General features: G+C 66.8%; 51 protein-coding genes and 1 tRNA gene (1 of these 52 running past the window's edge). 36 read left to right on the top strand and 16 right to left on the bottom strand.

Translation table 11 applies throughout. The features are described 5' to 3' along the window. On the top strand, positions 1–105 hold the 3' end of the coding sequence (locus ILT42_RS11985; protein ID WP_204215842.1) for a DUF2171 domain-containing protein. It extends 153 nt beyond the left edge of the window; 105 of the gene's 258 nt are visible here — the last part of the coding sequence; the start codon falls outside the window, past its left edge; its stop codon occupies positions 103–105. 450 nt (positions 106–555) lie between these two features. Here the strand turns inward: ILT42_RS11985 and ILT42_RS11980 are convergent. Further along, positions 556–632 (bottom strand) — tRNA-Arg (locus ILT42_RS11980). A gap of 372 nt (positions 633–1004) precedes the next feature. Between ILT42_RS11980 and ILT42_RS11975 the strand changes: the two genes are divergently transcribed. Genes ILT42_RS11975 through ILT42_RS11965 form a run of 3 tightly spaced genes read left to right on the top strand, consistent with a single transcriptional unit; the run spans position 1005 to position 3106 of the window. Further along, positions 1005–1367 (top strand): septal ring lytic transglycosylase RlpA family protein, encoded by a 363-nt coding sequence (locus ILT42_RS11975; RefSeq protein WP_407664574.1) that lies wholly within the window; start codon positions 1005–1007, stop codon positions 1365–1367. Positions 1368–1397: 30 nt separating this feature from the next. Beyond that, on the top strand, positions 1398–2336 hold the full coding sequence (locus ILT42_RS11970) for a class I SAM-dependent methyltransferase (protein WP_204215840.1): 939 nt from the start codon (positions 1398–1400) through the stop codon (positions 2334–2336). Continuing rightward, positions 2333–3106 (top strand): pseudouridine synthase, encoded by a 774-nt coding sequence (locus tag ILT42_RS11965; RefSeq protein WP_204215839.1) that lies wholly within the window; start codon positions 2333–2335, stop codon positions 3104–3106. The genes ILT42_RS11970 and ILT42_RS11965 overlap by 4 nt, the downstream gene beginning before the upstream one ends. A 31-nt stretch (positions 3107–3137) precedes the next feature. Here ILT42_RS11965 and ILT42_RS11960 read toward each other — a convergent pair whose 3' ends face one another. Beyond that, positions 3138–4370 (bottom strand): CAP domain-containing protein, encoded by a 1233-nt coding sequence (locus tag ILT42_RS11960; RefSeq protein ID WP_204215838.1) that lies wholly within the window; start codon positions 4368–4370, stop codon positions 3138–3140. A gap of 342 nt (positions 4371–4712) precedes the next feature. Here ILT42_RS11960 and ILT42_RS11955 point away from each other — a divergent pair, with 342 nt between their 5' ends. Further along, entirely contained in the window at positions 4713–5753 is a 1041-nt protein-coding gene (locus tag ILT42_RS11955) for a hypothetical protein (protein WP_204215837.1), read from the top strand. A gap of 114 nt (positions 5754–5867) precedes the next feature. Then, the gene (locus ILT42_RS11950) at positions 5868–6635 is read left to right on the top strand and encodes a sulfite exporter TauE/SafE family protein (RefSeq protein ID WP_204215836.1); all 768 of its coding nucleotides are present in this window, start codon (positions 5868–5870) and stop codon (positions 6633–6635) included. Between the two features lie 3 nt (positions 6636–6638). Here the strand turns inward: ILT42_RS11950 and ILT42_RS11945 are convergent, their stop codons facing one another. From ILT42_RS11945 to ILT42_RS11930, 4 genes are all read right to left on the bottom strand, one after another. Next, complete coding sequence (locus tag ILT42_RS11945; RefSeq protein WP_204215835.1) at positions 6639–6899, bottom strand: hypothetical protein; 261 nt, start codon at positions 6897–6899, stop codon at positions 6639–6641. 64 nt (positions 6900–6963) lie between these two features. Next, positions 6964–7986 carry an NADP-dependent oxidoreductase gene (locus ILT42_RS11940; protein WP_204215834.1) on the bottom strand — a complete coding sequence of 341 codons (1023 nt, stop codon included), beginning with the start codon at positions 7984–7986 and terminating at the stop codon, positions 6964–6966. Between the two features lie 151 nt (positions 7987–8137). Continuing rightward, positions 8138–8620 (bottom strand): DUF4399 domain-containing protein, encoded by a 483-nt coding sequence (locus ILT42_RS11935; RefSeq protein WP_204215833.1) that lies wholly within the window; start codon positions 8618–8620, stop codon positions 8138–8140. A 13-nt stretch (positions 8621–8633) separates the two neighbouring features. Continuing rightward, positions 8634–10283, bottom strand: coding sequence for an SUMF1/EgtB/PvdO family nonheme iron enzyme (locus ILT42_RS11930; RefSeq protein ID WP_204215832.1), 1650 nt, complete (start codon positions 10281–10283; stop codon positions 8634–8636). 246 nt (positions 10284–10529) lie between these two features. Between ILT42_RS11930 and ILT42_RS11925 the strand changes: the two genes are divergently transcribed. Together ILT42_RS11925 and ILT42_RS11920 are read left to right on the top strand one after the other, a co-directional pair. Beyond that, the gene (locus ILT42_RS11925) at positions 10530–10967 is read left to right on the top strand and encodes a hypothetical protein (RefSeq protein ID WP_204215831.1); all 438 of its coding nucleotides are present in this window, start codon (positions 10530–10532) and stop codon (positions 10965–10967) included. 236 nt (positions 10968–11203) lie between these two features. Beyond that, on the top strand, positions 11204–11914 hold the full coding sequence (locus ILT42_RS11920; protein WP_204215830.1) for a hypothetical protein: 711 nt from the start codon (positions 11204–11206) through the stop codon (positions 11912–11914). A gap of 42 nt (positions 11915–11956) precedes the next feature. Here ILT42_RS11920 and ILT42_RS11915 read toward each other — a convergent pair whose 3' ends face one another. Further along, positions 11957–12649 (bottom strand): MBL fold metallo-hydrolase, encoded by a 693-nt coding sequence (locus ILT42_RS11915; protein WP_229428613.1) that lies wholly within the window; start codon positions 12647–12649, stop codon positions 11957–11959. 99 nt (positions 12650–12748) lie between these two features. On the opposite strand from ILT42_RS11915, the gene ILT42_RS11910 reads away from it, so the two are divergent. The 4 genes from ILT42_RS11910 to ILT42_RS11895 all read left to right on the top strand — a co-directional run bounded on the left by ILT42_RS11910 (position 12749) and on the right by ILT42_RS11895 (position 16427). Continuing rightward, a complete protein-coding gene (locus tag ILT42_RS11910; RefSeq protein WP_204215829.1) occupies positions 12749–13861 on the top strand; it encodes an S-(hydroxymethyl)glutathione dehydrogenase/class III alcohol dehydrogenase in 1113 nt (370 codons plus the stop codon). 10 nt (positions 13862–13871) lie between these two features. Next, positions 13872–14717 carry an S-formylglutathione hydrolase gene (fghA, locus tag ILT42_RS11905; RefSeq protein WP_204215828.1) on the top strand — a complete coding sequence of 282 codons (846 nt, stop codon included), beginning with the start codon at positions 13872–13874 and terminating at the stop codon, positions 14715–14717. Positions 14718–14879: 162 nt separating this feature from the next. Beyond that, positions 14880–15407, top strand: coding sequence for a hypothetical protein (locus ILT42_RS11900; RefSeq protein ID WP_204215827.1), 528 nt, complete (start codon positions 14880–14882; stop codon positions 15405–15407). Positions 15408–15524: 117 nt separating this feature from the next. Continuing rightward, positions 15525–16427 carry a DUF533 domain-containing protein gene (locus tag ILT42_RS11895; RefSeq protein ID WP_204215826.1) on the top strand — a complete coding sequence of 301 codons (903 nt, stop codon included), beginning with the start codon at positions 15525–15527 and terminating at the stop codon, positions 16425–16427. Here the strand turns inward: ILT42_RS11895 and ILT42_RS11890 are convergent. Further along, positions 16424–16999 (bottom strand): NUDIX domain-containing protein, encoded by a 576-nt coding sequence (locus tag ILT42_RS11890; RefSeq protein WP_204215825.1) that lies wholly within the window; start codon positions 16997–16999, stop codon positions 16424–16426. The two genes, ILT42_RS11895 and ILT42_RS11890, sit on opposite strands and share 4 nt — an antisense overlap. 322 nt (positions 17000–17321) lie before the next feature. Here ILT42_RS11890 and ILT42_RS11885 point away from each other — a divergent pair, with 322 nt between their 5' ends. The 5 genes from ILT42_RS11885 to ILT42_RS23210 all read left to right on the top strand — a co-directional run bounded on the left by ILT42_RS11885 (position 17322) and on the right by ILT42_RS23210 (position 21501). After that, a complete protein-coding gene (locus tag ILT42_RS11885) occupies positions 17322–17492 on the top strand; it encodes a hypothetical protein (RefSeq protein ID WP_204215824.1) in 171 nt (56 codons plus the stop codon). 104 nt (positions 17493–17596) lie between these two features. Further along, positions 17597–18748: an OpgC family protein gene (locus ILT42_RS11880; RefSeq protein ID WP_204215823.1), complete on the top strand. Its 1152-nt coding sequence runs from the start codon at positions 17597–17599 to the stop codon at positions 18746–18748. Next, a complete protein-coding gene (locus tag ILT42_RS11875) occupies positions 18670–19530 on the top strand; it encodes an SGNH/GDSL hydrolase family protein (RefSeq protein WP_229428612.1) in 861 nt (286 codons plus the stop codon). Before ILT42_RS11880 ends, ILT42_RS11875 begins: the two co-directional genes overlap by 79 nt. 112 nt (positions 19531–19642) lie before the next feature. Then, positions 19643–20929 (top strand): AmpG family muropeptide MFS transporter, encoded by a 1287-nt coding sequence (locus ILT42_RS11870; RefSeq protein WP_204215821.1) that lies wholly within the window; start codon positions 19643–19645, stop codon positions 20927–20929. A gap of 155 nt (positions 20930–21084) precedes the next feature. Then, positions 21085–21501 carry a DUF2059 domain-containing protein gene (locus ILT42_RS23210; RefSeq protein WP_204215820.1) on the top strand — a complete coding sequence of 139 codons (417 nt, stop codon included), beginning with the start codon at positions 21085–21087 and terminating at the stop codon, positions 21499–21501. 55 nt (positions 21502–21556) lie between these two features. Here ILT42_RS23210 and ILT42_RS11860 read toward each other — a convergent pair whose 3' ends face one another. From ILT42_RS11860 to xylF, 4 genes are all read right to left on the bottom strand, one after another. Further along, complete coding sequence (locus ILT42_RS11860; RefSeq protein ID WP_204215819.1) at positions 21557–22309, bottom strand: SDR family NAD(P)-dependent oxidoreductase; 753 nt, start codon at positions 22307–22309, stop codon at positions 21557–21559. A 132-nt stretch (positions 22310–22441) separates the two neighbouring features. Beyond that, positions 22442–23236: an ATP-binding cassette domain-containing protein gene (locus tag ILT42_RS11855; RefSeq protein WP_204215818.1), complete on the bottom strand. Its 795-nt coding sequence runs from the start codon at positions 23234–23236 to the stop codon at positions 22442–22444. A gap of 47 nt (positions 23237–23283) precedes the next feature. Beyond that, on the bottom strand, positions 23284–24579 hold the full coding sequence (locus tag ILT42_RS11850; protein WP_204215817.1) for a sugar ABC transporter permease: 1296 nt from the start codon (positions 24577–24579) through the stop codon (positions 23284–23286). A 135-nt stretch (positions 24580–24714) separates the two neighbouring features. After that, positions 24715–25740, bottom strand: coding sequence for a D-xylose ABC transporter substrate-binding protein (gene xylF / locus ILT42_RS11845; protein WP_204216215.1), 1026 nt, complete (start codon positions 25738–25740; stop codon positions 24715–24717). A 235-nt stretch (positions 25741–25975) separates the two neighbouring features. Between xylF and ILT42_RS11840 the strand changes: the two genes are divergently transcribed. The 7 genes from ILT42_RS11840 to ILT42_RS11810 all read left to right on the top strand — a co-directional run bounded on the left by ILT42_RS11840 (position 25976) and on the right by ILT42_RS11810 (position 34282). Further along, positions 25976–27178: an ROK family protein gene (locus tag ILT42_RS11840; protein ID WP_204215816.1), complete on the top strand. Its 1203-nt coding sequence runs from the start codon at positions 25976–25978 to the stop codon at positions 27176–27178. 294 nt (positions 27179–27472) lie between these two features. Further along, positions 27473–30517: a DNA polymerase I gene (gene polA / locus ILT42_RS11835; RefSeq protein ID WP_204215815.1), complete on the top strand. Its 3045-nt coding sequence runs from the start codon at positions 27473–27475 to the stop codon at positions 30515–30517. A gap of 4 nt (positions 30518–30521) precedes the next feature. Beyond that, complete coding sequence (locus ILT42_RS11830) at positions 30522–31004, top strand: GNAT family N-acetyltransferase (protein WP_204215814.1); 483 nt, start codon at positions 30522–30524, stop codon at positions 31002–31004. Between the two features lie 50 nt (positions 31005–31054). Next, positions 31055–31780 (top strand): glutathione S-transferase, encoded by a 726-nt coding sequence (locus tag ILT42_RS11825; protein ID WP_204215813.1) that lies wholly within the window; start codon positions 31055–31057, stop codon positions 31778–31780. An 85-nt stretch (positions 31781–31865) separates the two neighbouring features. Beyond that, positions 31866–32111: a PsiF family protein gene (locus ILT42_RS11820; protein WP_204215812.1), complete on the top strand. Its 246-nt coding sequence runs from the start codon at positions 31866–31868 to the stop codon at positions 32109–32111. 208 nt (positions 32112–32319) lie between these two features. Further along, a complete protein-coding gene (locus ILT42_RS11815; protein ID WP_204215811.1) occupies positions 32320–33306 on the top strand; it encodes a Bug family tripartite tricarboxylate transporter substrate binding protein in 987 nt (328 codons plus the stop codon). 1 nt (position 33307) lies between these two features. Beyond that, positions 33308–34282, top strand: coding sequence for an alpha/beta hydrolase (locus ILT42_RS11810; RefSeq protein WP_204215810.1), 975 nt, complete (start codon positions 33308–33310; stop codon positions 34280–34282). Here ILT42_RS11810 and ILT42_RS11805 read toward each other — a convergent pair. Next, positions 34279–35067: a class II glutamine amidotransferase gene (locus ILT42_RS11805; RefSeq protein ID WP_204215809.1), complete on the bottom strand. Its 789-nt coding sequence runs from the start codon at positions 35065–35067 to the stop codon at positions 34279–34281. The two genes, ILT42_RS11810 and ILT42_RS11805, sit on opposite strands and share 4 nt — an antisense overlap. 169 nt (positions 35068–35236) lie before the next feature. Between ILT42_RS11805 and ILT42_RS11800 the strand changes: the two genes are divergently transcribed. Then, positions 35237–36643 carry a sodium:proton antiporter gene (locus ILT42_RS11800; RefSeq protein WP_204215808.1) on the top strand — a complete coding sequence of 469 codons (1407 nt, stop codon included), beginning with the start codon at positions 35237–35239 and terminating at the stop codon, positions 36641–36643. Positions 36644–36647: 4 nt separating this feature from the next. Here ILT42_RS11800 and ILT42_RS11795 read toward each other — a convergent pair whose 3' ends face one another. The 3 genes from ILT42_RS11795 to ILT42_RS11785 form a co-directional block, all read right to left on the bottom strand. Further along, a complete protein-coding gene (locus ILT42_RS11795; protein ID WP_204215807.1) occupies positions 36648–37736 on the bottom strand; it encodes an NAD(P)/FAD-dependent oxidoreductase in 1089 nt (362 codons plus the stop codon). A 70-nt stretch (positions 37737–37806) separates the two neighbouring features. Continuing rightward, a complete protein-coding gene (locus ILT42_RS11790) occupies positions 37807–39417 on the bottom strand; it encodes a phosphoenolpyruvate carboxykinase (protein ID WP_204215806.1) in 1611 nt (536 codons plus the stop codon). Positions 39418–39529: 112 nt separating this feature from the next. After that, positions 39530–40264: a HugZ family pyridoxamine 5'-phosphate oxidase gene (locus tag ILT42_RS11785; protein WP_204215805.1), complete on the bottom strand. Its 735-nt coding sequence runs from the start codon at positions 40262–40264 to the stop codon at positions 39530–39532. Positions 40265–40473: 209 nt separating this feature from the next. Between ILT42_RS11785 and ILT42_RS11780 the strand changes: the two genes are divergently transcribed. The 11 genes from ILT42_RS11780 to addA all read left to right on the top strand — a co-directional run. Beyond that, entirely contained in the window at positions 40474–41172 is a 699-nt protein-coding gene (locus tag ILT42_RS11780; RefSeq protein WP_204215804.1) for a response regulator transcription factor, read from the top strand. A gap of 81 nt (positions 41173–41253) precedes the next feature. Further along, positions 41254–43041 (top strand): stimulus-sensing domain-containing protein, encoded by a 1788-nt coding sequence (locus ILT42_RS11775; protein ID WP_204215803.1) that lies wholly within the window; start codon positions 41254–41256, stop codon positions 43039–43041. Continuing rightward, positions 43034–43489, top strand: a complete 456-nt coding sequence (locus tag ILT42_RS11770; RefSeq protein ID WP_204215802.1) for an HPr kinase/phosphorylase — start codon at positions 43034–43036, stop codon at positions 43487–43489. The genes ILT42_RS11775 and ILT42_RS11770 overlap by 8 nt, the downstream gene beginning before the upstream one ends. Positions 43490–43577: 88 nt before the next feature. After that, positions 43578–43979, top strand: coding sequence for a PTS sugar transporter subunit IIA (locus ILT42_RS11765; RefSeq protein WP_229428610.1), 402 nt, complete (start codon positions 43578–43580; stop codon positions 43977–43979). 6 nt (positions 43980–43985) lie between these two features. Continuing rightward, positions 43986–44303, top strand: coding sequence for an HPr family phosphocarrier protein (locus ILT42_RS11760; RefSeq protein ID WP_204215800.1), 318 nt, complete (start codon positions 43986–43988; stop codon positions 44301–44303). Positions 44304–45266: 963 nt separating this feature from the next. After that, positions 45267–46697 (top strand): adenosylhomocysteinase, encoded by a 1431-nt coding sequence (gene ahcY, locus ILT42_RS11755; protein WP_204215799.1) that lies wholly within the window; start codon positions 45267–45269, stop codon positions 46695–46697. Between the two features lie 366 nt (positions 46698–47063). Next, a complete protein-coding gene (locus tag ILT42_RS11750) occupies positions 47064–49631 on the top strand; it encodes an ATP-binding protein (protein ID WP_204215798.1) in 2568 nt (855 codons plus the stop codon). A gap of 11 nt (positions 49632–49642) precedes the next feature. After that, a complete protein-coding gene (gene tsaE / locus ILT42_RS11745) occupies positions 49643–51253 on the top strand; it encodes a tRNA (adenosine(37)-N6)-threonylcarbamoyltransferase complex ATPase subunit type 1 TsaE (RefSeq protein WP_204215797.1) in 1611 nt (536 codons plus the stop codon). 8 nt (positions 51254–51261) lie between these two features. Further along, entirely contained in the window at positions 51262–51996 is a 735-nt protein-coding gene (locus ILT42_RS11740; RefSeq protein WP_204215796.1) for a nucleotidyltransferase family protein, read from the top strand. Positions 51997–52007: 11 nt separating this feature from the next. Continuing rightward, entirely contained in the window at positions 52008–55166 is a 3159-nt protein-coding gene (addB, locus tag ILT42_RS11735) for a double-strand break repair protein AddB (RefSeq protein WP_204215795.1), read from the top strand. Beyond that, positions 55166–57671, top strand: a 2506-nt coding sequence (gene addA / locus ILT42_RS11730) for a double-strand break repair helicase AddA (RefSeq protein ID WP_204215794.1), incomplete at its 3' end; no start/stop codon positions are given. The genes addB and addA, both read left to right, overlap by 1 nt.

Raw genomic sequence — 57671 nt, 5'->3', positions numbered from 1 at the left:
TCGACGGCTCTCGTGGCTGAGATCGAGGGTCAAAAAGTACGACTGTCAGCCAACGGCGATGTGGCAGTCACTTTCGAGGAAGAGAGCGATGGCGGTCAGGCCTGAACGAAATGACGAACGACGCTAAACTAGAAGGCATGGGCACCTCAGTTCTGGCGGTCGATGAGGTAATCATTCCGACCATTATCTAAACCGTCGATGCAGAGTGCGCTCGCCTTGAACGGCCTCAATGTGGCAAGCCATATCGAGTGGCACCCCGTCGACTGTCCGTCGCGGTCGCCGGCAGCAAGACGTTCGGCAACGATGCCAAATGCTCCAGAGTGTCGATTGCGTTAGATCTCAGCCACGATGGCAATATCTGCCTTAACGCTAGCGTCGGGCTTGCATGCACAGACCGGTTCCTGACAGCCCGGACGGCCCACACGCAAGCTACTGCCGTTCGCACCTTCGCTGAACCACCTTCAACGCGCTAAAAGTACTTGTTGACCCGCGCCCGTTAAAGACCGGTACCGAGACTGCATCGGCCCAGGGCTGCCATGAGCCGGAAGGGAAAAATGGCGCACCCGACACGATTCGAACGTGTGACCTTTGCCTTCGGAGGGCAACGCTCTATCCAGCTGAGCTACGGGTGCTTTGAGGCGATAGCCTTGGGGATGTCCTACTCGATCGAGGGCCCAAGAGCAACCTCTCGCGGCCTCAAAACCGCACGGTTCGCGGCAAGGCTTGACCGGGATCCGACAGGGCGACGCGGCTTCCCACGTGGACAACCCAGGTTTCGCGCAGGACTGAAACACCAGATCTCGATCATATTTCGAATCAACACAGCAATATTGTGCAGAGCACGACGATAGGTCATTGCGTTGTATAGACCAGAAATTCCCATATTTTGCAGCATTCATACAAGTTTCAGCTTGTCTTATTCTGGCCTTATTAGCCTCCATGTTGCGCACCCTTGCATAACAACAAGGGAATGCATTTTGGATCAGAACAAGACAACGCTCGCCATGGCTGGATTTTTCTTCGCGGCCGCAGCGACCATTGCCCCTACTCTCGCCAAGGCGGATTCCGCCGCTTCCTCCGGGAAACACGTTCAGAACGGCAAGGCCTCCTGGTACGGGCCCGGCTTTCAAGGCCGCCGCACGGCCAGCGGCGAGAGGTTCGATACCAACGACCTGACGGCAGCGCACCGCACGCTCCCCTTCGGAACGAAGGTAAAGGTCGTCAACAAGCGCACAGGCCGCTCCGTGGTGGTGCGCATCAACGATCGCGGGCCCTACGCCCATGGCCGCGTGATCGATCTATCCCGCGCCTCGGCCCAGGCCATCGGGATCTCCGGGGTCGGCAGCGTCGTCGTCTCGGCCCTTTGAGGTTCGCGCCGGGTCCCGCTATAGGACGCCATGGCCAACACCTCCTCTCCCTCGGATGCCTTCAGCCGCCCAGGCCTCTATGGGGCGGCGCCGCCCGAACTCGTGCGCGTGCCGGACGACGCGGTCCAGTTCTCGCCCCTCGTGCCGGGCGCGGCGCGGCTGGAGGATCAAGCCGAGGGAACGCTGAGCGGCTTCAGCCTCCTGGCGCCCCCCGGCACCGTCGAGCGGCGCTACACCCTGGCGCTCGCCCTCAGGGCCCTGCGGCCGGGCGCTCCTTTCACGGCGCTCGCCCCGAAGGACAAGGGCGGATCCCGGCTCGGCAAGGAACTGGCGTCCTTCGGCTGCGGTGCAAGCGAGACGGCCAAGCGCCATCACCGCATCTGCGCGGGGGAACGGCCGGCGGGCCTATCCGGGCTGGACGAGGCCATCGCCGACGGGGCGCCGCGCTTCGTGGACGCCCTGGGATTGTGGTCGCAGCCCGGCGTCTTCAGCTGGGACCGAGCCGACCCCGGCAGCGAACTTCTCGTGCGGCATCTGCCCCCGCTACGGGGGCGCGGGGCGGATCTGGGCTGCGGAATCGGATTCCTGTCGCGGGCCGTGCTGGCCTCGCCCGGCGTGGAGCGGATCAGCCTCATCGACATCGACCGGCGCGCCGTCGACCTCGCCCGCCGCAACATCGCCGACGCGCGCGCCGAAGCCCGATGGTCCGACGTGCGCGAGAGCGGCACCGGACTGGCGGGCCTGGATTTCGTGGTGATGAATCCGCCCTTCCACGACGGCGGCGCGGAGGACCGAAGCCTGGGCCAGAGCTTCATACGCCGGGCCGCCGAGGCCTTGCGGCCGGGCGGCACCCTCTGGCTCACGGCCAACCGCCACTTGCCCTACGAGGGCGTGCTCCAGCCCCTCTTCCGCTCCGTGGCCCTGAAGGCGGAGGCATCGGGCTACAAGATCTATGAGGCCCGGCGATGAGCAGACAGGCCCCCACGCTCCGGCTCGACCGACTCCTGGCTAATCTCGGCTACGGCTCCCGCCGGGAGATCCAAGGTCTCGTGCGCGCCGGCGGCGTGACCCTGGACGGCGTCGAACTGGAAGATGCCGGCCAGCGCATTCCGGTCACCCGCGACCTGACCCATCGCATGGAGGTCGATGGCGAGCCCCTCGATCCGCCGCCGGGGCTCGTTCTGATGATCCACAAGCCGCTCGGTGTCACCTGCTCCCACAAGGAAGCCGGCCCCCTGATCTACGGCCTGTTGCCGGAACGGTGGCGGCGGCGGGATCCGGCCCTGTCCACGGTCGGGCGCCTCGACAAGGAAACGTCGGGTCTCCTGCTGATGACGGACGACGGCGGGCTGTTGCACCGGATCATCGCGCCCCGCAACCATGTGCCCAAACGCTACCGCGTGACCCTGGACCGCCCCCTGCGCGGCGACGAGGCCCAGATCCTGGCCGCCGGCACCCTGATGCTCGACGGCGAGGACAAGCCATTGCTTCCGGTGGACATGGAGATCGTGTCGCCCACGAGCGCCACCGTGATCCTGCATGAGGGCCGCTATCACCAGGTTCGGCGGATGTTCGCCGCTCTCGGCAACCATGTCACCGGCCTGCACCGGGACCGCATCGGCGGGCTCGACCTTCCCGACGCTCTCGGGCCCGGAGCCTACCAGATCCTGAGCGAGGTGGATCTCGCTCTCGTTCTGCCACCCGCCAAGGCGGCGGCCGAGACGACGGCCAGCGCCTGAAAGCCCCAGCTTCCGCCGGGGCCTTTTCCCATCAGATCACCAGGAAATCGGACGCCGTCAGCTTGAGGTTCGCTTTCAGCTGCGCGAATTTCACCGCCGCGCCCGCTCCGGTCCCGTCCGGGTCGTAAGACAGGCTGCCCGTCGTGGGGTCGTAGACGATACGGTCGTCCGCGTCGTGAGCGGCCACGCCCTTGTAGAAAGCCTCGGCCGCGAGCTTGCCCGCCTTCAAGCCCTTGAACACCTTGTTCTCGAGCCGGATCGTGTCGTCGCGCACGGAAAAGTCGCGGATCGTGTCGAAGCGGCTCGCGGAGGGCTTGGCCGTGAACACGAACGCATCGCGCCCGGGCCCACCCACGAGAAGGTCGCTCCCGCCGCCGCCGTTGAGGACGTCGTTGCCTGCCTGGCCATAGAGCTTATCGTTGCCGCCGCGACCGATCAGCGTATCGTTGCCGGCTCGGCCCTTGATGGTGTCGGAGAGGCTTGTGCCGGCCAGCCGCTCGCCCGACGCCGTGCCGTTGATGACGGACGCCGCCGGCATCGGCGCGGTGCCCGACGGCGCGGGATCGACGAGGTCGAGCTTCACGTTCGTGGCGCCGACCGTGACCGTGCGAGCCGTGGTGGCGATGCCGCCGCCCGAGAACGTGACCGTGTAGGTTCCGGCCGGCAGATCCATCTGGTAGCCGCCCGCGCTCATCGTGGTCGTGGCATAAGTGGCGCCGGATGCGCTCACGGCCCTCACGGCGATGCCGCCCAGTCCCTCTCCCACATCGTAGAACCGGTCGCCGTCCTTGTCGTCGAAGCTGACGCCGGTCAGAATCGAGGACGAACCCGATCGGGCGAAGTTCTGCGTCGCGAAAGCGCCGTTCCAGCCTTGATACTCTCCGGTCTCGAAGCCGATGCCGATCTCGCGGTAGGCGCCGTTGAGGATGTTCGCCTTGTGGCCGGGACTATTCATCAGGTTCGCGTGCAGAAGCTGTACCTCGCCCTGAAGTCCGGCAGGTGCCCGCACGCTGGCCCAGGCGATGTTTTCGGCCGATGCCCAGGACCCGGTGAACTGGTACCCGGCCGCCTTCATGCGGTCCGTGGGCGTCGAGCCCCCTGCCCCCGTGTGGGAGAACGTGTCGGACGCGATCATCCAGCCGCTGTGACGCTCGGCGGAAACGTTGAGGGTGGTGTCGAAGGCAAGGGCCTGGGCTCCGGCTTTCGCCCGTTCGGCGTTGACCAGTTCGAGCATGAACTGCTCATAGGCGCTGGGCTGCGTCATGAAAGGTCCTTTGAAGGTTCCGTTTAAGGGAATTCTGTCGTGAAGAACGTTCGTCCGATCAGGCTGAAGACGTGACGAACCCTTGCAGGCCTAGAGAGCGAATATGTCATCTCTCTGGCAGGACCGTGAGCCTTTCGTCAGCTTCCCCTCAGGCGCGCAACAGTCTCTCTTTGCAGCGATATTCGTTCGAATGCTTGTCCTGTCGATCAGGCAAGCGCGGTTCAGTGTCCAACTGCCGCAATGGAACCTCGTGCGGCCGCGCCGCTTGTCCCCCTGTTCCGTCCAAAGGCTCCGGCCCGGCGCAGCTTGACCGGGCTCACGGCGGATTGGAGAATGCCTTCCATGACGGATGTCCTGCCGGCCGATGCAAGCGCGACCGATCCCAGCCTCCCGACCGACCACGGGCGCCTGCAGGATCGCGTTCGCGAGGCCATCCGGGCCGAGATCGCGCTGCACGATCCCACCGATGATGCCCGCAGGCCCCTGGAGCTGATCGCCGAGACCTTCGTACGGGCCATCCTGGTGGAGGATCGCCTGACGATCCGCGTGGTCGACGCGCGCGGAGAGGTCCGGACCAAGGATGAGGACGGCCGGACGGTCGAACTCACCCTCCGCGACCTCATCGAGGAGCTTCACGTCCGGCATCCGGCCATGTTCAGACACCGGCAAGAGGCCGGGAAGGAGCCCGGAAGCCCTCCGGCCGCGCCTCTGGATGAATCGCGCCGGGGATCGGCTGCCGCCCCCGTGACCACGGCCCACCGCGATCCCGGCTCCTCGCTTCGCCTCTCAGACGAGGGCGCTCCCTCGCGCCCCGACCGCGCGGCTCCCGAATCCCTGGATCGGGCCCGGATCCTTCTCGAGGACATGCGGGACGACCGCCCCCGGCCATGGTTTCTCATGGCGGCGGCCGCGGCCGTGCTGCTGATTCTGGGCGTGGGCGCCTTCATGGCCTGGGAACGGTTTCCCTTCGCGGCCCAGGACGATGAGCCGGTCGCCATGGGCAGCCCGCCCGCGGAGCCGTCCACGACGGGGGCGGTGGCAAGCCCGCCGGCGGCGGCCGAACCTGTCCCACTCAAGGGAGCCGCGGAGGCCATCGATACCGCCACGCTTCGGATGCAGGGCCGGATCGTGCGCCTCTTCGGGGTCGAATGGGCCGAGGGCGGCGGCAAGCCGGAGGACCTCACGACCTATCTCAACGGCCGCGAGGTCGCCTGCGAGCCGGCCGGTGCTACGGATGTTTATCGGTGCCAGGTGAGCGGCCAGGACCTGTCGCGGGTGGTGCTGTTCAACGGTGGAGGGCGGACCACCTCGCAGGCGACCGACGAGCTGAAGGCCGCCGAGGCCAAGGCCCGTGAGTCCAAGCTCGGGGTTTGGAGCCGGTAAGGCCGTCCAACGCGCGATTTCCCCCGCCTTAGACCTAAGCCCAATGGGCTGAGTCCTCATCCTTGATATGGTCCGGCGCAGATTTTCAGGCCCCGCTACCTCACGCCGGACATCATGGATCTTTCGACCGCGGCCCTTCTGGCCGCTTCCGGCCTCGCGGCCGGGCTCGTCAACGCCATCGCGGGCGGGGGCACCTTCTTCACCTTCTCGGCGCTCGTGGCCGCCGGCCTGCCTCCTGTCGTCGCCAACGCGACCAGCGCGGTGGCGGTCACGCCCGCCAACCTGTCGAGCGCCTGGGCCTATCGCCGGGAGCTCCTCGCCAACCTGCGCCGGTTCACGGCGCTGGGTCTCGTCAGCCTCTCGGGGGGCCTGATCGGCGCCTACATCCTCACCGTGACGGACAACGCCTCGTTCCGTCAGCTCGTGCCCTGGCTTCTGCTGTTCGCCACAGGGCTGTTCGCGGCAAGCCCGAGGATCGTGGGCCTCGCCCGCTCCGTGGCGCGGCACGAGGGCCACGCGCCCTCGCGGCAGGCCTGGGCGGCAGGCCTGACCTTCCAGTTCCTGGTCTCGATCTACGGCGGCTTCTTCGGGGCCGGAATGGGGATCGTGATGCTGGCGGCTCTGGCCATCACGGAAGGCGACGACTTCCACCTCATCAACTCGGCCAAGCACCTGTGCTCGACTCTGATCCAGCTCATCGCCGTGGTGGTTTTCATCCAGGCCGGCCTCGTGAGCTGGCGCGAGACGTTCATCGTGGGCGCCGCCTCGGTGGTGGGCGGCTATCTCGGCGTCGTCTACGGCCGCCGGCTACCGGCGCCCGTCATCCGCTGGCTCGTCATCGCCATCGGGGCCGCCCTGACGGTCTGGTTCTTCGTGCGCTGAAACCTAGAACGGAACCCACTCGCCGTCATCGGTGAGCGCATCCACGCCGCGCTCAAGGGCCGTGATCGCATCGAGCAGGTGCTGGGCCGAACGCTCGATCTCCACGGACGGGCCGGACAGGGACGCGGCGCGCTCGGTCACGTCCCGCACCTGGTCGATGAGGTGGATGAGGTCGGACGCGATCGCCGCCCGCCGCTCGGCCACGGAGGGCGGGGACGGCTGGGCTCGCTTTCTGTGCGAAGACAGCGTGATCACGTTCGACATGGCCCTCAAAATCACCTTTCCGGGGCGTGAGGGCAATGTGGGCGGACCCCTCGATCCACAAGAATCAAGGGGTTATCCGCACCAGGAGCTTTCCGAAGTTCCGTCCCTTGAGCATACCGATAAAGGCGTCCGGGGCGTTTTCCAAGCCGTCCACCACGTCCTCCCGGTACCGAATCCGGCCCTCGCGCACCCATTGGGACATGTCGAGCTGGAACATCTCGGCCTGGGAGGCGAAGTCCGACACGATGAAGCCCCGCAGGGTGAGGCGCTTGGCCAGGACCGCCCGCATGAGAAGCGGCGTGCGGTCCGGCTCCTGCGGCAGGCCGGTATCGTTGTAATGGGCCACGAGGCCGCAGACCGGCACCCGGGCGAAGTCGTTCAGGAGCGGGAAGACCGCGTCCCAGACCGCACCGCCCACGTTCTCGAAATAGATATCGACGCCATTGGGGCAGATGTCCCGGAGTTGCTGGGCCATGTCGGGCGAGCGATGATCGACGGCGGCATCGAAGCCGAGCTCGTCCACCAGATAGCGGCATTTCCCGGGGCCGCCCGCGATACCCACGACCCGGCAGCCCTTGATCTTGCCGATCTGCCCCACGGCGGAACCGACCGGTCCCGCGGCGGCCGCGACCACGAGGGTCTCGCCAGGCTTCGGCTGGCCGATGGTGAGCAGGCCCGTATAAGCCGTCATGCCCGGCATGCCGAGCACGCCGAGCGCCGTCGAGACCGGGGCAGCGGCAGGATCGAGCTTGCGCAATTCGGAACCGTCCGACAGCGCGTAATCCTGCCAGCCGGCGTAACCCAGAACGATGTCGCCCGCCTGGAAGGCGGGATGGCGCGAGACCACGACCTCGTTGACGGTGCCGCCCGTCATCACGTCGTCGATCAGAACGGGCTTCGCGTAGGACTTCGCCGCGCTCATGCGGCCGCGCATGTAGGGATCGAGCGACAGCCACAGGGTTCGCAGCAGCACCTGGCCGTCGCCGGGCTCCGGGGCGAGGCCTGTCTCGAGCCGGAAATCGGACGGCTGCGGCTCGCCCATGGGGCGGGACGCGAGCACGATCCGACGGTTGACGGTCTCGGACATTCAAAAACTCCTGGGATGGCGGTGGAGGGGTTCGGTTAGGCTGGCCGTAAGGCCACAATAAGGGCAACGCCGAACGCGTTCCCCATCGCATGTTGGTGCGGTTAAGAGATTCCTACCTCCCGGCCGGGCCCGATCGCGAACGGGCCCCGCGCTACCGGCTCGCCTGGGCGGGCCTGCGCGGAGGCAGGACCGTGACGGTGATCTTCTTCGACGTCAGCAGCGGCTTGAACGGCTTGTGCTCCGCATCGCCCAGAACGAGTTGCAGGGTGTGCTTGCCCGGCGGCAGATCGAGGCGGGTCTCCGTCTGGCCCGCGCCGAAATGGATATGCTGCCGGTCCGTGGGGATCGGCTCGTCGGGCTCGATCGCCTCGTCCACGTCGACCAGCAGGTGATGGTGTCCGCTGTTGGGCACCACGTGGCCCGCATGGGTCACGCCCATGTTGCGCAGACCGAACCGCACCGTGAACGCGCCCCTGATTTTCAGGCCATCATACGGATAGATGATATAGAGATACGCGTCCGGCGGCGCCGCCGTCTGGGCCCGGACCGGCGTCCCGAAACCTGTTGCGAGCGCGATGCCGGCGACAACAAAACCGAGTATCAGACCGGGGGTCGAACGATGAACGGCGCGCATCGGACTCTCCTTGTCAAAGATTGCGGGCCACCCGCATGCCGTGGGCCGGGTAGCGAACGTTGGTGTCGTAGGAGGCGCGGCTGGCGGCGCGAACATAGGTGGCGTCGCTGCGCCAGGATCCCCCGCGCAGCACGTTCTCGCGGCAGTTGGAATGGGTGCGTGCGGATCCGTCGGACGGAGCGCCTTGATAGTCGCCCGTCCAGCAATCGGCCACCCATTGGGCGACGCCGCCCGCCATGTCGAACAGCCCGAACGCGTTGGCCTGGAAGCTGCCCACCTTCAGGGGCTGGCGCTGATCGTAAGGGTCGCCGCACCCCTTGCAGTTGGCCATCCTGGGCGTGAGCCTGTCGCCCCACCAATAGCGCGTCGCGGTGCCGGCCCGCGCGGCGTATTCCCATTCGGCCTCGCTCGGCAGGCGATAGGGCTGGCCCGTGCTCGTGGAGAGCCAATTGACGTATTGCTGAGCATCGCTCCAGCTCAAGTTGCGCGCGGGCGAGGCGGGATCGCCCTGGAGCACGAGCGTGCAGGCCTTCGCGGCGACGCATTGGCTCCATTCGCCGACCGTGACGGGATAGCGTCCCATCGCGAACGGCTGGATCCTCACCGGATGCGGGGGCTTCTCCGTCGGATCCTCGTCGCTGCCCATCCTGAACCCGCCGCCCGGCACGCGCACCATCTCGGGGCATTGCTGGCAATCCTTGAAGACGGTGCCGAAGGCGGGAGGGGCGTCCGGAGGCCGGGGCGGCACGAGCACGGCCGTCTGCGGGCTCGCCGGCGCGGGTGGAGCGGGTGCAGGCGTGGGCTGGATCGGGATGGGAAGGGCCTCCGCCAGGGGCGCGGGTGGCGTGGGCAGCCCCGCCGGCGGGGCCGGGTCGGCAGAGGGGACGGGCGCCGAGGGGATGGGCGCGGGAGATGCGGGCGTGCGGGCCTGGGCCGGCGTGGCGACCGATGCGGGCGCGGAGACCGGAGGCGTCGCGAGGGCGTCCGCCTGCCGCTGGGGCGGCGGCTCACGGGCCAGGAACACCGCCCATCCGGCGGTTCCGAGGATGAGCACCGTTCCGGCCGCCAGCGCGGCCCAGCGACCCCGGTGGCGCGTCGCCTGGCTGACCGCGGCCGGGTCCGGTAGGACGCGGTAGACCCGCACCGGATCGGTGATGTTCTTGAGCCTTTCGTCGCCCAGGGACTGATACCCGCAGACGAGCTTGTTCTTGATCTGCTCGTAGACGCCGCCGGAGATGTAGACGCCGCCGGGCTCGGCCAGGTTCTCGAGCCGGGCCGCGATGTTGACGCCCTCGCCGTAGATATCGTCGTGATCGACGATGACGTCGCCGAGGTTGACGCCGATGCGGTACTGAATCCATTGGCTTCGCGGCAGGGTCGTGTTGCGCGCGGCGAGCGATTGCTGGATCACGACCGCACAGCGCACGGCCTCCACGGGAGAGTCGAACATGGCCAGGAAGCCATCGCCCGTGGTCTTGATGAGATGGCCGTAATGCTCCTGCAGGGTGGGTTCGATGATCTCGCGGCGATGGCGCTTCATTCGCGCGAGCGTGCCCTCTTCGTCGCTGCCCATCAGCCGGCTGTAGCCGGCGATGTCGGCAGCCAGGATCGCAGCCAGGCGGCGTGGACTTCCCGTCGCGAACGGCGTGCTCTCTCCGGGCATGAATAACCCCCGATTGCACTGTGAAGACAAGGCAATCTACACCTTAATCGCGGTCGATGCCACGACCGATGCGCTGCCGCACACGGCCTTCCGTCGCCCCTGCCCGACGCAATGCAATTCCATTAACCCGCATGAGCGCGCCCATCGACTCATTTGCCATAGCGCTTGCCCGATTGACGCCACAACCATGGCCATAGCTGTCGCGCTCCGACGTTTTGATTCTGAACTCTTGCAAAGGACGATCCCGTGGCCGAACCCAAGAACCTCGCGGAACTCGACGGATCCCAATCGGTGAGCGCTCTCGGGCTGCGGTGGGCCGCGTTGCGCGGCATGCTGGCGTCTCCCCTGATCCTGTCCGAGGAGCAGCGCCATCTGCGCGAGGAGCTCCTGCGCGAGCTCGGCAACATCGAGCAAAACTTCGTGTCGCTCCAGTCCCGCAACGCCATGGAGATTTCGGCCAAGATCGACATCGCCAAATCGGCCCTGCACGAGGGCCTGCAATCCGGGCAGAGCTGGCTTGTCAGCCTTCTGGAGAGCATCCAGACGGACCTTCACGCCACGAGCGCGAAGCCGACCGCCAACGGTTCGGTGCGGCCGCCGGTGTCCATCTCCCGCGCCTACCAGTCCCGCCCCGAGGCCAACGGCGCCCCGTCCGGCGACGAGACCGAAGCGCCGGCGGCCTGAGACCGGCTTTCGATCCTGCATGTGGGGCGCGACAATATTCGCGCCCCTTCTGTGAATATCGTCTCATGACTGCTGGAGTTGATGCGCTGTCCGTGATGCTCGACACCAATCCTGCCTGCCAATAATTTCAGCAACCGCGCGTCTTGCGGCTCGCGATCATCTTTTGTTAACCAGCCTCTATTTCAATGCTTCGACCAAAGTCGAATGCTTCGTGATCATATTTGCTGGAATTGCCGATGATGCCTTTTCGGAAAGTCTTTCCGTTTGTCGCTCTCTGTTTCGTTGCCCTTCCGGTCCGGGCCCAGGACCCCGATGAGATCTGGACGGAGCGGCTCACCAAGTCCTGGATGGACGACCACGTCGCCCTCCCCACGCACGGGCCGGCGACGACCTTCACCCGCGCCCAGGTCTGGACCAGTGGCATTCAGCGCACCGACATGCAGGCTTTCGCCACGAGCGCGTCCGATCGCACCCTTGGCGCGAAGGTTCGTCCCTTCGGGGACCTCGACCTCAGCGTGGGCACGGCCTTCACCCGCGACGGGACGACGGCGCGCCTGGTCTCGTCGTCCGTCAACTGGGAGGCCGCCTGGTCACAAACCTACAAGCCCTACGGCGACCTGACCCTGGGCGTGAACACCACGGGGACCATGGCGGGTCTGGAGGCCGGTTATGCCCAATCCGTGACAGGGTCCGTGGGCATTCCGCTCAGCGTGTCCGTCGGCCTGTGGAGCACGGAACTGCGTTTGTCTCCCAACATGAACGTGAACACCGCGAGCGGGACGCTGGGAACCCGCCTGACGTCCGAAATCGTAAGCCGCAAGGTTCTGAGCGCCCGCAACGATGCCTTCACGTCCGTGCTCGACATGAAGGTCGGATACGGCATCGCGCCCGATGCGCGGCCCGACGCGACGGCGCGGCTGGAGCTCCGGATTTCACCGAATCTCTGACCCCTCGATGAGATGGGTTTCCGCGTAGGATGTGGGAAACCGTCAGAACCCTGGGAAGCCCTCCTGCAGGAACGGGTTGGTGGCGCGCTCCTGGCCGATGGTGCTGGCGGGGCCGTGGCCACAGATGAAGGTCATGTCGTCGCCCAGGGGCAGGATCTTGTCCCTGATGGAGCGGATCAGCGTCGGCCCGTCGCCGCCCGAGAGGTCGACCCGGCCGACGGAGCCCTGGAACAGCACATCCCCCATCAGGATGAACCGCTCGGGCTTCGCCACGAACACGACGCTGCCGGGGGAATGGCCGGGGCAATGGAGCACATCGAGGGTGAGCCCGCCCACCGTGACCGTGTCGCCCTCGTTGAGCCATCGGTCGGGCGTGACGGGGCGCACCCCCGGGATGCCGTAGGCCCGTCCCTGCTCGCCCAGGCCCGCGAGCAGAAAGAGGTCGTCCTGGTGCGGCCCCTCGACGGGAATGCCGAGCGCTTCCTTCAACTCGGCGGCGCCGCCCGCATGGTCGATATGGCCGTGGGTGAGAAGGATCTTGTCCACCGTGACGCCGGCCTCCGCGATGGCTTCGCGGATCCGATCGACGTCGCCGCCGGGATCCACGACGGCGCCCGTCTTGGTATCCTCGTCCCACAGCAGGGTGCAGTTCTGCTGGAACGGTGTGACGGGAATGATCATCGCACGGATGTGGGGCACGCTTCGATCCTCGGCGGGGGCGGGTCTCCTCGACATACACCACCTCCGGTCCATTTGAACCCCTCACCCGATTGCCGACCGGCTTTCGGGATCGTAAGGAGGCTGCTCTAACGGCAGACGCATGGAGGACGGAGCATGGAAACGGTTGCTGCAGTGGCATGGGAGGCGGGCAAGCCGCTGACGATCGAGACCGTCCGGCTCGAGGGTCCCAAGGCGGGCGAGGTTCTGGTGGAGGTGATGGCCACGGGCGTGTGCCACACGGATGCCTACACGCTCTCGGGCCTCGATTCCGAGGGCAAGTTCCCGGCGATCCTTGGCCATGAGGGCGCGGGCATCGTGCGCGAGGTGGGCGCCGGCGTCACCAGCCTGAAGCCCGGCGATCACGTGATCCCGCTCTACACGCCGGAATGCCGCCAGTGCAAATCCTGCCTGTCGCGACGCACGAATCTGTGCACGGCGATCCGCTCCACCCAGGGCCAGGGCGTGATGCCGGACGGGTCCAGCCGGTTTCGCTGCGACGGCGATACCGTCTTCCACTACATGGGCTGCTCGACCTTCGCCAACTTCACCGTCCTGCCGGAAATCGCCTTGGCGAAGGTGCGCGAGGACGCGCCCTTCGACAAGATCTGTTACATCGGTTGCGGCGTGACCACGGGTATCGGTGCGGTGATCTACACCGCCAAGGTCTGGCCCGGCGCGAACGTCGTCGTGTTCGGCCTCGGCGGCATCGGCCTCAACGTGATCCAGGGCGCCCGCATGGTGGGCGCGGACAAGATCATCGGCGTCGACATCAATCCGGCCAAGGTCGCGATGGCGAAGAAATTCGGCATGACCGACTTCGTCAACCCGAAGGAGATCGGCAACGACAAGGTGGTGCAGGCCATCGTCGACCTCACCGGCGGCGGCGCCGACTTTTCCTTCGATGCGACGGGCAACACGGACGTGATGCGACAGGCTCTCGAATGCTGCCATCGCGGCTGGGGCGAGAGCATCATCATCGGCGTGGCGGAAGCCGGAAAGGAAATCGCCACGCGCCCGTTCCAACTCGTCACCGGCCGCGTCTGGAAGGGCACGGCCTTCGGCGGCGCGCGCGGGCGCACGGACGTGCCGAAGATCGTCGACTGGTACATGGAGGGCAAGATCAACATCGACGACCTGATCACCCACACCATGCCGCTCGAGGAGATCAACACGGCCTTCGACCTCATGCACGAGGGCAAGTCGATCCGCTCCGTCATCGTGTACTGATTGGCCCGCCATGAGCCTTGAAATCGTCAGCCAGGCGCGCTGCTTCGGCGGCACGCAGTTCGTCTACCGCCACGCCTCCTCGGAGACCGGAACGGCCATGCGCTTTTCGGCCTTCGTGCCGCCGCAGGCCGCGCACGGCAAGGTTCCGGTGGTGTGGTTCCTGTCGGGGCTCACCTGCACGGAGGAGAACTTCACCGTGAAGGCGGGCGCGCAGCGCGTGGCCGCCGAGCTTGGCCTCCTGGTGGTGGCGCCCGACACCAGCCCGCGTGGCGAGGGGGTACCGGACGACCCTCAGGGCGCCTACGATTTCGGCCTCGGGGCAGGCTTTTACGTGGACGCCACGGAGGCACCTTGGGCGAAGGCTTACCGCATGCGTTCCTATGTCGAGCGCGAGCTGCCCGATCTGGTCGGCACGGAGCTGCCCGCCGACATGGGCCGGCAGGGGATCACTGGCCATTCCATGGGCGGGCACGGCGCGTTGACCGTCGCTCTGCGCAATCCGGGCCGCTTCAAGGCGGTTTCCGCCTTCGCGCCGATTGCGTCGCCGATGGCATGCCCCTGGGGCGAGAAAGCGCTCGGCGGCTATCTCGGACCGGACCGGTCGGCGTGGCGGGCCTACGATGCCTGCGCGCTCATCGCCGATGGAGCACGGGTTCAAGACATCCTCGTGGACCAGGGCACAGCCGATTCCTTCCTTGAGAGCCAGCTCAAGCCGAGCTTGCTGGAGAGGGCTTGTGCGGATGCCGGTATTGCCCTGACCCTGCGGCACCAGGAGAATTACGACCATTCGTATTTCTTCATCGCGTCCTTCATGGAAGATCACCTGCGCTGGCATGCGGAGCGCCTTGAGGCCTGAGACCGTTCGCAAGGTAACTTTGCGCACTTGCACAAACGTCCCTCAACGGGATATTCCGCAAAGGAAGCCGCATTTTGTAATGATAGAGTATAGCTTTTCTGTCGCGAGTCGATTAGACAAAGCTGAGTTCAGACATAAACCTTGGCGGTGGCGGACGGAGCGATGGCAAACTTGGAACAGACGCGCGAACCCATTCTCAATGCCGATGCCGGCCGCCTGGTGACCAAGGCCGTCGATCTGACCCAAACCGCCTTGGCGTCCGACGCCGGCAAGGCGGTGCGAACGGCGATCCTGAAAGGGCCCGAGGGCCTGATGCAGCAGCTCTCCCAGGCGGCGCAGACGAAAGCTCACGATCCCCTGACCCAGGCCCGGCTCGTGCTAGCCGAGCAGCGCCAGCATTTCGACGCCATGCGGACCGCCATCGTGCAGATGGGCCAGTCCCTGGAGCAGTTGAACGGCGCGGCTCCGAGCGGGGCAAGCCAGTCGCCCACCATGGCCCTTCTCAACGCCCAGTCGGAGGCCATCCAGGGCCTGACCCTCCTGGCCTTGAAAGGGCAGCAAATGCAAGGTGAGCTCATCAACGCGGTCGATGCGCAAGCGCACCGCGCCGCCTCGAGCGGCATGCCTAAGTGGATCTACTACATCATGGGCTTCATGATGATCTGGAGCATGCTGGGCGTGATCTTCTAGGACACGACGCCTGGATCGCGCCGCCGTTTTCTTAAGTCTATCTTGAAAAATCGCGTCCGGTTTGGTCTTACACTCCCGTATCACTGATGGTTCCCATGGATTGTCGGGGGCAGATCCATGTTTGACGCAAAGAAACTTCTCGACGCACTCGGCAGCCAGGCGCAGCCGGCAACGTCACCTGCGGCACCTGGGCCTTCGGAGCCTCCCAAGGCCGAGACGGCCAAAGGAGATCCGGCCAAGCCGGGCGCCCATCCGTTCGGGGCCGGCACCCTCTTGAGCGACCTGATCGGCCTCGCCAACCGGCCCGACACGCCGCCCCCGCCAGCCTCCGAGAAGGACGACAAGGCCGAGAGCACGCCGGCGACGGCCCCAAAGCCCAAGCCCGCCGCGCCCGCGCAACCCGCCGACCTGACGGACCTTCTGCTGGGCAAGGCCCAGGAATACCTGAAGACGCCCCAGGGCAACGCGGCCATGAACGCCTTGGTGCTGGGGCTGACGAAGGCGGCGGTCAATTCGGACATGGGCCGCAAGCTCACTTCCTCGGCGGTATCCAAGGGGACGGCTCTGTTCAACCGCTTCATGAAGAAGCCCGACGAGCCCGCTGCGAGCATTCCGGCCATCGAGGCCGCCACGACCCCGGCTGGGGAGCTCCCGCCTCCGGCAGCACCCCAGGCAGGCGCTATGGCGCTCCTGCTGGTCCGCGCCATGATCGCCGCGGCCGCCGCGGACGGCACCATCGACGACGGCGAACGCGGGCGCATCCTTGGGACCCTAAAGCAAGCCGGAATCGACGGCGAGGGCGTTCATATCGTCGAGGCCGAGCTGGCGCATCCGGCAAGCGTCGCGGAACTGGCCGCGGCCGCCAAGGTGCTGCACATGGAAACCCAGGTCTACACGACCGCTCGGCAGGTGATCACGCCCAACACCGTCGAGGAGCGGATCTTCCTGGCCCATCTGGCCGGGGCGCTCGGGCTGGACCCGCGCCTCGTGGCGCAGATCGACGCGGCGGCCTCCGCTTAAGGGTTCGCGAACAGGCCTGCGTGCTTCAGCTTGAGGGCCTGGATCAGGACGATGGTCTTCAGGTCCAGGAACTCCCCGCGGGCCAGCATGGCGTCGAGCTCGTCGAACCCGATCTCCAGCACCTCCAGCTCCTCGTGCTCCTCGGCGAGCCCGCCGCCCGCCGCGACCCGGCTTTCGGGCGTGTAGGGCGCCAGGAACATGTGAATCCGCTCCGTGGTGGCTCCCGGCGCCGACCAGGCCGCGCCGACCGGCTCCAGGGCCTCGATCCGCAGGCCCGCCTCCTCGAGGGTCTCGCGCCGGGCGCAGGTCTCGGGATCGTCCCCGTCGAGGAGACCCGCGACGGTCTCCACCAGATATTCCGGTCCGCCGCAGAACATGACCGGCGCCCGGAACTGCCGGACCAGCACGACCGTGCGGTTCCGGGCGTCGTAGGGCAAAACGGCGGCGGCCGACCCCCGATCGACGATCTCGCGCCTGAACGTTGCCCCGCTCGGCGACCGGACGACGAGGTCGTAGACCTTGCGCCAGCCCTGAAACACCAAATTCGTCGTCGTGATCTCGTGATCCGCCACTTCCGGTTCTCCAGCAGAATCGTGTTCGCGCCCATGGCCGAGCTTGACGCCTTGTAACCGTGTCCAGCGTTATCGCCAGCGCAATTTCCGGTCCTGCGGCATGAGGGCAGGTTCAGTGCCGGAGAGTTCGGTCAGCATGAACACGGACCGGCAAGCGATCTTGTTCGTGGGTTACAGGCTCATGGATCCCAACATCCGGGTCCTGCTGCATCGCCTCTGAACGATGTGGCGTGGCCTCAAATGTGACCGACCGCAATCCTACGTCTTCATACGGCGGCCCAACCCTATGGATGTGGCGGTTCTCGAACGATGGAGCCTGCACGTGCTGACGGAGAACGACGCCGATGAAAGCGCGCTCGAATCGTTTCGCGAAAAGCTGAGCGGCGCGGCGTCGGCCGATCACAATCGCGACAGCCAGCGCCCGAAAGGCGAAGCTCGGCCCTTGTCATCGCCCTTGCAAGCAGGGCAATTCCCGACGGCCAAGGTCTCTTGAATCGGCGCGTGTCGGGCTCCTTACATCAACCGCGACGCCGAATCGTTGAACCCCTCCGCAATCTTGGCGTTCTCCTCTCTGGACAAGGATCTGAGATTTCCGCGATGGAAGCCCTGCAACGCAATACGACGATCGATTTCTGGCGGGGCTTCGTGCTCGTGGCGATCTTCATCAATCACATTCCGGGCAACCTCGTCGAACATCTGACCCCGCGCAATTACGGTTTTTCCGACGCCGCCGAGGCATTCATCTTCATCTCGGGCGTGTCGCTTGCGCTCGTCTATTATCCCCGATTGCCTCAAGGCAATGCGTGGGATGTCATCAAGCGATGCCTCAAGCGCTCGTTCGAGCTCTACCGCATGCATCTCCTGCTAACCTGCGCGGCCATCGCGCTGTTCTCCATCGGGTACGAACTCAGCGAGGATATCGGCCTCATCGAGGCGGATGGCCGCGCCGCCGTCTTCGGGGACACGGCCAAGGGCGTGACGGGCATCCTGCTGCTGGGACACCAGCTTGGCTATTTCAACATCCTGCCGCTCTATATCGCGCTGATGCTTTGGGCGCCCTTCGCGCTCATCCTGGTCCGGATCCATGTGGCGCTGGCCCTTGGCGTCTCGGTGGCGATCTACGGTCTGGCGCGGGCGGGCCTGCTCGTGCTGCCGAGCTGGCCCGAGCCCGGCACATGGTTCTTCAACCCATTCGCGTGGCAGCTCCTGTTCACCCTCGGGATCGTGGCGGGTGTCCTGTTCGATAAGAAACCGGTCCCCCATGGCAGGGGTCTGTTCGCGGCCGCCATCGTGGCCCTGATCGTGTCCTTGATCGTCATGACGAACGGCTTCGGCCTAGCTCCTGCCCTGCGGGACCATACCTTCGCGATGTGGGACCTGACGAAGCAGGATCTTGGGATGGGCCGCCTGATCCACTTCCTGGCGCTGGCCTACATGGTCTACCAGAGCCGCCTGGGAGAGAGTCTCGAGAAGACCTTCGTGGGTCCGGACCTCATGAGGCTTGGCCGCAACGCGCTCGTGATTTTCGCGGCCGGATCCCTGCTGAGCGCCATGGGGCAGGTCATCATGACGCTGGCAGCCGTAAAATCCTCCGCTAGTCCGCAAGTTATCGGCATGATATTCACCATTGCAGGCATCATTGGTCTCCTTGCACTGGCGCGATATCTCGAATGGAACAAGCACAACTCCGCCGGCCGTCGAAGCGGCCGGGCGAAACGGCTCGATCTGTCCTCCGCCTCCACGGGCTAGCCATCGCGTTCAGCTTGGCAATACTTGGGATCACCTCTGGATCTTCTCCCGCCGCGGCCGAACCTGCGGCGTGTGGAACGTCGCGTCCGGTCTTCAGCGCCCATGGGTCGCTCGAGTCCGTGGCGGGCAAGCTGTCGCGCCACGAGCCTGTTCGCATCCTGGCCATCGGGTCGTCCTCCACGGAGGGGATCGGCGCATCCTCGCCCGAAAAGGCGTATCCGGCTCAGCTTCAGGAAGACCTGACGGTGGCTTGGAAGGACAAAGTGACGGTCGTCAATGCCGGCATCGGCGGCGAGACCGCGATCCAGACCATCGATCGCCTGGAGCACATGCTCGCCAAGGAAGCCTTCGATCTCGTGATCTGGCAGGTGGGCACCAACGACGCCGTCACGGGCGTCGACGAGGAGCAGTTCAAAGCCCGCCTGGAGCGCGGCATCGCGGCGGCCCAGCGGGCCGACGTGGACATGATCCTTCTCGATCAGCAGTACTTTCCCGGCATCCAGGACCTGAAGCGCTACGAACATTTCGTGGGCCTGGTGGGGGCCATCGCGGGCGAGCGCAAGATCTCCCTGTTCTCCCGCTACGCCCTGATGCGGGAGTGGAATGCCCGTTCGTCCGACGAACTGCTGTCCATGCTGTCGTCCGACCGCTTCCACATGGGCGACAAGGGTTACGATTGCTTGGCCGGTCGCGTCGCTCAAGAAATCGAAGCCATGGCTCAGGTGCCCGTGGCGCAGGCCGACACGGCTCCCAGGACCGTCGCGACGGCGGACGCTCGTTAACATCCCTTCAACGGCTCCGGCCGCAAGGTTCGTGCGAACTGTCGTGCACCGGAGCCTGCCCAGGCGGGTCTTGGGATGCTGAACCGATCCGGGTAACCCGCTTCAAGGAACCATGGCCCAGACCCGCCGCCTCTCCGTCCGCGATGTCCTGACCGACCCCCGGGTCGCCCTCATGCTGCCCTTGGGCTTTTCGTCGGGCCTGCCTTTTCTTCTCGTCTTCAGCACCCTGTCGGCCTGGCTTCGGGAGGCCGGGATCTCGCGCACCGAGATCGGGCTCCTGAGCTGGGTGGCGCTGGCCTATTCGTTCAAGTTCCTCTGGGCGCCCCTCGTCGACCGCTACGATGTTCCGGTCCTGGCCGGATGGCTCGGGCGGCGGCGCGGCTGGATGGCGCTCGCGCAGGCTGTCACGGCGTTGGGCCTGTGCGGCATCGCCCTGAGCAGCCCGCAGGCGAGCCTGTCCCTGACCGTGGCGGCGGCCCTGCTGGTGGCTTTCGCGTCCGCCACCCAGGACGTGGTCATCGACGGCTGGCGCATCGACGCCGCCCCCACCGAGCGCCAGGGCATGATGGCAGCCGCCCTCCAGCTCGGTTACCGTCTCGCCCTCATCTGCGCCGGGGCCGGCGCCCTGTACATCGCCGAGTTCGTGAACTGGCGCAGCGCCTACCTGGCCATGGCGGCCCTGATGGGCGTCGGCCTCGTCGGCACCCTGCTGGCGCCGCGCCTGGACAGCGGCGAGGTGCGGCGGAACCAATCCATCGCGCAGGCCATCCTGGAGCCGCTGGCGGATCTCTTCCGCCGCAAGGGCATGATGCTGGTCCCGATCCTGGCCCTCGTGGCCTGCTTCCGCCTGCCGGACTTCGTCTCCGGCGTCATGGCCAATCCCCTCTACATCGATCTGGGCTTCTCCAAGGCCGACATCGCCAATGTGTCGAAGCTCTACGGGGTCTGGATCGGCATTGCCGGGGCCTTCGCGGGCGGTCTCGCGCTCACGCGCCTCGGCCTGTGGTGGACACTCCTGATCGGGGCCGCCATCGCAGCGGGCTCGAACCTCATGTTCTCCTGGCTCGCCGTGGAGGGCGCGCGGCTCGACCTACTGACGCTCGCCATCAGCGTCGACAATTTCTCCGGCGGATTCGCGGGTTCGGCGCTCATCGCCTACATGTCGGGCCTCACCGCGCCGGGGTTTGCCGCCACCCAGTACGCTCTCCTGAGTTCGCTCTATGCGCTGCCCGGCAAGCTCATCGGTGGCGCCTCCGGAGCCGTCGTCGACGCCTACGGCTATCCGCTGCTTTTCACCGGCACGGCGATGATCGGCATCCCCCTGGTGATCCTGTGCTTCGTGGTACGGCGAGACACGGTGAGAGCGGAGCAGTCGCGCGCCGTCCTCGCTCCGGCCTGATGGCTTCACGCCGATTGATTACAACCCCTCGTGTTGTATCTACGTCCACGCGCCGTCTCGCGTGAAAGGACCCATCGGTGAAACTGCTCAGAATTCTACCTCTGTTGTGTGCGCTTGTTCTCCCACAGCTGGCCCTCGCCCAATCGTCGCCCAGCGTGGACGACAAGGTCCGCTACATCTTCCAGGTGACGGATTTCCAGAAAGGCGTCCAACTCGGGTTCGACGCCTTCAAGCCCCTGCTGCTCCAGCAGATCAAGAATGCCTCGAGCAAGATCACGCCGGAACTGGCCGATCATATCCTGTCCCTTGCCGATCAGGAACTCGCCGCCGTTCAACCGCAATTGCTGCAATTCGCCGTCGACTATTACAAGAAGCAACTGTCGGACGATGAAATCGGCGCGTTGTATGATTTCTATCGCACTCCGGTCGGAGCGGGCATCGCCGGCAAGACATCGACGATCATGAGCGGCCTGGCTCAGCAGACGCAGCAGTTCATGGCGACGCAGTACACGCCGCGCATTCAGAAGCGGCTGGCTGACGATCCGCAGCTTCAGCAGGCCCTGAAGCCATGAGCCCTGAAAGCCATGGAGCCCCGGCGCCCCATGGCTTTCTTCATGTCGGAAGGGTTCAGACCCAGCCGCCGTCCACCAGATAGCTCTGGGCCGACATGGCGCTCGAATCCTCCGAGCCGAAGAACAGCACCACGTTGGCGACGTCCTGCGGAACGAGGCGGCGCTTGACGCATTGGCGACGCATCAGCTCCGCCTCGCTATCGGGATTGAGCCACAGGTCGATCTGGCGCTGGGTCATAATCCAGCCCGGGATGATGCAGTTGACGCGGATGTTCTTCGGCCCGAGTTCCCGGGCGAGCGCCCGCGTCAGCCCGACCACGGCCGACTTGGCGGTCTTGTAGGCCGCGAACGAATCGTCGCTCACCATGTAGCTCGTGGACCCCATATTGACGATCGATCCGCCGCCCGCCCTCTCCATGTCCGGCAGCACGGCCTGGGCCGCGAAGAACTGATGGTCGAGATTCGTGGCGAAGCGCTCGCGCCAGTAGTCGGGCGTGACCTGGTCGATGGTGTGGCGGTCGTCGCGGGCCGCGTTGTTGACCAGGATCGTGATGGGACCGAGCGCCTCGCTCACGCGCCGGATGGCGGCCTGCAGGGCCGGGATGTCGCGCACGTCGTTGTGCTCGAAATGGACACCCTCGCCGAGGCGCTTGGCCAGGGCCTGCCCGGCCTCGGCGTTATAGTCGAGGACGCCCACCTTCGCGCCTTGCGCATGGAAGGATTCCACGATGCTCTCGCCGATGCCGCTCGCGCCGCCCGTGACGAGAACGGTCTTGCCCTTCAGGGAGCCATAGATGGTCTGGGTCATGGATGTCTCATGTTGTTCGTTGCATCGACACCGTCATCCCGGGGCCGCGCATGCGGAACCCGGGATCGTTTGACGGGAAGCTTCATTCGAGGGACGATCCCGGATCTGCGCTGCGCTTCGTCCGGGATGACGTTATCCCGCGCCGGGTCCCGGCGTCGCGCCGGGCGGGCACTTGCCGAGAATAATCATGCCGAGCACCTCGTCCTGGGTCACGTCGGACACGTTGGCCGAGCCCACGAGCTTGCCGTTCTTCATCACGCTCACCCGGTCGGCGAGGCCGAACACGTCGTGGATGTCGTGGCTGATGAGGAAGATGCCGATACCCTCCTTCTTCAGCTGCAGCACCAGATCGGCCACCTGCTTGGTCTCGGCCGGGCCGAGCGCCGCCGTGGGCTCGTCCATGATGAGGACGCGGGCGTTGAAGTAGATCGCGCGGGCGATCGCCACCGATTGGCGCTGGCCGCCCGAGAGCGCTTTCACGGGCTCCTTGAAACGGCGGAAATGCGGGTTCAGCCGCGCCATGACCTTGCGGGTCTCCGCCTCCATGGTGGCGTCGTCGAGCGTTCCAAAAGGTGTGCGCACCTCACGGCCCAGGAAGATGTTGCCCGCAGCATCAATGTTGTCGGCGAGCGCCAGGGTCTGGTAGATCGTCTCGATGCCGTATTTTTTGGCGTCGCGGGGCATGCTGATATCGGCCTTCTCGCCGTTCACGTAGATCTCGCCCGAGTCCGGCCGGTAGGCGCCGGACAGGATCTTGATCAGCGTGGACTTGCCCGCGCCGTTATGGCCGAGCAGGCCCACGACCTCGCCGGGGCGAAGGTCGACCGTGACGCCGTCCACGGCCTTGATGCCGCCGAACGCGATGGAGATGTCACGCATCTCCACGAGGGGCGTCCTTTGGACCGGCGCTGCAATGTCCGTTGCCATCGAACCCTCTTGGATCATGGAGCCTTCCTGGATCATGACGCTCATCCTCACTTGATGCGGCGGCGATAGACGCCGTCGACCCAGACGGCCAGAACCAGCACGGCGCCCACGACGATGTTCTGCAGGGGGGTGTCGACGCCGAGCAGCACCATGCCGGATTGCAGCGACTGCATCACCAGCGCGCCGAGCATGGCGCCCGCCACCGTGCCGACGCCGCCCGCAAGCGACGTGCCGCCGATGACCGCCGAGGCGATGACGTAGAGCTCGTCCAGGGTGCCGGCCGCGTTGGTGGCGGCGTTGAGGCGCGCCGTGGAGATACAGGCCGCGATGCCGCAGAGCACGCCCATGAGGCCGAACACCTTCATGAGGGTCCAACGGGTGTTGATGCCCGACAGCTCCGCCGCCTCAGGGTTGCCGCCGATGGCGAACACGTAGCGGCCGAAGCGCAGGCGCGTGGCCAGGAAGGTCATGACGAGCCCGACCACCACGGCGATGAGCACGGGCAGCGCCACTCCTTGCGGGATGAACAACCCGCCGCTGGGCCATGCGATGCCCCGCGCCTCGGCCCAAGCCCGCGCGGTGCCGGTGGGCATCGGATAGGCGTTCATGACCGCGGCGGCGCCCAGCACCGCCCCGCAGGCGATTGCGGCGATCACCGCATCGGCCCAGCCCGGACGGACCGGAAACCCGAAGCGGACGCGACGGCGGCGCGAGAGGCCCAGCGCCACCACGATGGCGCCGCAGGCGAGCGCCGCGATGATCCAGGTGGCGGTGGCGCCGAGCGCGCCTTCCACGCCGCCGCCGAACGCCTTGAAGCGGGTATCCATGGGCGCGATGGTCTGGCCGGCCGTGACCCACCACGCCGCGCCGCGCCACACGAGCAGGCCGCCCAGCGTCACGATGAAGGACGGGATTGCCAGGTACGCGATGAGCCAGCCCTGGAACAGCCCGATGAGGCCACCCACCGTGATCGCGACCAGAACCGCGATGGGGGCCGTGAGCCAGCTCTCGAAGCCCAGATAGGCGGGCAGCCATTGCACCTGCACCACGCCGATGATCATGCCGACCACGCCGAGGATCGCGCCCACCGACAAATCGATATTGCGCGTCACGATGATGAGCACCATGCCGGTGGACATGATCGCCACGGAGGCGGTCTGGACCGACAGGTTCCACAGGTTGCGCGGGGTTAGGAACACGCCGCCCGAGAGCACGTCGAAGCCGATCCAGATGACGGCTAGCGCCGCCAGCATGCCGATCATGCGGGAATCGATTTCGAGTTTCGAAAGGAGCGAGCCGGAAGACGTGGACGGCGGAGCCGTTGCGGCGACAGGTGCGGTCATGGCGTCCTGCTGACAATGAAAGGTTTCATCTCGGGCCTGGCATCACACTACCATAGGTCCCCGTCGATGTGCCGCCGCCTCCGGTCGAACGACGCGGAGGCGGACGGGTCTTGATAGGTTCGGAAGGCGAAGCGCTTAGTTGCAGGCCTTGACGGTGCCGGCCTTCACGCCCTGGCAGGCCACGTCCTTTGTGATCCAGCCCGCGTTGATGACCACGTCGAGGTTGTCCTTCGTGATCGCCACCGGGGTGAGGAACAGGGCCGTCATGGCCTGCTTCTTCGGGCCGAGATTCCAGGACTTGGAGCCCGAGATCTCGCCCAGCTTCTTGCCGCCCGCGAGCTGCACGGCGATTTCCGCCGCGTTGCGGCCGAGTTCGCGGGCATCCTTGAACACGGAGACGGTCTGGGTGCCGAGCGCCACCCGGTTGAGGGCCGCCTTGTCGGCGTCCTGGCCGGAGACCGGAACCGAGCCCGCAAGACCCTGCGCCGACAGGGCCGCGATGGCGCCGCCCGCTGTGCCGTCATTGGCGGCGATCACGGCGTCGATCTTGTTGTTGTTCTTGGTGAGGAACTGCTCCATGTTCCGCTGCGCGTTGGCCGGGAGCCAGCCGTCCGTGTAGGCCTCGCCGCCGTTCTTGATCTTGCCGGCATCCATGGCGGGCTTGAGCACTTCCATGGAGCCCTGGAACAGGAAGTTGGCGTTGGGATCGGAGCCGGAGCCCTTGATGAACGCATAGGTCCCCTCGGGCTTCGCCTTCAGGATCTCTCGCGCCTGGAGACGGCCGACCTCGACGTTGTCGAAGGTCAGGTAGAAGACCTGCGGGATCTCGATGAGGCGGTCGTAGCCCACCACCGGGATACCCTCCGCCACAGCCTTCTCGACCGCCGGACGCACCGCGTCGGAATCCTGCGCCAGAATGATCAGCGCCTTGGCGCCGCGGGCGATAAGGCTCTCGATGTCCGTGAGCTGCTTGGCGGGCGAGGATTGCGCGTCGGCCGACACGTAGGTGCCACCGGCCTTCTCGACGGCTGCCTTGATGGCGGCCTCGTCGGTCTTCCAGCGCTCTTCCTGGAAGTTCGACCAGCTCACGCCCACCACGGGGCCTTTCGCTTGAGCGAAGGCGGCATTGGCCGACAGGGCCAGGGCCGCGAAACTGATCATGACGTGTTTCTTGGAAATCATGGGCTTCCTCCTGAACGGGCTTTCGCGCCCGATGTCCCTTGAGGTTGCAGCCACTCCGGCCCTCCGCCGAGGGCTGCACGTTTCTTCGACAGCGGAAATAAATATCCGACACGATACCGCCATCAAGCCGCCGTGGCGTTATCTTTTGGTCGAAGATGCCAATCTGGAATTATGTTTTATTCATGTGGCGAAGAAAAACGGGAGAGGAACGGCTGTGAATGCGCCCACGCCCCGGGAGGCGACCCGCCGCCGCCTGTTGGATGCCCTGCGCCAGGATGGCCCCATGGCGCGGGTGGAGCTCGGGCAGCAGCTCGGCATGAGTCCGGCAAGCGTCTCCGACCTGACCGCAAGCCTGTTGGATGAAGGGATTCTCGTCACCGAGGATGGCAGCGAGGCAACTGGCGGTCTGCTGCGGGGTCGCCCCAAGGTCCGGCTCTATTTCTCAGAGAATCTAGGCTCCGTCATCGGCGTATGGACCGGCTACAACCGCATCGAGCTGCGGCTCGTGGACAGCGCCGGACGCAGCCGGGCTTCGCGGCGGATCGAGCGCCCCCTGCGAAACCTGAGCGCAGACGACCTGATGGATCTCCTGGCCGACCTCATCACGACCTTCGCCCGCGAGTCGGGAGCCCCGGACGTGAAGGCGGTCGGCCTCGCCTGCCAGGGCTATGTGGACACGCGGGACGGCGTGGTGGCCTGGAGCCCGGTTCTCGGCACCCGCGATCTGCCCTTGGCCGAAGGGCTCCGGGGACGGCTCGGCAAGCCCGTACTCCTCGACAACGACGCCAGCGCCATGGCCTTCGCCCTGGCCCAGCGCGACCCGACGCTGCGGGCGGGCCGCACCGCTTGCCTCATGGTCGGCGACGGCGTGGGGCTGGGCTTTCTGATCAACGGGGAGCTTTACCGGGGCGCCCGGTCGGGCGGCAGCGAGTTCGGCCATGTGCGCCTGCGCCGGAGCGGCCCGCAATGCCGCTGCGGCGGGCGCGGCTGCATCGAGGCCTTCCTGGCCGATTACGCCCTGCATCGGGACGCCCAGCTCATCGACCACCGCCCGGCCCCCAACGCCCTGATCCCCGGCGAGGAGGCCATGGCCACCATCGTACGCCAAGCGCGGGCGGGCGATCCGGCCCTGCTCAACCTCTTCCGCGAGGCCGGCGAGGTCCTGGGCGACGCGGTCGGCATCCTGATCCAGACCCTGGAGCCCGACCATGTGGTGATCTGCGGCCCGGCCACCCGCGCCATGGACTTGCTTCGCCCCTCCTTCGAGGCGGCGCTGGAGACCCAGACCATCCAGGAGCTGAGGATGCTGGCCGCCATCCACGTGGTCGAATCCTCCATCGACCTTCTCACCGAGGGCGTTATTATCCAGGCCCTGCGCGAGCTGGACGGGGAGCTGGCGCGGCTGAAGGCGGCTTAGCAAGTTCGACGACGCCGTCATCCTGAGGGCCCGCGTAGCGGGTGTCTCGACCTCATCCTGAGGGAGTTGCGAAGCAACTCGTCTCGAAGGATGGTCCAGCCAGCACCGGAGACACTCTGCTGGAACCCTCCTTCGAGACGCCGCTCAAGCGGCTCCTCAGGATGAGGTCGAGGGGAGGATGCGGCCTTCCTCAGGATGAGGGCTGTGAGTTTGAGGGCATGCGTTTCGTCAGGCATAGCCACCGGCCCCCAAAGACACTATCTCTTGCGGGTCCGTTTTCACGTCTGAGACCCCATGGCCACCTCCCGTCCCGTCCAAGCCGGCGACCACGTTTTCCTCGTCGATGGCTCCTCCTTCATCTACCGGGCCTACTTCCAGTCCATGAACCAGGATTCGAAGTACAACACCCGCATCTCGGACGGGATGCCGACCGGGGCCGTGCGGCTGTTCGTGTCGAAGCTCCTGCAATTCGTGCGCGACGGCGCGGCGGGGCTGAAGCCGACGCATCTGGCCATCGTGCTCGACAAATCGGAAGGTTCGTTCCGCAAGGAATTATACGAGGATTACAAGGGCCACCGCCCGGACGCGCCGAGCGACCTGAAGGTGCAGATGCCTCTCATGCGCGAGGCGATCCGGGCCTTCGGCATGGAGCCCGTGGAACTCCTGCGCTACGAGGCCGACGACCTCATCGCCACCTATACCCAGGAGGCCAAGGCCCGGGGCGCGGACGTGCTGATCGTGTCGTCCGACAAGGACCTGATGCAGCTCGTGGGCCCGAAGGTCTGCTTCTACGACTTCGAATCCGGCTCCAAGGGCAAGCCGGGCTACCGGCCCGAGCGCAACCTCGACGAGGCCGCCGTGACCGAGCGCTGGGAGGGCATCCCGCCGGAGAAGATCGGCGACGTTCTCGCCCTCATGGGCGACACCTCCGACAACGTGCCCGGCGTGCCCGGCATCGGCCTCAAGACCGCCGCCCAGCTCATCAAGGAGTTCGGCGACCTGGAGACGCTTCTGGAGCGCGCGCCGGAAATCAAGCAGCCCAAGCGCCGGGAGACGCTCATCAATAACGCGGAGACGGCCCGCCTGTCCAAGAAGCTGGTGACCCTCGATTGCGCGGCGCCGCTGCCCGTGCCCCTGGACGACCTGCGCGTGCCCGACCCCGATCCGAAGACGCTGATCGGCTTCCTGAAGGCCATGGAGTTCAACACCGTCACCCGGCGCGTGGCGGAGCTCTACGATGCCGACCCCACGGGCATCGAGCCCGATCCGCGCCTGATGCCCGGCGGCGAGGGCATTCGCTGGGAGGGGACCGGCACGCCCGTCGCCACCGACGACGCGGTGCCGTTCTTCGATAACCAGGCTGCGTCGGGGGAGGTCGACCCCTTCGCGGGCCTCGACCTGCCCGAGACCGCCACCCTCCGCAAACCCCTGGACGGCGTCGGCACCCCGGCCGCGATGGCGGGCCGCCGCGCCGCGGAGGCCTCTTCCCAGGCTTTCGACACGAGCGCCTACGAGACCGTCACAAGCCTGGAACGGCTCGAGGAATGGATCGCCAGCGCGCGCGAGCAGGGCTATGTGGCCGTCGATACCGAGACCAGCGCGCTCGACGCGAATCTCGCCGATCTGGTGGGCTTCTCGCTGGCCACGGAGGCCGGCAAGGCCTGCTACGTGCCGCTCCAGCACCGGGGCGATTCCGACCTCTTCGGCGGCGGCATGGTGCCGGGCCAATTGCCCATGGACCGGGCGCTCGAGGTCTTGAAGCCGCTCCTGGAGGATTCGTCGGTCCTCAAGATCGGCCAGAACATGAAATACGACTGGATCGTGTTCAAGCGCTACGGCATCGACGTGCGCCCCTATGACGACACGATGCTGATCTCCTACGTGCTCGACGCCGGCAAGGGCTCGCACGGCATGGACGAGCTCTCCCGGCGTCATCTCGGCCATTCGCCCATCAGCTTCTCGGATGTGGCGGGCACGGGCCGCAACAAGCTCACCTTCGACAAGGTGGAGCTGCAAAAGGCCACGGCCTACGCGGCCGAAGATGCGGACGTCACCTTACGCCTGTGGCAGATGCTGAAACCTCGTCTGGTGGGCGAGCGCCGCACCACGGTCTACGAGACCCTAGAGCGACCCATGGTGGATGTGATCGCCCGCATGGAGATGCGCGGCATCGCGGTAGACCGGCAGATCCTGTCGCGGCTGTCGGGCGACTTCGCCCAGACGCTGGCGCGCCTCGAGGACGAGATTCAGGAGATGGCGGGCGAGAAATTCGCCCTTGGGTCCCCGAAGCAGATCGGCGACATCCTGTTCGGCAAGATGGGCCTGCCCGGCGCCAAGAAGACGCCGTCGGGCCAATGGGCCACGCCCGCGACCCTGCTGGAGGAATTGGCGCAGGCCGGCCATGAGTTGCCCGAGAAGATTCTCGAATGGCGCCAGCTCTCGAAGCTGAAATCCACCTACACCGACTCGCTGCAGGAGCACCTGCACCCCGAGACCAAGCGGGTGCACACATCGTTCTCTCTCGCGGCCACGACCACGGGACGGCTGTCGTCCTCCGATCCCAACCTGCAGAACATTCCGATCCGCACCGAGATGGGCCGCAAGATCCGCAAGGCCTTCGTGGCGCCGGACGGCCACAAGATCATCTCGGCGGATTACAGCCAGATCGAATTGCGGCTGCTCGCGCACATCGCCGACATCCCGCAATTGCAGGAGGCGTTCGCGGAAGGAATCGACATTCACGCGGCCACGGCCTCGGCCATGTTCGGCGTGCCCCTCGACCAGATGACGGGCGACCTGCGCCGACAGGCCAAGACGATCAATTTCGGCATCATCTACGGCATCTCGGCCTTCGGGCTCGCGGTGAGGCTCGGCATTCCGAACACGGACGCGGCCGCCTTCATCAAGCAGTATTTCGAGCGCTTCCCCGGCATCCGCACCTATATCGACGAGACCAAGCGGTTCTGCCGCGACAAGGGCTACGTGACGACCCTGTTCGGGCGCGTCTGCCATTACCCGCAGATCAAGTCCAACAACCCGTCCGAGCGCGCGGGCGTGGAGCGCCAGGCCATCAACGCACCGATCCAGGGCACCGCCGCCGATATCATCCGCCGCGCCATGGCGCGGATGGAGGATGCGCTCAAGGCCGAGCGCCTCTCGGCCCGCATGCTCCTGCAGGTGCACGACGAACTGGTGTTCGAGGCGCCCGACGACGAGATCGACGCGACGCTGCCGGTGATCTCCCGCGTGATGACGGAAGCGCCCTTCCCGGCGGTCTCGCTGAAAGTGCCCCTGGCCGTCGAAGCCCGGGCGGCGCAGAACTGGGACGAGGCGCATTAGGGTCATGGGCTCGTTGGTTCAGATCCGTCCGGCACAGGAGCGCGATGCCGAGATCCTTTATGGCTTCACGGCCGGATTGATGGCCGATCACCTCCCGGGCCAAGCGCCGTGGACATCCGCAGAGCTCATCCGGGCTGGCGGGTTCGGGCCCGACCCGCTGTTCGAAGCTCTCATCGCCGAGAGGGACGGGCGGCCTGTCGGATTCGTGTCGTTCTTTCGCGGCTACGCTGGCTGGCGTGGACACCCGATGGGAATCGTCCATGCTCTCTACGTCACGCCGGGGAATAGGCGCACAGGAGCCGCCCGGGCTCTGATGGCCGCCGTCGCCCGCGAGGCTGTTGAACGAGGTTGGATCCGGATCGAGCTTTTCGTGGAGGAAGGGCGGCCTGCGATCAGGTTCTACGAAAGCCTTGGCATGCGCGACCTGCATCACCGTCACATGCGCCTCGACGGCGAAGCTTTGAACCGTCTTGCGGCGCTGGCTTGACCGAACGGGAGAGCGTCTGGGGCGTTTTCCCCCGGCACCAGGAGAACTCCATGCCCTATGAACTCTATTACTGGCCGATGATCCAAGGCCGCGGCGAGTTCGTGCGCCTCGCCCTGGAAGAGGCGGGCGCGGATTATGTCGACATCGCCCGCGAGCCTGACGACGAGGCCGGCATGGAGACCATGATGGGCTTCATGGGGGACAAGAATCTGAGGCACCCGCCCTTCGCGCCGCCTTTTCTGAAGGACGGCGACGTGGTCGTGGCCCAGACGGCCGCGATCCTTCTCTATCTCGGGCCGCGCCTGAATCTGGCGCCGGAGGACGAGGCCGGGCGGATCTGGACGCATCAGATCCAGCTCACGATCGCCGACATCGTGGCCGAGGCGCACGACACGCACCATCCGGTGGGCGTGGGCCTCTACTACGAGGACCAGAAGGCCGAGGCGGCGCGCCGGTCCGAGGATTTCCGCAAAAGCCGCATCCCGAAATACTTAAGCTGGTTCGAGACGGTCCTGGAGCGCAACACCTCCTCCAAGACGCATCTCGTCGGCCGCGCCGTCACCTATGCGGACCTGTCCCTGTTCCAGCTGGTGGACGGCCTTACCTACGCGTTCCCCAAGGCCACCAAACGGGCTCTCGCCAAGACGCCCCATGTGGCGGCCCTGCACGAGGCGGTGGCCCGCCGTCCCCGCATCGCGGCCTATCTGGCGAGCGACCGGCGCATCCCCTTCAACCAGGAGGGCATCTTCCGGCATTATCCGGAGCTCGACGGCTAGGATGGATGAACCGCTGGAGCGAGGCCTTGCCAGCAATCACGGGCGCGTTACCTGACGTTACGGAACCTTCACCGGGAGATCCGCCATGAGAACGCTAGCTGTTGCATCCGTGATGATCCTATGCGCCGGGGGCGCGATGGCGGCCGAGGCGAGTTGCAACGCCCAGGCCACCGAGAAGAAAATCTACGGAGCCGCCAAGACGAGCTTCATGACCAAATGCGAGCGCGACATGAAGGCGTCCTGCGACACCCAGGCCGCCGACAAGAAGCTCAGCGGCGCGGCCAAGACCAGCTTCACCAACAAGTGTGTCAAGGACTCGGTCGGCACCTGAGGGCCGAGCCAAGACAGGGTCCGACCTACTCGATAGTATCTTAATCTGGAGTCGGTCGTCCCCCTGTTCTATTCAAGATTGCTGCCGCGTGGCAAAGGCAGATGGGTCGCTCTTGCGCCTTTTCGCCAACTGGACGGCGCTTGACATACTGAGTAGTATCTTCCGTGATCGAGACGGCTGAAGCCGCATCCACGAGACCGGAGGAAACATGAGACGAACCTTCATCGGGTCGGCCGCGGCTTGGCTCGCGGCCATCGGCATCGGCGCCCTCGCGCTCTCGACGGCGGCCTTCGCGCAGGCCTACCCGCAGCGCCCCGTGACGGTCGTGGTGCCCTACGCGCCCGGCGGCGCCGGGGACGTGGTGGCGCGCCTCCTGGGCGTGCAGCTCGAGAAGGAGCTGGGCCAGGCCTTCGTCATCGAGAACAGGGCGGGCGCCAGCACCATGCTGGGCGCCGATTTCGTGCGACGGGCCGACAAGGACGGCTATACCCTCCTCTTCACGGCGGCCACCACCTTCGTGACCAACCCGCATCTCTTCGCCAAGATCACCTATCGCTACGAGGATTTCGCGCCGATCTCCCTCGTGGGCCGGGTGCCGTTCGTGTTCGCGGTCAAGAAGACCTTTCCGGCGAAGACCATCGGGGATTTCGTCACCCATGTGGGCCAGAAGCCCGGCGAGGTGTTCTACGGGACGCTCGGCCGGGGCAGCATCACCCATATCGTGGGCGAGCTGATGAATGCCGAGCTCAAGATCAAGATGGCGGACGTGCCCTACAAGGGCGCGGCGCCCGCCATGAACGACATCCTCAGCGGCAATCTCGACACGTATGTGGAATCGGTCGCCAACGCGACGCCGCTTCACAACAACGGCGACCTCAAAGTGATCGGCATCATGAGCCAGGAACGCTCGAAGCTCCTGCCGGACGTGCCCACCTTCGCGGAGGCGGGCTATCCCGGCGTGCTGGCCGACAGCTGGCTCGCGCTCTTCGCCCCGCAAGGGACGCCGCAGCCGATCATCGACCGGCTGAACGCGGCCGTGCACAAGGCGGCGCAATCGCCGCAATTCATCGAGGCCATGGCCAAGATCGGCAACACCGTGCAGCCGACCACGCCCGCCGAGCTCTCCGCCCTGGTGAAGGCGGAAAGCGACAAGTGGGGCGCCGTCATCAACACGCTCGGCATCAAGCTGGACTGAGATGAGCGCCAGCACCGCAGCCGAGGCGGTGCCCGAGAGCCGCCTCGACCCCGAGATGAAGGCGTATCTGGCCTCCAGCGCACGGGCGGCGGCCGGGTTCGGGGACCCGTTCCGGCTTCCCATCGACGAGGCGCGCGACGTGATCGAGCGGACGCAGCGCCCGTTCGCCGAGGGCGGGCCCGAGATGTTCGCCACGGACGAGGTCTGGGTGCCGATCCGGGGCCGCTTCATGCTGATGCGCCGCCATAAACCGGGGCCAGGCCCACGGCCCTGCCTCGTCTATTTCCACGGCGGCGGCTGGGTGTGGAACAGCATCTTCACCCACGACCGGGTCGCCCGGGAGCTGGCCGCGGCTTCGGGCTTCACAGTAATCGTGCCCGACTATGCCATGGCGCCGGAAACGCCCTTCCCGGGCCCGCTCGAGGATTGCGTCGCGGTGATCCGGCGGCTCCATGCGGATGCCCCAGCTCACGGCATCGACCCGGGCCGGATCCTCGTCGCGGGCGATTCCGCCGGGGCCAACCTGGCGCTGGCGGCAGCGCTCGCCCTGCGCGACCGGAACGAGCCCACCGTCAGGGGAGCGCTCCTGAACTACGGCGCCTTCGCGCCGAGTTTCGACACAGGCTCGTACCGGGCCTACGGCACCAGCACGCTCTCGCCCCAAACCTGGAAGATGGAATTCTTCTGGCGGCACTACCTGGCTTCGCCGGAGGATTATGCAAACCCTCTCGCGGCGCCCCTGCTGACCAGCCTGACAGGCCTGCCGCCCTTGCGCCTGCAGGTGGCCGAGCTCGACGTGCTGCACGACGAGAACCTTGCGCTGGCCGACAAAGCCCGCGCTCAGGGCGTCGCCACGGAAGTGGAAGTCTATCCGGGCGTCACCCACGGCTTCCTGCGCGCCGTCGGCCACGTGGAACAGGCCGCGCGGGCGATCCGGGACGGAGCGGATTGGCTGCGGCGGACGGCCGGACTTTAAGCCGCCAGCTTCCCCATCGCCTCGTTGAGGCATTGCACGCTCACGCTGCCCGCATGGGCCACGAGGCTGCAGCCCTTGGGCACCTCGCGCCAGCCGCGGCCCTTGTCGTCGATGGGTTCGGACACCACCAGGAGATTGCCGTCAGCCTCGCGGAAATAGAGGGTCGGGGGGTGGCCGTCGCAGGCCCAGCGATAGGCCCAGAGACTCTCGCCGTTCGTGAAGGCGGCGGTGAAGCGCAAGGGTTCTTCGATGCGGGCCTCCGTCATCAGGCCCCGGATCCGCTTGAGGGTGCGGGCCATGGCCTGCACGGGCTCGTCCGTCAGGCCGTGGGCGAGGGCCACGAGGAAGATCGCCTCCGAATCCGTGGTGCCGAGGCGCCGGTCGTAGAGGTCGTCCGGGATCAGGGCCTCGAGCCGCCGCTTGATGCGGGCATAGCCGCCGATCTGGCCGTTATGCATGAACAGATGCCCCCCATGGGCGAAGGGATGGCAGTTGGCCCGCGTGGTGGAGGTGCCCGTGGAGGCCCGCACATGGGCGAAGAACAGGGGCGAGCGCACCTGCTCGCACAGGCTTCTCAGGTTCTCGTCCGACCAGGCCGGGCGCACCTCCCGGTAGAGGCCGGGCTCCGGCCGCTCGCCGTACCAGCCGATGCCGAAGCCGTCCCCATTGGTCTCGGTCTTGGCCTCCGCCGCGTGAAGCGACTGGTGGACCAGGGAATGCGCCGGGGCGCAGACGAGATCGGACAGGAAGGTCGGTTCACCCCGGTAGGCAAGGAAGCGGCACATGGTGTTCAGGCCCCAGACGCGTTCGGCGCTCTCAGATGAAGGTTCTTAACATTGTTTCCAACAGGGTGAACAGCCGGTTAACGGAGAGCCCGTTGCGACAATCGGGCCTGTCCCCTACAACGGCTTGCCGGACAGGAAAAAGCCGAAAAACCGGGCGGGGGATCCATTCATGTTGCGTGCGTTGACGATCAGCCTTGCCGCCGCCCTGGCCTTGATGCCGGAAGCGGCCTTTGCGGCAGACCTCGACGGCCGGACGCTTGGCCTCGCCTGGGCGATCCCCTTCGTGGGCATGCTCCTGTCCATCGCCCTCGGGCCCCTCATCGCGCCCCATGCCTGGGAGCATCACCAGGGCAAGATCGCAGCCCTCTGGGCTCTCCTCGTCCTGGTCCCGCTGGCCCTGACGGCGGGCTCGGCGACGGCGGGCCAAGCCCTCGTGCATACCCTGCTGCTCGAATACATTCCCTTCATCGTGCTGCTGCTGGCGCTCTTCACGGTGGCGGGCGGCATCCTGATCAAGGGCAACATCCATGGCGCGCCGGTCGCCAACACGGTGCTGCTCGCGATCGGCACGGCGCTCGCCAGCGTCATCGGCACCACGGGCGCCTCCATGGTGATGATCCGTCCCGTGCTGCGCGCCAACGACGACCGGCGGCACAACGCCCACGTGGTCGTGTTCTTCATCTTCCTGGTGTCCAACATCGGCGGGTCGCTCACACCCTTGGGCGACCCGCCTCTCTTTCTGGGGTTCCTGCGGGGGGTCGACTTCTTCTGGACCACCACGCATCTCTTCCCCGAGACCCTGTTCGCCACGGCGGTGCTGCTCGCCCTGTTCTTCGCCCTCGACACCTGGCTCTACCGGCGGGAGGGCCGCATCAAGCCGGATCCGACGCCGGACAGCCGCGTGACGATCAAGGGCGGGATCAACTTCCTGCTCATCGCGGTGATCATTGGCGCCATCCTCATGAGCGCGCGGCTCGACATCATCCGCTTCACGGTGTTCGGCGTCGAGATCGAGGGCGGCAACGTGCTGCGCGACATCGTCATGGTGGCCGTGACGGTGGCGTCCCTCGTCCTGACGCCCAAGGCCGACCGGGAGGCCAACGGCTTCAACTGGGGGCCCATCGTGGAGGTCGCCAAGCTCTTCGCGGGCATCTTCATCACCATCATCCCGGTGCTCGCCATGCTGAAGGCGGGCTCGGCCGGCGTCTTCGCGCCTCTCGTTGCCCTCGTGACGAACCCGGACGGGGGCGCCAACAACGCCGCCTATTTCTGGCTCACCGGCGGCCTGTCGTCGTTCCTCGACAACGCTCCCACTTATCTGGTGTTCTTCGAGTTGGCGGGCGGCAATCCGCAGGTGCTGATGAATGCGGGCGCCATGACGCTGGCGGCCGTCTCGGCGGGCGCGGTGTTCATGGGGGCGAACTCCTATATCGGCAACGCGCCCAATTTCATGGTCTACGCCATCGCGCGCCAGGGCGGCGTCCGGATGCCGAGCTTCTTCGGCTACCTCCTGTGGTCGGGCGCGATCCTGGTGCCGCTGTTCCTGGTCATGACCGTCCTCTTCTTCAGGGGGTGAGGAATCACAGGCGCTCCGCCACGTCCTCGGCCAGGGACAGGGACGAGGTGAGGCCGGGGCTCTCGATCCCGAACAGGTGGACGAGGCCCGGCAATCCGTGCTCCGCCGGTCCGTCGATGAGGAAGTCGGCGGCCTTCTCGCCGGGGCCGGTCAGCTTGGGCCGGATGCCGGAATAGTCCGGCACCAAGGCGCCGTCCGGCAGGCCCGGCCAGTAGCGCCGGATCGAGGCGTAGAAGCTCTCGGCCCGTTTCGGATCGACCTCGTAAACCTCCCGTTCGATCCATTCCACGTCGGGCCCGAACCGCATGCGGCCGCTCAGATCCAGGGTGACGTGGGTGCCCAGTCCCCCATCGACGGGGGCCGGATAGATCAGGTGCGAGAAGACCGGCCTGACGGCGCATCCGAAATAGTTGCCCTTGGCGAGCACGAGCTTCGGCACGCGCTCCGCCGGATAGCCCTCGGTCGCCCGGGCGAGGCCCTGCGCGCCGAGGCTGGCGGCGTTCACCACCGCGTCGACCGGCAGGATCGCGGGGTCCGCGCCGCCCACATGAGCCTCCCAGCCCGCGCCGGAGCGCCCGATACGCTCCACCGGCGCCCGCAACGCCACGACGCCGCCCGCGTCCTCGAGATCCCCCTGCAGGGCCAGCATGAAGGCATGGCTGTCGATGATGCCGGTCTCCGGCGACAGCACCGCCCCAGTGCAGGCGAGGTGCGGCTCGAGCGCGCGCGCCTCCTCACCGGTGAGAAACCGCAGGCCCTCGACGCCGTTGGCGATCCCCTGCTCGTAGATGCCTTCGATCTTGGCCTGCTCAAGATCGTTCGTCGCCACGATGAGCTTGCCGCAGCGGCGGTGCGGCACGCCGTGGCTCGCGCAGAAATCGTAGAGCATCCGACGCCCGTTCACGCAGTGGCGGGCGCGCAGGGAATCGGCCGGATAGTACATCCCGCCATGGATGACCTCGCTGTTGCGCGACGAGACGCCGTTGCCGATGCCGCCGGTCGCTTCAGCGACGATGACCGCATGCCCGCGCAGGGCCAGCGCCCGCGCGATGGCGAGACCGACGACACCGGCTCCGATCACGAGAACGTCCATGCGTGGCCCTCATAAGAAAAACGGCGATCCTCAAGGGATCGCCGTGCATTTAGTCTGAGCTACACGCCTCTCAGGCCGCGATGGACATCTGGGGTGCGGCGTTGCGCACGTCCTCGTCCACGTGGCCCTCGAAGCGCTTGAAGTTCTCGTTGAACATGTCCACGAGACGCTTGGCCGTCTGGGCGAAGGCCGCCTTATCCTGCCAGGTCTTGACCGGATACAAGATGTGCGGCTCGACGCCGGGCACCGATGTGGGCACCGCAAATCCGAAATAGGGATCGCGCCGGAAATCCGCCCGGGACAGGGAGCCGTCCAGCGCCGCCGTCAGCAGCCGGCGGGTGACACGGATCGGCATGCGCCGCCCGACGCCGTACTTGCCGCCGGTCCAGCCCGTGTTGACGAGCCAGCAATCCACCGAATGCTTCGCGATGAGGTCGCGCAGGAGGTTGCCGTACTCGGAGGGATGGCGCGGCATGAAGGGCGCTCCGAAGCAGGTCGAGAACGTGGCCTCCGGGTCCTTCACGCCCTTCTCGGTGCCGGCCACCTTGGCGGTATAGCCCGACAGGAAGTGGTACATGGCTTCCGCCGGGGTGAGCTTGGCGATGGGCGGCAGCACCCCGAAGGCGTCGCAGGTGAGCATCACGATGTTCTTCGGAATGCCCGCCCGGCCCGTCTCGCTCGCGTTGGGGATGAAGTCGAGCGGATAGGCGCAGCGCGTGTTCTCCGTGCGCGAGGCATCGTCGAAATCCGGCACGCGGGTCACGGGGTCGACCGAGACGTTCTCCAGCACCGTTCCAAAGCGTTCCGTGGTGGCGAAGATCTCGGGCTCGGCCTCGCGGGACAGGCGGATCGTCTTGGCGTAGCAGCCGCCCTCGAAGTTGAACACGCCCTTGGGGGCCCAGCCATGCTCGTCGTCGCCGAGCAGGATGCGGTTGGGATCCGCCGACAGGGTGGTCTTGCCGGTGCCGGACAGGCCGAAGAACACCGCCACGTCACCGCCATGGCCCACATTGGCCGAGCAGTGCATCGGCATGACCTTCGCGGCCGGCAGGGTGTAGTTGAGATAGGTGAAGACGGACTTCTTCATCTCGCCCGCATAGGACGTACCGCCGATGAGCACGATCTTGCGGGTGAAGTCGACGGCGATCACCGTTTCGGTGCGGCAGCCGTGGCGGGCCGGATCGGCCTTGAAGGACGGCAGGTCCACGATGGTGAGGTCGGGCGCGTAGGCCGCCAGTTCGCTCATGTCGGGACGGATGAGCAGGTTGCGGATGAACAGCGAATGCCAGGCGTATTCGGTGAACACCCGCGCCCGGACCCGGTGGGCCGGATCGGCGCCGCCGTAGAGGTCCTGGGCGAAGAGCTCCTTGCCCTCCGCGTGGGCCAGGAAGTCGGCCAGGAGGGTCTCGAAATGGCCCGGCGTGATGGCGCCGTTGTTGTCCCACCAGACGGTGCTCTCGGTGGCGTCGTCGCGCACCACGAACTTGTCCTTGGGCGAGCGGCCCGTGTGAACGCCCGTCTCGGCCAGGAGCGCGCCGCCCTTCACGAGGCGGGTCTCGCCGCGCTTGAGGGATTCCTCGTAGAGGGCGGGCGCCTCGAGGTTCCAGTAGACCCGCTTGAGATTGCGGAAGCCGAAAGTCTCAGCGCCCTGCGCGCTGTTGAAGACGCCGATGGTGTCCACTCAATTTCCTCCTGGGGGCGGTGTTCTGTCGGGCTCGAAGGCCGGACCGCCGGGATGACATGAGGCGATGTTTAAGACACGGGCCGGCCCCGTCAACCGAGACCGTTCCATTTCATTCCATTTTCCTAGACGCATCCGCCAATTCCTTGAGAATCCGGCGTAACCCGCCCGGATCGGTGATCCGCTCCGGGAACGAAATCCTGGCCTGCCGGTCCCCCAGCGCCAGGTCGAGGCCCTCCGGGTCGAGGCCGGTGGCGTGCCAGGGCCCGGGTTCGAGCCCCGCGAGCTTGACGGCGTAGAGATTCAGGGCCTCGCCGTGATCCTCGTTCATGTGGGCCACCGCGCCGGCCTCGGCCTCCAGCAGGCTCTCGGCTCCGGACAGGTCCGTGCGCAGGTCCTGCGCCGCGAGCGTGGCCGCCCGGGCGAAGCCGCCGTTGAGGTGGCCCGAGGCGATGTCGATCCTCCAGAAGGAGAAATCCGGAAAATCCACGTAGAGCTTGGCTTTCGGGTGCCGGGCCAGGAAGCGCGCCCGCACCCGGGGCATCGCCGTGCGGGTGGCCCGCCCGAGAACGGTCAGGCGCGGATGGGCCAGGGGATCGCCCCGCCCGGAGGCCGCCAGGAGCAGCGACACCCGCGCGTCCCGGTCGAGATTAGCCGTATGGGCCGAGAGACGGGACGTCAGGATCAGGGGCGAGCCGTCGCTGTCGGTGGCTACCGTCACCAGGGTCGTGAAAGGATACCCCGCCGGATCCAGGGTGCCGAGCGCGCCCGCCCGCACCTCGCGCAGAAGCCGCTTGGCCAAGAGCCTCCCGTCGAAGGGCTCTTGGGTGTCGGTTGCGTTGGCCATGGCGTCGTCCTCCCCGCAAACATCCGGCGAATCGGCCCCGTGTCGACCCTGACTAGCCCTAAAATCCTAATCGGAAGCGGCCTCCCCTGGAACCGGCTGGGGGCGGACCTTACTTATGCCACGAGAAAGGCGCAGTTGGGCGCATGGGTGTGAACGCCCGAGCTTCCTCGGAAGCCGGGCGTGACGGCCTGTTGTAGAAGGAAGAGTTCATGCCGACGATTGCTCTCGTCGATGACGACCGCAACATCCTGACCTCCGTGTCCATCGCCCTGGAGGCGGAAGGCTACCGGATCCAGACCTACACGGACGGGGCCTCGGCCCTCGACGGTCTGAAGCACGCGCCGCCCGACCTTGCGATCTTCGACATCAAGATGCCCCGCATGGACGGCATGGAACTCCTGCGCCGCCTGCGCCAGAAGTCCGACCTGCCCGTGATCTTCCTGACCTCGAAGGACGAGGAGATCGACGAGTTGTTCGGCCTCAAGATGGGCGCCGACGACTTCATCCGTAAACCCTTCTCCCAGCGCCTCCTGGTCGAGCGCGTGAAGGCGGTGCTGCGCCGCTTCGCTCCCAAGGACCAAACCGTTCCCCGGGAGGCCGACGCCAAGGCCCTGGAACGCGGCCAGCTCGTCATGGACCCGGAACGCCATGCCTGCACCTGGAAGGGCGAGCCCGTGACGCTCACGGTCACGGAATTCCTGATCCTCCAGGCGCTCGCCACCCGGCCCGGGGTCGTGAAGAGCCGCAACGCCCTCATGGACGCGGCCTATGATGATCAGGTCTACGTGGACGACCGCACCATCGACAGCCACATCAAGCGCCTGCGCAAGAAGTTCAAGGTGGTTGACCAGAACTTCGAGATGATCGAGACCCTCTACGGCGTCGGCTACCGGTTCAAGGAAGCGTGACGCATTCGCCCGCAAGGCGGCCAAAGCCCCCTCAGGGGGCTGAACGCCCCTTGACGGAGCCAGGAGCGCCACCGGAACGGCATGAAGGCTGACCCTGTCCAGATCGAGGCCGCGGGCGACGAGCCGGCCGCGCCTCAGGGCTTCCTCGCCCGCCTGCGGTCCTTCGGCCGGATGCTGGCGCAGCGCGCCTCGTCGAGCCTGACGCGGCGCATCGTGGTGCTCAACCTCGCGGGCCTCGTGACCCTGCTGGTGGGCTTCCTGTACCTCAACCAGTTCCGCGAGGGCCTGATCGAGGCGCGGGTTCAGAGCCTCTTGATCCAGGGCGAGATCATCGCGGGCGCCATCGCGTCCTCGGCCACCGTCAACACCAACACCATCACCATCGATCCGGACAAACTCCTGCAGATGCAGGCGGGCCAGACCGAGAATCTCGGAGACGAGACCCCGTCGGGGCTGGAATTCTCCATCAACCCGGAGCGGGTGGCGCCGCTCCTGCGCCAGCTCGTGACGCCCACGGGCACCCGCGCCCGCATCTATGACCGGGACGGCGCCCTTCTGATGGATTCCCGGGCCCTCTATTCCCGTGGCGATATCCTGCGCCTCGACCTGCCGCCGGTGGTGACGGAAGAGGATGTGAGCTTCCTGGAGCGGAGCTGGAACACCCTGCGCAACCTGTTCCGCCGCAAGCGCCGCCCGGTGCCGGAGGAGATCGGCCCCGTGAACGGCAATTCGCTCGCGGAGGTGAAACAGGCCATGGGCGGGCAGCGCGCCAACGAGGTGCGCATCAACCAGCGCGGCGAGACCATCGTGTCCGTGGCGGTGCCGATCCAGCGCTTCCAGGCCACCCAAGGGGTGCTGCTCCTGTCCACGCAAGGGGGCGACATCGATTCCATCATCGCGTCCGAGCGCATCGCCCTGCTGCAGGTCTTCCTGATCGCGGCCTTCGTGATGACGGTCCTGTCCCTGCTGCTCGCCGGCGCCATCGCGGGGCCGGTGCGCCGCCTCGCCGAGGCGGCCGAGCGCGTCCGCTGGGGCACCAAGTCCCGCCAGGAAATCCCGGATTTCACCCGGCGTTCGGACGAGATCGGCCACCTGTCCGGGGCGCTCCGGGATATGACCCGGGCGCTCTACAACCGCATCGACGCCATCGAGAGCTTCGCGGCCGACGTGGCGCACGAGCTCAAGAATCCCCTCACGTCCCTGCGCAGCGCCGTGGAGACCCTGCCCCTCGCCCGCAGCGACGAATCGCGGGGACGCCTCATGTCGATCATCCAGCACGACGTGAAGCGCCTCGACCGTCTCATCAGCGACATCTCCGATGCCTCGCGCCTCGATGCGGAGCTCGCCCGCGCCGACGCAGAACCCGTGGACATGGCACGTCTCCTGGAGGCGGTGGTCGCGGTCGCCAACGAACGGCGGCGAGAGGGTGAACCCGTGATCCGGCTGGCGATCGAGCGCCAGAACGCGGGTCGCGCCGCGTTCTTCACGCTCGGCCACGACAGCCGCCTGGGCCAGGTGTTCAACAACCTGATCGACAACGCCCGCTCCTTCTCGCCCCCGGACGGTCACGTGACCGTGACCCTGCGGCGGCGGCGGCAGGAGATCGAGGCGGTCGTGGAGGACGAGGGACCCGGCATCGACCCCGACGCCCTCGACCGGATCTTCGAGCGTTTCTACACCGACCGGCCCGACCAGGGCTTCGGGCAGAATTCGGGCCTCGGTCTGTCGATCTCCCGGCAGATCATCGAGGCGCACCGCGGCACGATCCGGGCCGAGAACCGGCCGGGGCCTCCGGACGAGGACGGCGCGCCGACCCGCCTCGGCGCCCGCTTCGTCATCCGCCTGCCCGCCGGCGAGCGGAATGCCTGAGACCGTCCATGCGGGGTGCGTGACCGTCGGCGAGGCCGGAATCCTCATCCGGGGGGCGTCCGGCGCGGGCAAATCGAGTTTGGCGCGGGAACTCCTTTTGCACGCCTGCAAGATGAATTTGTTCGCCGTTCTGGTGAGCGACGACCGCACTCGGCTCGAAGCCCGGCACGGACGGCTGATCGCGCGGCCGGTGCCGGACATCGCCGGGCACCTGGAGGTCCGGGGCGTGGGGATCGTGCATCAAGCCTTTGAACCGTCGGCGGTTCTCCGGCTCGTGGTCGATCTCTCGGCCGGGGAGCCGGAGCGTTACCCGGAGGGCGATGACAGGTTCGTGACCCTGTGCGGCGTCGTGCTCCCTCGCCTTCGGGCCCGAACCGGGGCACCGTTGGCCGATATCGTTCTGGGAGCTTTGACCGGGGAGGATGACCTCCCTGTCGTGACACTGTGATGAACTTTTCCTCTCAATGCTCTTGCGCTTGGCTTCGCGGTGCACAAAATAGCGGCTCCGCTCCCCGGGGCGTTTGGACCAGAAAATTATGATTGGCATGGTGCTCGTCACCCACGGGCAGCTCGCGACGGAGTTCAAGGCCGCGCTTGAGCATGTGGTGGGACCCCAGGAGCAGCTCGAAACGATTACGATCGGCCCCGACGACGACATGGAGACGCGGCGCAAGGACATCATGGCCGCCGTCTGCCGCGTCAACGACGGACACGGGGTCGTGGTCCTGACCGACATGTTCGGCGGCACGCCCTCGAACCTCGCCCTCTCCTGCATGAACGGCGGCACCGTCGAGGTCGTGGCCGGCATCAACCTGCCCATGCTCATCAAGCTGGCGAGCGTGCGCGACGAACAAACCCTGGGCGATGCCGTCTTTCACGCCCAGGAAGCGGGCCGGAAATACATCAACATCGCGTCCCGCGTCCTGTCCGGAAAGTAAGCGTTCATGCCGCCCGTCGATTCGGACTGCCCACCCGCCCCGGTCCCGGCGGGCGCCCTTGTCCGCGAACTCGCGATCGTCAACCGGCGGGGCCTCCATGCCCGCGCCTCGGCCAAGTTCGTCCAAACCGTCGACCGTTTCGAGTCCGACGTGACCGTGACTCGCTGCGGCGAGACGGTGGGCGGCCGCTCCATCATGGGCTTGCTGACCCTCGGCGCCGCCCAGGGGACGTCCATCACGGTCACGGCCAAGGGCCCGGACGCGGACGCCTGCCTCCAGGCCATCGACGACCTGGTGTCCAATCGCTTCGGCGAGGACGAATAGCCTGCTGCTCGCTTGACATCCAAGAGCGATATCTTATTTCTTATCGAAGCAACGCAGATCGACTGAGACCTAAGGGCCAATAGTGTTGCGCCATCGGGACATTCCCGGTCACTTGCTTATGGCTGTGGGCCTTCGGGCTTGGAGTGTCGAGGATTATGGGGCGGCCCAAAGCCGCCCCAAGCTTTTTGTCGGCTCTCATCAACCTAAGGCCGCCTCTTCGACCGCACGTCCAAAAGGCAGGTGACGCAAGACCTTGACGGGGCTTGTCCGCGCGTAAGCGCTTTCGACATACATCTCTACAGGCAACTGCCCTAGCCCTGACAGCCTGCCGGATCGCCGCAATCTGAAAAAGGCACAGTAGCGGTCAGCACCCAAGCTTTCCTCAGGAGAATAGAGGTGAAAAATGGTCCAATTGTTTTCGATCGTGAAAGAAACGCGGGTCGTCGGCTTCAGAAATAAGCCATCGATCATTTGCGTCAGCAAATAGGTTTGGCCGTGCCGCTTCGGACAGAAGATCCTTTTGGGTGGTCCGGGTTCAACGACAAAGTCATTTTCGTACCGAACCTCCTCGCCTTTCAGCGCTCGAGAATAGCAGTGATTGCTATAGCGAAGCCGAATGCCAAAAGTCAGATCTGCCCCTGAGCGTGATTTCCAAGACAACACTTTCGTGGACTGAAATAAGTGGTTCAGTGAGTGAGGAATACCTCGGAACGGGATCGACGGTGGGTGCATGCGGCGGCTATGAGTGGTCGGGGTTCGGAGGCCATGAAAAGAACGAGAATGATCATTGCAATAAAGTTATAATTTCTTTCACGAAAATCATATAAAGACATCTTTATATGTTGATTGCCTCCGGCGCCGGTCTCTGGTAGAGAGGCCGCCAATGCATGGACGGGCCGTGGCGTCATGGGCCTTGAGCCCCCGGCCATGCGACGGCACACCCCAACCGATACGAGAGACATCATGAGCCAAGCTGCCCTGAAGAGCGCCAACGACGCGCACGACTACATCGTCAAGGACATCGGCCTCGCCGAATTCGGCCGCAAGGAAATCTCCATCGCCGAGACCGAGATGCCCGGCCTCATGGCGGTGCGCGAGGAATACGGCCCGAAGCAGCCGCTCAAGGGCGCCCGCATCGCCGGCTCGCTCCACATGACGATCCAGACGGCGGTGCTGATCGAGACCCTGAAGGCTCTCGGCGCCGACATCCGCTGGGTCTCGTGCAACATCTACTCGACCCAGGACCATGCCGCCGCGGCGATTGCGGCCGCCGGCATCCCGGTCTTCGCCTATAAGGGCGAGACCCTGGAGGAATACTGGGACTACACCGCCAAGCTGTTCGACTGGCATGGCGGCGGCGTTCCCAACATGATCCTGGACGACGGCGGCGACGCCACCATGCTGGTCCATCTCGGCCTGCGCGCCGAGCAGGGCGACGTGGCGTTCCTCGACAAGCCGGGCGCCGAGGAAGAGGAAGTTCTCTTCGCACTGATCAAGCGTCTCCTCAAGGAGAAGCCGAAGGGCTGGTTCGCCGAGGTGGCCAAGTCCATCAAGGGCGTGTCGGAAGAGACCACCACGGGCGTGCACCGCCTCTACATCATGGCCAAGGAAGGCAAGCTGCTGTTCCCGGCCATCAACGTGAACGACTCGGTGACCAAGTCGAAGTTCGACAACCTCTACGGCTGCCGCGAGTCGCTCGTGGACGGCATCCGCCGCGGCACGGACGTCATGATGGCCGGCAAGGTCGCCATGGTGGCGGGCTTCGGCGACGTGGGCAAGGGCTCGGCGGCTTCGCTCCGTCAGGCCGGCTGCCGCGTGCTGGTGTCGGAAGTCGATCCGATCTGCGCCCTCCAGGCCGCCATGGAAGGCTACGAGGTCACCACGATGGAAGACGCGGTCACCCGCGCCGACATCTTCGTGACCGCCACGGGCAACAAGGACGTGATCACCCTCGACCACATGCGCGCCATGAAGGACCGGGCGATCGTCTGCAACATCGGCCACTTCGACAACGAGATCCAGGTCGCGGGCCTCAAGAACCTCAAGTGGAACAACATCAAGCCGCAGGTGGACGAGATCACCTTCGCGGACGGCCACCGCATCATCCTGCTGTCGGAAGGCCGCCTCGTGAACCTGGGCAACGCCATGGGCCACCCGTCCTTCGTGATGTCGGCCTCCTTCACCAACCAGACGCTGGCCCAGATCGAGCTCTGGACCAACGCCGGCAAGTACGAGAAGCAGGTCTACACGCTGCCCAAGCATCTCGACGAGAAGGTGGCTTCGCTGCACCTCGAGAAGATCGGCGTGAAGCTCACCAAGCTGCGCCCGGACCAGGCCTCCTATATTGGCGTCTCCGAGACCGGCCCGTTCAAGCCGGATCACTATCGCTACTGATCCTGCCCGAGGGCGAACGAGGCTTTTTGGAAACCCGGCTCCGGCCGGGTTTTCTTTTGCTGGCGCGCCCTCTCAAAAGATATCGAATCGGCCGCCCGGGACGCGTGGTTTCCCCCTTTATCAAGACAGGGTGGCATTTTTTCCACAGGTTCTCCAAAGGAAGCTTAAGCGCCCTTTAACCCCCTTTCTGCTGGACTCCGCCGTAGTCTACAGTGGATCGATTCGTACGGCGGCGCCGCGTTCGTTGAAGCGCTACCGAGTTCCGTTCATGCGTAGACGACATCATCCGGCGCGGCCTTGCGGACGCGCGGGGAGATGTCTTTTTGACCCCTTGCGGGTCGCTGATTGTTTGAGGGGCGGCGCGGCATGGCCGGGGAGGCAGGACAGCGGACGACGAAAGCGAATGCGGGCCCCTATCCCCGCGGCGTTCTTTCGGCCGCTCTGACCGCCTGTCTTCTGTCGGGAACCTCGCAACCCGCCCTGGCCCAGGGACTGCCCTTCGGTCTGCGCGAGCGAGCCGCGGGTCTCCTCGACGCGTTCCAGGCCTTCAGCCCGCACAATGCCGCCTCGCTGGCGCTGTTCATGGGGCTTGTGGCGATCACCACCACCACATCCGTCCTGTTCCTGCGTCAGCGTCGCCGCAGCGGCCGCAACGAGAGCCGGCTGCGCGCCGAACTGGCGCGGCTGCGCGGCGCCGAGGACCGGGCCGCCCTGCTCATCGGTTCGGAGCGCCAGCTCCTCGTGAGCTGGGCCGGGCGCGACGGAGAGGCCCGCTTCGAGGGCGATCCCACGGTCGTGGGCGAAGGCGCCACCGCCAAGCGCGTCCTGGCTTTCGGGACTTGGGCAGCGCCCGCCGACGCACCCGCCCTGGAACGCGCCCTGGAGACCTTGAGGGATCGCGGCGAGGGCTTTCGCATGACCTTGCGCACGCAAGGCAACGGCTTCGTGGAGGCGGAGGGCCGCACCATCGGGGCCCGGGCCATCCTGCGCCTGCGCGACGTGACGGGCGACCGCTCGGAGCTTCTGCGCAGCCGGTCGGACCTGACCTCCGCCCAGGCCGACCTGCGAGCCATGACGACCCTGATCGACACCATTGCGCATCCGCTCTGGATTCGGGACGAGAGCGACCGGCTGGTCTGGGCGAACCAAGCCTATCTGCGCGCCATCGAGGCGGGTAGCGTGGAGGAGGCCGAGAGCCGCTCCCTCGACCTTCTGAGCGAGGCGACCCGCGCCGAGGCGCGGCGCCAGCGCGGCGCGGGCGGCGGCTTCAACGCCCGCGTCAAGGCTTTCATGGCGGGCCGTCGCGCGGTGCTCGACGTGGTGGAGCATCCTACCGGCGGCGGCAGCGCGGGTCTGGCCATCGACGTGTCGGAGCTCGAATCCGTGCGCACCGATCTGCAGCGCCAGATGGACGCGCATGTGCGCACCCTCGATCAGCTTCCCACCGCGGTGGCCATCTTCGACGGCACGCAGCACCTCGTGTTCACCAACGCGGCCTACCAGACGCTTTGGGGGCTGGATTCCGCCTTCCTGTCGTCGCGCCCGACGGACAGCGAGGTTCTCGACAAGCTCTACGCCGCCCGCAAGCTGCCGCAGGAAGCGGATTTTCGCGTGTGGAAGGCCGACATCCTGTCCGGCTACCACAGCGTCGAGTCGCGCGAGGTGTGGTGGCACCTACCCGACCGCCGCACCGTGCGCGTGCTGGTCAACCCCAACCCGCAGGGCGGCGTCACCTACCTGTTCGACGACGTGAGCGAGCATTTCAAGCTGGAATCGCAGGTCACGGCCCTGACCCGCGTGCAGAGCGAGACCCTCGACACATTGAAGGAAGGCGTCGCGGTGTTCGGCACGGACGGACGCCTGAAATTCTACAACCGCGCCTTCGCGGAGATGTGGTCCATCGGCGCGGAGCTGCTGGCGGACCATCCCCATATCGACGCCATCATCCGCACCTGCCGTCTTCTCGCGCCGCAGGACGAGCCGTGGATCGACATCCGGGGCGCGGTGGCGGGCCTGCCCGACATGCGCATGGGCCTAAGCTGCCGCATGGATCGCCGCGACGGCGCGACGGTCGATTGCATGGCGCAACCCCTGCCCGACGGCGCGACGCTGCTCACCTTCATCGACGTGACGGCGGGCGTGAACGTGGAGCGGGCCCTCACCGAACGCAACGAGGCGCTGGAAAAGGCCTCGCGCCTGCGCGACGACTTCGTGCATCACGTCTCCTACGAGCTGCGCTCTCCGCTCACCAACGTGATCGGCTTCGCGCAATTGCTCGGCGACGAGACCATGGGTCCGCTCAACCCGCGCCAGCAGGAATACGCCGAGCACATCATGCGCTCGTCGGGCGCGCTGCTGGCGATCCTCAACGACATTCTCGATCTCGCCTCCATCGACACCGGTTCCCTGGAGCTGGCGCCGGAGCGGGTCGATATCCGCTCCACCATCGATGCGGCCATGCGCGGCCTCGAGGACCGGCTGGCGGAAGCCTCTCTCACGGTGGAGATCGACACGCCGGACAATATCGGGTCCTTCACGGCCGACGGGAAGCGCGTGCGCCAGATCCTGTTCAACCTGCTCTCCAACGCGGTCGGCTTCTCGTCGCCGGGCCAGACCATCACGGTGGCGGCTCGCAAGGCGGGGGGCGAGGTGGTGTTCGAGGTCAAGGATCGCGGCCGGGGCATCCCGCCCGACGTCAAGGCTAAGATCTTCGACCGTTTCGAGAGCCATACCCTGGGTACCCGCCATCGCGGCGTCGGCCTCGGCCTCGCCATCGTGCGCTCCTTCGTGGAGTTGCACGGCGGCCGCATCGAGCTCACCTCGGCGCCCGGAGAGGGCACCGTGGTGACCTGCACGTTCCCGTCGGACACGGTCGAGTCCCCCGGCGATGGCCCCGCGTCGCAGAATGCTGTACCACCCCTGGCCGCCGAGTGAGGATGACGGCAATGGCGAATGGATTGGCCTCTATGCACGCGGACGAGTTCCTCCAGCCCCAGTGGATGCTGCCCCTGCGCGACCTCGCGGCGACCGATCGGCTCGCCCGCATCGTGGCCGAGGAGCTGCGCCCCGGCGATCTCGTGACCCTGTCGGGCGACCTCGGGGCCGGCAAGACCACGCTGGCCCGGGCCCTGATCCGTGCGCTCACGGGCGACCCCGACATGGAGGTGCCGAGCCCTACCTTTACGATCGTCCAGACCTATGACGGCCTGCGCGGCCCCGTCGTGCACGCGGATTTCTACCGCCTCGGCGGCGGCGGCGAACTCGTGGAGCTGGGCTGGGACGAGCTGACGGAAGACGCCGTCTCCCTCGTGGAATGGCCCGAGCGTGCGGGCGACGACCTCAAGGCCGAATGGCTCGACATCCGCCTCGACCTCGTTCCGGGAAGCGGGGCGGAGGCCCGCGTGGCCTCGCTCACCGGTTCGGGCGCCTTCGAGGGACGACTGCTGCGGCTCAAGGCGTTCCAGACCATCGTGGAGCGCAGCGGCTGGGTGGAGTCCGTCCGCACCCCCATGTCGGGCGATGCCTCCGTGATCCGCTCCTATGAGCGTCTCGTGAAGCGCAACGGCGAGACTGCGCTCCTGATGATCTCGCCGCCGCGCCCGATGGGCCCGCCCGTGCGGCGCGGAAAGCCCTACACCACCATCGCGAAGCTCGCCGAGACGGTTCATGCCTTCGTGGCCGTGGACAAGGGCCTGCGGGCGCTGGGCTTCTCGGCCCCGCACATCTATGGCGAGGACTTGGAGACCGGCCTCCTGATCCTGGAGGATCTCGGCGCGGAACCCGTCGTGGACGCGAATGGGCCGATCCCGGATCGTTACGCGGAGGCCACCCGCGTGCTCGCGCGGCTTCACGGCCGGAACCTGCCCCACGTGCTCCCCGTGGCGGACGGCGTCGACCACGCCCTGCCGCCCTACGATCTCGAAGCCCTGCTCATCGAGGTGGAGCTTCTGGCGGATTGGTACGTGCCCCATATCGTCGGCACGCAGCTCTCAGGCTCGGCGCGGGCCGAGTTCGTGAATATCTGGAGCGAGGTTTTGTCCGAGGTCGTCAACGGGCCCGTCACCTGGACCCTGCGCGACTACCACTCGCCGAACCTGATCTGGCTGCCGGAGCGCGAGGGCCTGCAGCGGGTCGGCCTCATCGATTTCCAGGACGCGGTCTTGGGCCCGGCCTCCTACGACGTGGCCTCGCTCCTGCAGGATGCCCGCGTGACGGTTCCGGCCGACCTCGAACTGAAGCTCATCGGCCTCTACGCCCGCGACCGGCGCGCCGCCGATCCCGGCTTCGACGTGGCGGGCTTCGCGCGCTCCTACGCCATCATGGGCGCGCAGCGCGCCACGAAGATCCTCGGCATCTTCGCGCGCCTCGACCGGCGGGACGGCAAGCCGCATTACCTCAAGCACCTGCCCCGGATCGAGACCTACCTGGCCCGCAACCTCGCCCATCCGTTCCTGGGCCGCCTGCGCGGCTGGTACGAGTCCTACCTGCCGCGCCTCGTCCCGGCCCAGGATCCACCCGCCCAGGATGCGTCCCCCCACGATCCCCCCGCACCCTGAGCCCGTCCGTGCCGCACACCCTGTCGCGTCCCCCCAAAACCGCCATCGTTCTCGCCGCAGGCCTCGGCAAGCGGATGATGCCCATCACGGCCGCGATGCCCAAGCCTCTCGTGAAGGTGGGCGGTCGCACCCTGGTCGATTTCGCCCTCGACCGCCTCGCCGAAGCCGGCATCGAAACCGTGGTGGTGAACGTCCATCACTTCGCCGACATGCTCGAGGCGCATTTACGCACACGCAAAATGCCGCACATAGTGGTGTCGGATGAGCGGTCCGAGGTGCTGGAGACGGGCGGCGGCGTCAAGAAGGCCCTGGGGCTCCTCGGACCCGATCCGTTCATCACCTTCAACTCCGATTCCATCTGGGTCGAAGGCGAGCGCCCGAATCTCGTCCGGCTGGTCGAGGCGTGGGACCCCAACGCCATGGATATCCTCATGTTGGTGGCCCCGCGCCACACCAGCATCGGGTATGACGGACGGGGCGATTTCAGCATGGATCCGGTGGGAAAACTGCGCCGCCGGGAGCCCGACGAGGACGTGGATTTCGTCTATGCCGGGGTGGCGATCGTGAAGCCCGAAATGGTCTCCGACACCCCCGACGGGGCCTTTTCGGCGAACGTTTTCTACAACCGCGCCATCGCAAGCGGCCGACTCCACGGCTTGCGCCTCGATGGGCAGTGGCTGCATGTTGGCGAGCCCCGGGCCATTGCCGAGGCGGAGGAATGCTTGGCCGCCCGCATGCGGTGAGGTGAGTTGTGTTGCAGAGCGCGCGTGTCTTCTCGATCCCGCCGGGTTGTGCCTTCCTGCCAGCCCTGGTGGACGCGCTGCTCGACGGCACCCTGACCGGCCCTCTGCCGGACGATCCGGCTGCGCTCTCCGACGTCACCCTCTACGTTCCCAATCGCCGCGCCGCCCGCGCCCTGGTGGCGCTCATCGCGGAGCGCGGCTCGGGGCGAGCGCAGCTCCTGCCCCGCATCGTGCCGTTGGGCGAGACCGATGAGGCCGAGTTCGAACTGACGGGGCTCGAAGGCACGCCGCTCGCGGAGGCCTCGTCCCTCAAGCCGCCGATCCCACCGCTCGAGCGCCGCCTCATCCTCACACGGCTGGTGCAGCGCTGGTCGGTGGAGGTGGACCGCGCCCTCCTGCGGATCGGCCCCGATGCGCCGTTCATGGTGCCGGCCTCGCCGGCCGATGCGGTGAACCTCGCGGGCGATCTCGAAACCCTGATGGACGCCTTCACGACCGAAGGCATCGACTGGCATGCCCTCGATCTGGCCGTGGATGCGGATTACTCGACCTATTTCGAGATCACGCGCCGCTTCGTGGCCATCGCCAGCGAGAACTGGCCGAGCATCCTGGACGAGCGCCAGACGAGCGATCCGGCGCGGCGGCGTGGCGCGCTCCTGGAAGCGGAAGCCCATCGCCTCACCCGCGACCGGCCCGAGCGTCCGATGATCGTGGCAGGCTCCACGGGCTCCATTCCGGCCACCGCCCGATTGATGGCCGCCATCGCGCGCCTGCCGCGCGGGGCCGTGGTGCTCCCCGGCCTTGACACGGATCTCGACGAAGCAAGCTGGGAGACCATCGGGGGCCACGGGGATGACGAGGCCGATCCCGTGCACTCGCACCCGCAGGCGTCCTTGCGCCGCCTGCTCGACGAATACCTGCGCGTCCCGCGCTCCGAGGTGACGATCCTCGGCGCCGTTCCCGAGACGGCGCGCGCGCGCAACCACTTGCTCTCCGAGGCCCTGCGCCCCGCCGACACCACGGACCTCTGGGCGGCGATTCCGACGCAGGATCGACTCGCCATGAGCCGCCTGGGCTCTGACGGAATAAGTCTCGTGGAAGCGGCGGACGAGCGCGAGGAGGCGCTCAGCATCGCCATCGCTCTGCGCGAAACCTTGAACGATCCCCACAAGACCGCCGCGCTCGTCACCCCCGACCGGTCGCTCGCCACCCGCGTGGCCGCGGAACTCGGCCGGTGGGGCGTGCATGTCGACGATTCCGCCGGGATCCCGCTCTCGGAGACCTCCGCCGGACGGCTGGCCCGGCTCGTCGCCGAGGCAGCGGCCGACGATCTGCGGCCGATCCGCCTGCTGGCGCTGCTCGCCCATCCTCTCGTTCGCCTCGGCTGGGCGCGCGAAACCGTCGAGCACGCCGCGAGCGTGCTGGAGATCGGCGTGCTGCGCGGTCCCATGCCGGCGCCGGGTCTGGAGGGAATCCGCACGACGCTCGCCCTGCGCCGCGCGGACGCGGATTTTCGCACGCCGCGCCCCGTCAAGCGCCTGACGGAGGCCGATTGGGACCTGGCCGACGAAGCGCTCCAACGCCTGGCCGTGACCTTCCAGGCCTTCACGCCCGACGCTCATGGCGAAGGCGCGCTCGACCTGATGTCGCTGACCTCCGAGCACCGCAAGGCGTTCGACTATCTCACCGCGCTTCCCGACGATGAGGACGAGACGCCCGACGAGAGCCAGGAAGCGTTGAGTGCCCTGTTCGACGATCTCGAAACCTCCGAGATCCGCCAGGAGGAAGGCCAGCCCATCGCGGGCCGGTTTGGGGATTACCCGGCCTTCTTCACGGCTCTCGCCCGGCAGCGCACCGTCAATCCGACGCCGCGCGGCACCCATCGCCGCCTCAAGATCCTCGGTCTGCTCGAAGCCCGCCTTCTGACGGTCGACCGCGTGGTGCTGGGCGGCCTGGACGAAGGCACATGGCCGCCGCGCACGGTCACGGACGCGTTCCTGAACCGCCCCATGCGCTCCCGCGTCGGCCTGATGCCGCCCGAGCGCCGCATCGGCCAGACGGCGCACGATTTCGTGCAGGCGCTGGGCACCCGCGACGTGGTGATCACCCGCGCGCAGAAGCGCGACGGATCGCCCATGGTGCCCTCGCGTTTCCTGCAACGTTTAAAGGCCTTCACCGGCAAGGATGTTTGGGGAGAGATGACGCGCGCGGGCGAACGGTTCCGCCGCCTCGCCCGCGCCCTCGACACGCCCGCCCCCGCGCCGCCCCTGCCGCGTCCCCGCCCCAAGCCCGATCCGGCGCTGTTCCCGCGCTCCTTGAGCGTCACGGAGATCGAGACCCTGGTGCGCGATCCCTATTCGATCTTCGCGCGCCATATCCTGAAACTCGACGCCCTCGATCCCATCGCGGTCGCGCCGAGCGCGGCGGAGCGCGGCACGATCATCCACGAGGTGCTGGGCGATTTCGGGATGCGCTATCCGAAGGCCCTGCCCGCGCATGCGCTGCAGGATCTGCTGACGGAGGGCGCGAAGCGGTTCGACCCCTTGCGCGATGCCTACCCTGAGCTTTACGCCGAGTGGTGGCCGCGCTTCGAGCGGCTCGCCGCCGCCTTCATGGTGTGGGAAGAGCAGCGCCGTCCCACCCTCGGAGAAATCTACGCGGAGCGCTCCGGCAAGCTCGCGATTCCGCTCGCCGACGGCACCGTGTTCACGCTTCGCGCCCGCGCCGACCGGATCGAGCGGCGCCGCGACGGCGGCTTCAGCATCATCGATTTCAAGACCGGCCAGCCCCCCGGTGTGCGCGAGGTCTATGCGGGCTTCTCGCCGCAGCTCACGCTCGAGGCCGTGATGCTGATGAAGGGCGCCTTCAAGGACGTACCCGCCGCGAAGGACACGCCGGACCTCATCTACGTGCACACCACGGGCGGGCGCGAGCCGCTCAAGCCGCGCGAGATCAAGCCCGGCAAGGACGAGGAGCGTTCCGTCCCGGAGATCGTGGAGGAGCATCGCCGCCGTTTCGAGGGCATGATCGCGCGCTACGCGGCGGGCGAGCAGGCTTATGTTTCGCGGCCCTTCCCGAAATACGCGCGGCGCTTCTCCGAATATGACCATCTGGCGCGGGTCAAGGAATGGTCGCTGGCGAGTGCCGGCGGCGGCGAAGGGTTCGAGTGATGGACGATCTGGTCATCCCCCTCACCACCAAGGACGCGCAGCGCCGCGCCGCGAACCCGCGCGCCTCCGCCTGGGTGTCGGCCAATGCGGGCGCGGGGAAAACCAAGGTGCTCACCGACCGGGTGGTGCGCCTGCTGCTCGCGGGGTCGCCGCCGGGCCGCATCCTGTGCCTCACTTTCACGAAGGCCGCCGCCGCCAACATGGCGATCCGCATTTTCGAGCGCCTGGGGCGCTGGGTGACGCTCGACGACGACAGCCTTGTGGCGGAGCTGACGGAGCTCGAGGGGGAGCGCCCGAGCCGCGCGCAAGTGCGGCTGGCGCGCACGCTCTTCGCCCGCGCGGTGGAAACGCCGGGCGGGCTGAAGATCGACACGATCCACGCCTTCTGCGAGCGCCTGCTGCATCTCGTGCCCTTCGAGGCCAACGTGCCGGCCCGCTTCGCGGTGCTCGACGACAGCAAGACCGAGGAGATGCTGCGGGAGGCCACCAAGAACGTGCTGGCGGACGCCACGGGCGGCGACGATGCCCTGAGCCTGGCCCTGGCGGCGGTGAGCGTCGAGGCGGCGGGCGAGGCCCTCGACAAGGCCCTGAAGGCGGCGCTCGCCTGCAAGCGGTTCCTGCGCGACGAGCGCGGGCTCCATGAGGGCATCCGGCGGCTGCGCAAGACGCTCGGGCTCGGGCCGGAGGAGACGCTCGCGTCGGTCGAGCACGCGATGATCCATGACGGCATCGCGCCCGTCGAATGGCTCTCCATCGCGCAGAGCTTGATGGCCGGAAAGGCGACGGACCAGAAGCGCGGGGCTGCGTTCGTGGCCGCCGCGAGTGCGGAGATCGCGGCCGAGACGTTGGAGCAGTATCTGTCCATCTTCATGACGGATGCGGGGACGCCGCGCGCGGAAACGCACCTCGTCACCAAATCGGTCGACCCGGCCCTGAAGGAGCGGCTGCTCGACGAGCAGAGGCGCCTGTCCGGCCTCATGGACCGGCACCGGGCCGCCCGCGCGGTGGAGCGCACGGCGGCGCTCTTCACCCTGGCGCGGGAGATCGACGGCCGCGTCGAGCACGCCAAGATGCGCCTCGGCGCCCTCGACTTCCAGGACCTCATCGACAAGACCCTGGCGCTGCTCTCGCGGGGCGATGCCGCCTGGGTGCTCTACAAGCTCGATCGCGGCATCGACCACGTGCTCATCGACGAGGCGCAGGACACCAATCCCGAGCAATGGGAGATCGTGCGCAAGATCACGGAAGACTTCACCACCGGCCACGGCGCAGGAGGCGGACGGGTGCGCACGCTGTTTGCGGTGGGCGATCCCAAGCAGTCGATCTACGGCTTCCAGGGCGCGGCCCCGCAGGAATTCGAGACCACGCGCCGGAGCTGGTCGCGCAAGGTGCGCGACGCGGAGCTGTTCTTCGAGGACGTGTCGCTCACCATGTCGTTCCGCTCGGCCGAAGCGGTGCTCCAGGCCGTGGACGCGACCTTCGCGGTAGAGAGCCATTTCAAGGGCCTGTCCTTCGACGACGCGGCCGTCGGCACCGTGCACACCAGCGCGCGCCCGCACGCGCCCGGCCTCGTGGAATTGTGGCCGACGCAGACCCCCGCCGAGGAGGAGGAGCCGGAGGCCTGGGTGCTGCCCCTCGACAAGCCGGAGGAGCATGCGCCGCCCGTCGCCGTCGCGCGCCGCGTCGCGCAGGCGATCCGGTGCTGGACCACCAAGGGCGACGAGAGCGGCCACCTCTGGAAGGCCGGCGACGTGCTGGTCCTGGTGCGCAAGCGCGGCCCCGCCTTCGAGGCGGTGATCCGGTCGCTGAAGGAAGCGGGCGTGCCGGTCGCGGGCGCGGACCGGCTCAACATCGGCGAGCATATCGCGGTGCTCGATCTCGTGGCGGCGGGCCGCGCCGCGTTGCTGCCGGAGGACGACCTCACGCTGGCGGCGGCGCTGAAATCGCCCCTCGTGGGCCTTAACGACGACGACCTCATCCGGTTTGCTGCCTATCGCGGCGAGAGCGAGTCGCTGCATGCCGCCCTCACCGAGCAGGCCATGAGCGGCGACAAGCGCGCGCGGCTGGCCTGCGATGCCCTCAACACCTGGCGCGACCTGGCCAATGCCTACGGGCCGTTCGGCTTCTATGCCACCCTGCTCGGTCCCTTGGGCGGACGCGCCGCCCTCGTGGCGCGGCTCGGCAGCGAGGCGGGCGACGCCATCGACGCTTTTCTGTGCTTCGCGCAGCAATCGGAGCTGACGGAAACGCCTTCGCTGACCCTCTTCCTCAACCGGTTCGAATCCGCCGACCACACCATCAAGCGCGACCTCGATTCGGTGAACGACGAGGTGCGGGTGATGACCGTGCACGGCGCCAAGGGGCTGGAAGCCCCCGTCGTGGTGCTGATCGACGGCTGCGACGTGAAAGGGCCGGACTCCCCGCTCCTGCTCCTGAACGACGGGCCGGACCGCCTGCCGGTCTGGTCCCCCGGCGCCAAGCACGATTGCGCCGTCACGCACGAGG

The organism is Microvirga pudoricolor (genome assembly GCF_016892705.1).
Taxonomy (GTDB): domain Bacteria; phylum Pseudomonadota; class Alphaproteobacteria; order Rhizobiales; family Beijerinckiaceae; genus Microvirga; species Microvirga pudoricolor.
Note: the sequence above shows the minus strand (reverse complement) of the source record. Positions and strands in the feature narration are given on the sequence as shown.

Coding starts and splice junctions, on each gene's coding strand:
- ILT42_RS11975 (WP_407664574.1), top strand. CDS start 1,005: ATGGCTGGATTTTTCTTCGCGGCCGCAGCGACCATTGCCCCTACTCTC.
- ILT42_RS11970 (WP_204215840.1), top strand. CDS start 1,398: ATGGCCAACACCTCCTCTCCCTCGGATGCCTTCAGCCGCCCAGGCCTC.
- ILT42_RS11965 (WP_204215839.1), top strand. CDS start 2,333: ATGAGCAGACAGGCCCCCACGCTCCGGCTCGACCGACTCCTGGCTAAT.
- ILT42_RS11960 (WP_204215838.1), bottom strand. CDS start 4,370: ATGACGCAGCCCAGCGCCTATGAGCAGTTCATGCTCGAACTGGTCAAC.
- ILT42_RS11955 (WP_204215837.1), top strand. CDS start 4,713: ATGACGGATGTCCTGCCGGCCGATGCAAGCGCGACCGATCCCAGCCTC.
- ILT42_RS11950 (WP_204215836.1), top strand. CDS start 5,868: ATGGATCTTTCGACCGCGGCCCTTCTGGCCGCTTCCGGCCTCGCGGCC.
- ILT42_RS11945 (WP_204215835.1), bottom strand. CDS start 6,899: ATGTCGAACGTGATCACGCTGTCTTCGCACAGAAAGCGAGCCCAGCCG.
- ILT42_RS11940 (WP_204215834.1), bottom strand. CDS start 7,986: ATGTCCGAGACCGTCAACCGTCGGATCGTGCTCGCGTCCCGCCCCATG.
- ILT42_RS11935 (WP_204215833.1), bottom strand. CDS start 8,620: ATGCGCGCCGTTCATCGTTCGACCCCCGGTCTGATACTCGGTTTTGTT.
- ILT42_RS11930 (WP_204215832.1), bottom strand. CDS start 10,283: ATGCCCGGAGAGAGCACGCCGTTCGCGACGGGAAGTCCACGCCGCCTG.
- ILT42_RS11920 (WP_204215830.1), top strand. CDS start 11,204: ATGATGCCTTTTCGGAAAGTCTTTCCGTTTGTCGCTCTCTGTTTCGTT.
- ILT42_RS11915 (WP_229428613.1), bottom strand. CDS start 12,649: ATGTCGAGGAGACCCGCCCCCGCCGAGGATCGAAGCGTGCCCCACATC.
- ILT42_RS11910 (WP_204215829.1), top strand. CDS start 12,749: ATGGAAACGGTTGCTGCAGTGGCATGGGAGGCGGGCAAGCCGCTGACG.
- fghA (WP_204215828.1), top strand. CDS start 13,872: ATGAGCCTTGAAATCGTCAGCCAGGCGCGCTGCTTCGGCGGCACGCAG.
- ILT42_RS11900 (WP_204215827.1), top strand. CDS start 14,880: ATGGCAAACTTGGAACAGACGCGCGAACCCATTCTCAATGCCGATGCC.
- ILT42_RS11895 (WP_204215826.1), top strand. CDS start 15,525: ATGTTTGACGCAAAGAAACTTCTCGACGCACTCGGCAGCCAGGCGCAG.
- ILT42_RS11880 (WP_204215823.1), top strand. CDS start 17,597: ATGGAAGCCCTGCAACGCAATACGACGATCGATTTCTGGCGGGGCTTC.
- ILT42_RS11875 (WP_229428612.1), top strand. CDS start 18,670: ATGGAACAAGCACAACTCCGCCGGCCGTCGAAGCGGCCGGGCGAAACG.
- ILT42_RS11870 (WP_204215821.1), top strand. CDS start 19,643: ATGGCCCAGACCCGCCGCCTCTCCGTCCGCGATGTCCTGACCGACCCC.
- ILT42_RS11860 (WP_204215819.1), bottom strand. CDS start 22,309: ATGACCCAGACCATCTATGGCTCCCTGAAGGGCAAGACCGTTCTCGTC.
- ILT42_RS11855 (WP_204215818.1), bottom strand. CDS start 23,236: ATGGCAACGGACATTGCAGCGCCGGTCCAAAGGACGCCCCTCGTGGAG.
- ILT42_RS11850 (WP_204215817.1), bottom strand. CDS start 24,579: ATGACCGCACCTGTCGCCGCAACGGCTCCGCCGTCCACGTCTTCCGGC.
- xylF (WP_204216215.1), bottom strand. CDS start 25,740: ATGATCAGTTTCGCGGCCCTGGCCCTGTCGGCCAATGCCGCCTTCGCT.
- polA (WP_204215815.1), top strand. CDS start 27,473: ATGGCCACCTCCCGTCCCGTCCAAGCCGGCGACCACGTTTTCCTCGTC.
- ILT42_RS11830 (WP_204215814.1), top strand. CDS start 30,522: ATGGGCTCGTTGGTTCAGATCCGTCCGGCACAGGAGCGCGATGCCGAG.
- ILT42_RS11825 (WP_204215813.1), top strand. CDS start 31,055: ATGCCCTATGAACTCTATTACTGGCCGATGATCCAAGGCCGCGGCGAG.
- ILT42_RS11820 (WP_204215812.1), top strand. CDS start 31,866: ATGAGAACGCTAGCTGTTGCATCCGTGATGATCCTATGCGCCGGGGGC.
- ILT42_RS11815 (WP_204215811.1), top strand. CDS start 32,320: ATGAGACGAACCTTCATCGGGTCGGCCGCGGCTTGGCTCGCGGCCATC.
- ILT42_RS11810 (WP_204215810.1), top strand. CDS start 33,308: ATGAGCGCCAGCACCGCAGCCGAGGCGGTGCCCGAGAGCCGCCTCGAC.
- ILT42_RS11805 (WP_204215809.1), bottom strand. CDS start 35,067: ATGTGCCGCTTCCTTGCCTACCGGGGTGAACCGACCTTCCTGTCCGAT.
- ILT42_RS11800 (WP_204215808.1), top strand. CDS start 35,237: ATGTTGCGTGCGTTGACGATCAGCCTTGCCGCCGCCCTGGCCTTGATG.
- ILT42_RS11795 (WP_204215807.1), bottom strand. CDS start 37,736: ATGGACGTTCTCGTGATCGGAGCCGGTGTCGTCGGTCTCGCCATCGCG.
- ILT42_RS11785 (WP_204215805.1), bottom strand. CDS start 40,264: ATGGCCAACGCAACCGACACCCAAGAGCCCTTCGACGGGAGGCTCTTG.
- ILT42_RS11780 (WP_204215804.1), top strand. CDS start 40,474: ATGCCGACGATTGCTCTCGTCGATGACGACCGCAACATCCTGACCTCC.
- ILT42_RS11775 (WP_204215803.1), top strand. CDS start 41,254: ATGAAGGCTGACCCTGTCCAGATCGAGGCCGCGGGCGACGAGCCGGCC.
- ILT42_RS11770 (WP_204215802.1), top strand. CDS start 43,034: ATGCCTGAGACCGTCCATGCGGGGTGCGTGACCGTCGGCGAGGCCGGA.
- ILT42_RS11765 (WP_229428610.1), top strand. CDS start 43,578: ATGATTGGCATGGTGCTCGTCACCCACGGGCAGCTCGCGACGGAGTTC.
- ILT42_RS11760 (WP_204215800.1), top strand. CDS start 43,986: ATGCCGCCCGTCGATTCGGACTGCCCACCCGCCCCGGTCCCGGCGGGC.
- ahcY (WP_204215799.1), top strand. CDS start 45,267: ATGAGCCAAGCTGCCCTGAAGAGCGCCAACGACGCGCACGACTACATC.
- ILT42_RS11750 (WP_204215798.1), top strand. CDS start 47,064: ATGGCCGGGGAGGCAGGACAGCGGACGACGAAAGCGAATGCGGGCCCC.
- tsaE (WP_204215797.1), top strand. CDS start 49,643: ATGGCGAATGGATTGGCCTCTATGCACGCGGACGAGTTCCTCCAGCCC.